General features: G+C 70.2%; 49 protein-coding genes and 2 tRNA genes (2 of these 51 cut by a window edge). 30 read left to right on the top strand and 21 right to left on the bottom strand.

Going from position 1 to position 57,671, the window contains the following annotated elements; all coding sequences use genetic code 11:
- From ACFYNL_RS09805 to ACFYNL_RS09765, 9 genes are all read right to left on the bottom strand, one after another.
- Positions 1-555 carry the 5' portion of a glycerophosphodiester phosphodiesterase family protein gene (locus tag ACFYNL_RS09805; RefSeq protein WP_388799366.1) on the bottom strand. The gene continues 501 nt to the left of window position 1, outside the view, so 555 of the gene's 1,056 nt are visible here — the first part of the coding sequence; the start codon lies at positions 553-555; its stop codon lies beyond the left edge, outside the window.
- A 26-nt stretch (positions 556-581) separates the two neighbouring features.
- Entirely contained in the window at positions 582-2,006 is a 1,425-nt protein-coding gene (locus ACFYNL_RS09800) for an FGGY family carbohydrate kinase (protein WP_388799363.1), read from the bottom strand.
- A 172-nt stretch (positions 2,007-2,178) separates the two neighbouring features.
- Positions 2,179-3,210: a 2-hydroxyacid dehydrogenase gene (locus ACFYNL_RS09795; protein WP_388799360.1), complete on the bottom strand. Its 1,032-nt coding sequence runs from the start codon at positions 3,208-3,210 to the stop codon at positions 2,179-2,181.
- Positions 3,207-4,286, bottom strand: coding sequence for an ABC transporter ATP-binding protein (locus ACFYNL_RS09790; protein WP_388799357.1), 1,080 nt, complete (start codon positions 4,284-4,286; stop codon positions 3,207-3,209). Before ACFYNL_RS09790 ends, ACFYNL_RS09795 begins: the two co-directional genes overlap by 4 nt.
- A complete protein-coding gene (locus ACFYNL_RS09785) occupies positions 4,264-5,139 on the bottom strand; it encodes a DeoR/GlpR family DNA-binding transcription regulator (RefSeq protein WP_388799354.1) in 876 nt (291 codons plus the stop codon). The genes ACFYNL_RS09790 and ACFYNL_RS09785 overlap by 23 nt, the downstream gene beginning before the upstream one ends.
- Before the next feature lie 7 nt (positions 5,140-5,146).
- Positions 5,147-6,229: an ABC transporter ATP-binding protein gene (locus ACFYNL_RS09780; protein ID WP_388799351.1), complete on the bottom strand. Its 1,083-nt coding sequence runs from the start codon at positions 6,227-6,229 to the stop codon at positions 5,147-5,149.
- A complete protein-coding gene (locus ACFYNL_RS09775; RefSeq protein WP_388799348.1) occupies positions 6,226-7,050 on the bottom strand; it encodes a carbohydrate ABC transporter permease in 825 nt (274 codons plus the stop codon). The genes ACFYNL_RS09780 and ACFYNL_RS09775 overlap by 4 nt, the downstream gene beginning before the upstream one ends.
- A 2-nt stretch (positions 7,051-7,052) precedes the next feature.
- Positions 7,053-7,934, bottom strand: coding sequence for a carbohydrate ABC transporter permease (locus ACFYNL_RS09770; RefSeq protein WP_388799345.1), 882 nt, complete (start codon positions 7,932-7,934; stop codon positions 7,053-7,055).
- A 4-nt stretch (positions 7,935-7,938) separates the two neighbouring features.
- On the bottom strand, positions 7,939-9,360 hold the full coding sequence (locus ACFYNL_RS09765) for an ABC transporter substrate-binding protein (protein WP_388799342.1): 1,422 nt from the start codon (positions 9,358-9,360) through the stop codon (positions 7,939-7,941).
- Positions 9,361-9,530: 170 nt separating this feature from the next.
- On the opposite strand from ACFYNL_RS09765, the gene ACFYNL_RS09760 reads away from it, so the two are divergent.
- The 3 genes from ACFYNL_RS09760 to ACFYNL_RS09750 are packed head-to-tail and all read left to right on the top strand — an operon-like array spanning position 9,531 to position 12,424.
- On the top strand, positions 9,531-10,997 hold the full coding sequence (locus ACFYNL_RS09760; RefSeq protein WP_388799338.1) for an FGGY-family carbohydrate kinase: 1,467 nt from the start codon (positions 9,531-9,533) through the stop codon (positions 10,995-10,997).
- Complete coding sequence (locus ACFYNL_RS09755; RefSeq protein WP_388799335.1) at positions 10,997-11,632, top strand: histidine phosphatase family protein; 636 nt, start codon at positions 10,997-10,999, stop codon at positions 11,630-11,632. Before ACFYNL_RS09760 ends, ACFYNL_RS09755 begins: the two co-directional genes overlap by 1 nt.
- 12 nt (positions 11,633-11,644) lie before the next feature.
- Complete coding sequence (locus tag ACFYNL_RS09750) at positions 11,645-12,424, top strand: SAM-dependent methyltransferase (RefSeq protein ID WP_388799332.1); 780 nt, start codon at positions 11,645-11,647, stop codon at positions 12,422-12,424.
- 211 nt (positions 12,425-12,635) lie between these two features.
- Here ACFYNL_RS09750 and ACFYNL_RS09745 read toward each other — a convergent pair whose 3' ends face one another.
- The gene (locus tag ACFYNL_RS09745) at positions 12,636-14,024 is read right to left on the bottom strand and encodes an amino acid permease (protein ID WP_388799329.1); all 1,389 of its coding nucleotides are present in this window, start codon (positions 14,022-14,024) and stop codon (positions 12,636-12,638) included.
- A gap of 403 nt (positions 14,025-14,427) precedes the next feature.
- Here ACFYNL_RS09745 and ACFYNL_RS09740 point away from each other — a divergent pair, with 403 nt between their 5' ends.
- Complete coding sequence (locus tag ACFYNL_RS09740) at positions 14,428-15,009, top strand: biotin transporter BioY (protein ID WP_388799326.1); 582 nt, start codon at positions 14,428-14,430, stop codon at positions 15,007-15,009.
- A 78-nt stretch (positions 15,010-15,087) separates the two neighbouring features.
- On the opposite strand, the gene ACFYNL_RS09735 is transcribed toward ACFYNL_RS09740, so the two are convergent.
- The gene (locus tag ACFYNL_RS09735) at positions 15,088-15,816 is read right to left on the bottom strand and encodes a hypothetical protein (protein WP_388799323.1); all 729 of its coding nucleotides are present in this window, start codon (positions 15,814-15,816) and stop codon (positions 15,088-15,090) included.
- 276 nt (positions 15,817-16,092) lie between these two features.
- Here ACFYNL_RS09735 and ACFYNL_RS09730 point away from each other — a divergent pair, with 276 nt between their 5' ends.
- A complete protein-coding gene (locus tag ACFYNL_RS09730) occupies positions 16,093-18,459 on the top strand; it encodes a protein kinase (protein WP_388799320.1) in 2,367 nt (788 codons plus the stop codon).
- A gap of 69 nt (positions 18,460-18,528) precedes the next feature.
- On the opposite strand, the gene ACFYNL_RS09725 is transcribed toward ACFYNL_RS09730, so the two are convergent.
- Entirely contained in the window at positions 18,529-19,995 is a 1,467-nt protein-coding gene (locus tag ACFYNL_RS09725) for an amino acid permease (RefSeq protein ID WP_388799317.1), read from the bottom strand.
- A 229-nt stretch (positions 19,996-20,224) separates the two neighbouring features.
- Here ACFYNL_RS09725 and ACFYNL_RS09720 point away from each other — a divergent pair, with 229 nt between their 5' ends.
- Together ACFYNL_RS09720 and ACFYNL_RS09715 are read left to right on the top strand one after the other, a co-directional pair.
- Positions 20,225-20,710 carry a ribose-5-phosphate isomerase gene (locus ACFYNL_RS09720; protein ID WP_388799314.1) on the top strand — a complete coding sequence of 162 codons (486 nt, stop codon included), beginning with the start codon at positions 20,225-20,227 and terminating at the stop codon, positions 20,708-20,710.
- A gap of 152 nt (positions 20,711-20,862) precedes the next feature.
- Positions 20,863-21,672: an Fpg/Nei family DNA glycosylase gene (locus ACFYNL_RS09715; RefSeq protein WP_388799312.1), complete on the top strand. Its 810-nt coding sequence runs from the start codon at positions 20,863-20,865 to the stop codon at positions 21,670-21,672.
- Positions 21,673-21,688: 16 nt separating this feature from the next.
- On the opposite strand, the gene ACFYNL_RS09710 is transcribed toward ACFYNL_RS09715, so the two are convergent.
- Entirely contained in the window at positions 21,689-22,945 is a 1,257-nt protein-coding gene (locus ACFYNL_RS09710; protein WP_388799309.1) for a GNAT family N-acetyltransferase, read from the bottom strand.
- 162 nt (positions 22,946-23,107) lie between these two features.
- Between ACFYNL_RS09710 and ACFYNL_RS09705 the strand changes: the two genes are divergently transcribed.
- Both ACFYNL_RS09705 and ACFYNL_RS09700 read left to right on the top strand, forming a co-directional pair.
- The gene (locus ACFYNL_RS09705) at positions 23,108-24,286 is read left to right on the top strand and encodes a PP2C family protein-serine/threonine phosphatase (RefSeq protein ID WP_388799306.1); all 1,179 of its coding nucleotides are present in this window, start codon (positions 23,108-23,110) and stop codon (positions 24,284-24,286) included.
- 17 nt (positions 24,287-24,303) lie between these two features.
- Complete coding sequence (locus tag ACFYNL_RS09700; protein WP_388799303.1) at positions 24,304-24,801, top strand: HD domain-containing protein; 498 nt, start codon at positions 24,304-24,306, stop codon at positions 24,799-24,801.
- Positions 24,802-24,822: 21 nt separating this feature from the next.
- On the opposite strand, the gene ACFYNL_RS09695 is transcribed toward ACFYNL_RS09700, so the two are convergent.
- The gene (locus ACFYNL_RS09695) at positions 24,823-26,028 is read right to left on the bottom strand and encodes an acyltransferase family protein (protein WP_388799300.1); all 1,206 of its coding nucleotides are present in this window, start codon (positions 26,026-26,028) and stop codon (positions 24,823-24,825) included.
- 540 nt (positions 26,029-26,568) lie between these two features.
- Between ACFYNL_RS09695 and ACFYNL_RS09690 the strand changes: the two genes are divergently transcribed.
- Positions 26,569-26,763 carry a hypothetical protein gene (locus ACFYNL_RS09690; RefSeq protein WP_030044846.1) on the top strand — a complete coding sequence of 65 codons (195 nt, stop codon included), beginning with the start codon at positions 26,569-26,571 and terminating at the stop codon, positions 26,761-26,763.
- 78 nt (positions 26,764-26,841) lie between these two features.
- Positions 26,842-28,968 (top strand): PQQ-binding-like beta-propeller repeat protein, encoded by a 2,127-nt coding sequence (locus ACFYNL_RS09685; protein ID WP_388799297.1) that lies wholly within the window; start codon positions 26,842-26,844, stop codon positions 28,966-28,968.
- A 100-nt stretch (positions 28,969-29,068) separates the two neighbouring features.
- On the opposite strand, the gene ACFYNL_RS09680 is transcribed toward ACFYNL_RS09685, so the two are convergent.
- A tRNA-Gly gene (locus ACFYNL_RS09680) sits at positions 29,069-29,139 on the bottom strand.
- A gap of 163 nt (positions 29,140-29,302) precedes the next feature.
- Here ACFYNL_RS09680 and ACFYNL_RS09675 point away from each other — a divergent pair.
- From ACFYNL_RS09675 to clpX, 5 genes are all read left to right on the top strand, one after another.
- A tRNA-Pro gene (locus ACFYNL_RS09675) sits at positions 29,303-29,379 on the top strand.
- A gap of 211 nt (positions 29,380-29,590) precedes the next feature.
- A complete protein-coding gene (gene tig, locus ACFYNL_RS09670; RefSeq protein ID WP_388799293.1) occupies positions 29,591-30,985 on the top strand; it encodes a trigger factor in 1,395 nt (464 codons plus the stop codon).
- A 266-nt stretch (positions 30,986-31,251) separates the two neighbouring features.
- Entirely contained in the window at positions 31,252-31,857 is a 606-nt protein-coding gene (locus ACFYNL_RS09665) for an ATP-dependent Clp protease proteolytic subunit (protein WP_031476850.1), read from the top strand.
- Positions 31,858-31,927: 70 nt separating this feature from the next.
- Complete coding sequence (locus ACFYNL_RS09660; protein ID WP_388799290.1) at positions 31,928-32,608, top strand: ATP-dependent Clp protease proteolytic subunit; 681 nt, start codon at positions 31,928-31,930, stop codon at positions 32,606-32,608.
- Positions 32,609-32,787: 179 nt separating this feature from the next.
- The gene (clpX, locus tag ACFYNL_RS09655) at positions 32,788-34,071 is read left to right on the top strand and encodes an ATP-dependent Clp protease ATP-binding subunit ClpX (RefSeq protein WP_030967070.1); all 1,284 of its coding nucleotides are present in this window, start codon (positions 32,788-32,790) and stop codon (positions 34,069-34,071) included.
- Positions 34,072-34,138: 67 nt separating this feature from the next.
- On the opposite strand, the gene ACFYNL_RS09650 is transcribed toward clpX, so the two are convergent.
- Entirely contained in the window at positions 34,139-35,134 is a 996-nt protein-coding gene (locus ACFYNL_RS09650; protein ID WP_388799287.1) for a hypothetical protein, read from the bottom strand.
- Between the two features lie 136 nt (positions 35,135-35,270).
- On the opposite strand from ACFYNL_RS09650, the gene ACFYNL_RS09645 reads away from it, so the two are divergent.
- The 12 genes from ACFYNL_RS09645 to ACFYNL_RS09590 all read left to right on the top strand — a co-directional run bounded on the left by ACFYNL_RS09645 (position 35,271) and on the right by ACFYNL_RS09590 (position 51,659).
- Positions 35,271-37,895, top strand: coding sequence for a valine--tRNA ligase (locus ACFYNL_RS09645; protein WP_388799284.1), 2,625 nt, complete (start codon positions 35,271-35,273; stop codon positions 37,893-37,895).
- Positions 37,896-38,084: 189 nt separating this feature from the next.
- Positions 38,085-39,587 carry a bifunctional folylpolyglutamate synthase/dihydrofolate synthase gene (locus ACFYNL_RS09640; RefSeq protein WP_388799281.1) on the top strand — a complete coding sequence of 501 codons (1,503 nt, stop codon included), beginning with the start codon at positions 38,085-38,087 and terminating at the stop codon, positions 39,585-39,587.
- 8 nt (positions 39,588-39,595) lie between these two features.
- Positions 39,596-39,952 carry a DUF4233 domain-containing protein gene (locus ACFYNL_RS09635; protein ID WP_388799279.1) on the top strand — a complete coding sequence of 119 codons (357 nt, stop codon included), beginning with the start codon at positions 39,596-39,598 and terminating at the stop codon, positions 39,950-39,952.
- A gap of 66 nt (positions 39,953-40,018) precedes the next feature.
- On the top strand, positions 40,019-40,432 hold the full coding sequence (gene ndk / locus ACFYNL_RS09630; protein WP_019756227.1) for a nucleoside-diphosphate kinase: 414 nt from the start codon (positions 40,019-40,021) through the stop codon (positions 40,430-40,432).
- 267 nt (positions 40,433-40,699) lie between these two features.
- Entirely contained in the window at positions 40,700-41,719 is a 1,020-nt protein-coding gene (locus tag ACFYNL_RS09625; RefSeq protein ID WP_019756228.1) for a rod shape-determining protein MreB, read from the top strand.
- 189 nt (positions 41,720-41,908) lie between these two features.
- Complete coding sequence (gene mreC / locus ACFYNL_RS09620; RefSeq protein WP_388799276.1) at positions 41,909-42,958, top strand: rod shape-determining protein MreC; 1,050 nt, start codon at positions 41,909-41,911, stop codon at positions 42,956-42,958.
- A 13-nt stretch (positions 42,959-42,971) separates the two neighbouring features.
- The gene (gene mreD / locus ACFYNL_RS09615; protein WP_388799273.1) at positions 42,972-43,652 is read left to right on the top strand and encodes a rod shape-determining protein MreD; all 681 of its coding nucleotides are present in this window, start codon (positions 42,972-42,974) and stop codon (positions 43,650-43,652) included.
- Between the two features lie 136 nt (positions 43,653-43,788).
- Entirely contained in the window at positions 43,789-46,050 is a 2,262-nt protein-coding gene (mrdA, locus tag ACFYNL_RS09610; protein ID WP_388799270.1) for a penicillin-binding protein 2, read from the top strand.
- Positions 46,047-47,246, top strand: coding sequence for a rod shape-determining protein RodA (gene rodA / locus ACFYNL_RS09605; protein ID WP_388799267.1), 1,200 nt, complete (start codon positions 46,047-46,049; stop codon positions 47,244-47,246). The genes mrdA and rodA overlap by 4 nt, the downstream gene beginning before the upstream one ends.
- Positions 47,247-47,320: 74 nt before the next feature.
- Positions 47,321-48,829, top strand: a complete 1,509-nt coding sequence (locus ACFYNL_RS09600) for a CHAD domain-containing protein (RefSeq protein WP_388799264.1) — start codon at positions 47,321-47,323, stop codon at positions 48,827-48,829.
- Positions 48,830-48,909: 80 nt separating this feature from the next.
- On the top strand, positions 48,910-50,883 hold the full coding sequence (locus ACFYNL_RS09595; RefSeq protein WP_388799260.1) for a TIGR03960 family B12-binding radical SAM protein: 1,974 nt from the start codon (positions 48,910-48,912) through the stop codon (positions 50,881-50,883).
- A 131-nt stretch (positions 50,884-51,014) separates the two neighbouring features.
- On the top strand, positions 51,015-51,659 hold the full coding sequence (locus tag ACFYNL_RS09590; RefSeq protein WP_388799257.1) for a hypothetical protein: 645 nt from the start codon (positions 51,015-51,017) through the stop codon (positions 51,657-51,659).
- Positions 51,660-51,715: 56 nt separating this feature from the next.
- Here the strand turns inward: ACFYNL_RS09590 and ACFYNL_RS09585 are convergent, their stop codons facing one another.
- Complete coding sequence (locus tag ACFYNL_RS09585) at positions 51,716-52,144, bottom strand: hypothetical protein (protein WP_388799254.1); 429 nt, start codon at positions 52,142-52,144, stop codon at positions 51,716-51,718.
- Between the two features lie 73 nt (positions 52,145-52,217).
- Between ACFYNL_RS09585 and ACFYNL_RS09580 the strand changes: the two genes are divergently transcribed.
- Positions 52,218-52,553, top strand: a complete 336-nt coding sequence (locus tag ACFYNL_RS09580) for an ArsR/SmtB family transcription factor (protein ID WP_388799251.1) — start codon at positions 52,218-52,220, stop codon at positions 52,551-52,553.
- On the top strand, positions 52,553-53,353 hold the full coding sequence (locus tag ACFYNL_RS09575; protein WP_388799248.1) for a cation transporter: 801 nt from the start codon (positions 52,553-52,555) through the stop codon (positions 53,351-53,353). Before ACFYNL_RS09580 ends, ACFYNL_RS09575 begins: the two co-directional genes overlap by 1 nt.
- A gap of 60 nt (positions 53,354-53,413) precedes the next feature.
- On the opposite strand, the gene ACFYNL_RS09570 is transcribed toward ACFYNL_RS09575, so the two are convergent.
- The 4 genes from ACFYNL_RS09570 to ACFYNL_RS09555 all read right to left on the bottom strand — a co-directional run.
- Complete coding sequence (locus ACFYNL_RS09570; RefSeq protein WP_388799245.1) at positions 53,414-55,513, bottom strand: hypothetical protein; 2,100 nt, start codon at positions 55,511-55,513, stop codon at positions 53,414-53,416.
- 1 nt (position 55,514) lies between these two features.
- On the bottom strand, positions 55,515-56,168 hold the full coding sequence (locus tag ACFYNL_RS09565) for a DUF2225 domain-containing protein (RefSeq protein ID WP_388799242.1): 654 nt from the start codon (positions 56,166-56,168) through the stop codon (positions 55,515-55,517).
- Positions 56,165-57,247, bottom strand: a complete 1,083-nt coding sequence (locus ACFYNL_RS09560; protein ID WP_388799239.1) for a trypsin-like peptidase domain-containing protein — start codon at positions 57,245-57,247, stop codon at positions 56,165-56,167. Before ACFYNL_RS09560 ends, ACFYNL_RS09565 begins: the two co-directional genes overlap by 4 nt.
- A 188-nt stretch (positions 57,248-57,435) precedes the next feature.
- Positions 57,436-57,671, bottom strand: partial view of a hypothetical protein gene (locus ACFYNL_RS09555; RefSeq protein WP_388799236.1) — the 3' portion only. It continues 169 nt past the right edge of the window; 236 of the gene's 405 nt are visible here — the last part of the coding sequence; the start codon falls outside the window, past its right edge; it ends in the stop codon at positions 57,436-57,438.

Raw genomic sequence — 57,671 nt, 5'->3', positions numbered from 1 at the left:
CGAGCGGAAGTACGTCGGATGCTTGGTCTCGGGGAAGACGGCGATCGTACGGCCGTACGCCCTCGACAGCCGCCGCGCCAGATCCACCACCTCCTGGAAGGTGAGCACCTCCTCGCGCCCGTCGAACACCGTGTTCCGGTTGCGCACCAGCGGCAGCCGCTCCACCGCCCGCAGCGTCTTCAGCTCCGCCAGCGTGAAGTCCTCCGTGAACCAGCCGGTCACCGACCGCCCGTCCACCGTCTTCGTCGTACGGCGCCCCGCGAACTCCGCACGCGCGGCCACGTCCGTGGTCTGCGAGATCTCGTTCTCGTGCCGGACCACCAGCACATGGTCCTTCGTCGGCACCAGGTCCGGTTCTATCCAGTCGGCGCCGGTCTGCACGGCGTACGTGTACGAGGCCGCCGTGTGCTCCGGACGCCAGCCGGCCGCGCCGCGGTGGCCGATGACGAGCGGACGCCGGGCGGGCGCGGGTTGCTCGGCCGCCTGTGCCGGGAGGGCCGTGGCCGCCGGGGCCGCGGCGGCCGCGAGCAGCAGGGAACGACGTCTGAGGTGCATGTGACTCCCTTGTGTCGTCGGGTCGTTCACGCGCGTGCCGTGTGCCGGGCCCGGGCCAGCCGGGCCAGATGGTCCTGGTAGGACCTCGCGTAGTACGCCGCCCGCTCGGCGTCGGGCTCGACGACCGCCGTCGGCTCGGTCCAGGCCGCCGTGTCCAGAGCGAGACCGAACCGCGAGGCCGCCGCCAGCACCGCCCCCCGGGCCCCCACCTCGCCCTCGACGACCCTGAGCGGCCGGCCCAGCACGTCGGCGAGCAGCCGCATCCAGGCGGGGCTGCGCGTGCCGCCGCCGCACACGGCGAGCGAGCCGGTCAGCCCCGCCGCCTCCAGGCAGTGGCGGGCCGCGAAGCCGATGCCCTCGCAGGTCGCGCGGATCAGGTCGGCCTTCGTGGACTCCAGGCAGACCCCGGTGAGCTCGGCGCGCAGCCGGGGCTCGACGAAGGGCGCGCGCTCGCCCGACGGCGCGAAGTACGGCAGCACACGGACACCGTTCGCACCGGGCGGGGTCTCGGCCAGCAGCCCGTCGACCTCCTCGTGCCGGACGCCCGTCGTCGACAGCACCCAGTCCAGCGCCGCCGTGCCGACCATCGCGGGCATCGCACGCAGCCAGTACCCGGGGCGGTCGGTGCTGATGTACAGGCCGGCCGGCTCGCCGGTCAGGTCCAGGTCGGTCGTCGTGACCAGGCTGGCCAGGCAGGTACCGACGATGAGGAGACCGTCGCCGGGGGAGGTCACCCCCGCCCCCAGTGCGCAGGCCGGCAGATCGTACGGGCCGTTCGAGATCCGGGTGCCGGCCGGCAGACCCTCGCCGCGCGTGCGGGCCGTCGCGATCGGGTCGCTGACGGGGGCGAGGAGGCCACGGCGACGGGTCAGGCCCAGCAACTCGACGACCCGGTTGTCGTACGTCCGCGTACGCGGGTCCAGGAACGGCATCGACGCGTCCGAGACGTCGGTGGTCGGACCTGCTCCCGTCAGGCGCTGGAACACCATGTCCTTGCAGTACAGGGCGGCCTTCGCGGCATCCAGCGCCTTCGGCTCGTGACTGTCCAGCCAGGTAAGGAGCGGGCCCGGACAGCCCGGGAACATCGCGCTGCCGGTGCGCCGGAACACCGTCTCGAAGGTGCCGTCGGCCAGCCAGCGGGCGACGAGTTCATGCGCCCGGCCGTCCATCCACGAGGCGGCCGGGCGCACCGGGCGCCCCTCGGCGTCCACCAGCCAGACGCCGTCGCCCTGGCCGGTGAGGCCGGCGAGCTCGACCGGTTCCGGGACGCGGGCGGTCACCTCGGCGAGTACGGCGACGACCGCGCCGTACACCTCGTCCATGTCCTGCTCGACGACCCCGCCGTGCAGGGAGAGGTCCACCGGGCGGGAGGCCACGGCCAGTTCACGGCCGGCGTGGTCGAAGGCGGCGGCCTTCACCGTGGACGTGCCTACATCGATACCGACGTACATTCCCACCCACCTCTTCGGCTCGGTCGACTGTGCGGTGCTTCCTGCGGCTGGGGTGCCGGATCTCTGGCTCTTTCGCCTACGAGGCGCCATATGCCGCGCCCCTTCGGCTCCTTCGCGGCCGGTGTCGTCGGACCAGTGAGGTCGGTGGGCACGCACTCGGCGCGAACGGCGCTCAGGTCAGGGCGTGTGCCAGTGGCTCCCCGCGTGCCCAGCGGCCCACCTCCTCGGCGGCGATGCGTGCCGCCTTCTCCGCCACCGCGCGGGACGCGCCGCCCAGGTGCGGGGTCAGGACGACCCGGTCGGCGAGGGCGTGCAGGCGTGAGTCGCCGGGAAGCGGCTCCCGGACGTACGTGTCCAGGGCCGCTGCCGACACCTGGCCGCTCTCCAGGGCGTCGCACAGGGCTCCCTCGTCCAGGAGCGGGCCGCGCGCCGCGTTCACCACGATCGCGCCGGGCGGCAGCAGGGCCAGCTCCCGGGCGCCGATCAGGCCGTGGGTCTCGGCGGTGAGCCGGGCGTGCAGGGTGATCACCTGTGAGGACCGCAGGAGGTGGTCCAGAGTGGGGACGCGCAGGCCGTGGATCTCGTGGTGGTGGACGTACGGGTCGTAGACCGACACTCGTGCCCCGAAGGCGCACAACACCCTGGCCACGCGGCTGCCCACCGCCCCGTAACCGACCAGCCCGACGGGCAGGTCCTCCAGCTCCAGGCCGCTGTGCTCGTACGTGTAGTAGGTCGCACCCTCCCAACTGCCCTGCCGGGCGAGCAGGTCGTGGGCCTGGGGGATACGGCGCAGGGCGGCCAGCATGAGGCCGACGGTGAACTCGGCGGTGGCGGCGGCGTTGCGGCCGGGGGCGTAGCACACGCGGACGTCGTGCCTCTTGGCCGCGTCCAGGTTGACGTTCACCGGGCCGCCCCGGCAGACGACGACCAGGCGGAGGTCCGGGCAGGCGTCGAGGACGCGTTCCGTCACCGGGCCCATCTGGGTGACCAGCACCCGCGCCCCGGCGAGTGCGCCGATGAGCTCGTCCTCGGCGTCGCTCGCCTCCTTCACCTCGGCCACCGGGCCGAAGGGGTCGAGCGGCCAGCCGAGGGTCAGTTCCCGTACGTCACAGGGGAGTTCCCGGCCGAGTGCCGCGCTGATGAGTGACGGCAGGATGAAGTGGTCGCCGGCGGCCACCACACGCACGCTGTTCCCGCTGGTCATCGAAGGGATTCTCCCGTCTCGGCGTCGAAGACATGGGTGAGGTGGGGGTCGGCGGTGATGTGCACCCGGTCGTCGTGGGCGAGGCGGACCTCGGGGTCGGTGAGGACGACGAGGGAGGGTTCCACGCCCTCCAGGGCGAGGGTGGCGATGCCCGATTCGAGGAGGGGCTCGTGCGCCAGGACGCGGGCGGGGATGCCTTCCTCGCCGCTCAGGCGCAGGTCCTCGGGCCGGACGCCGACCACCACGTCCCGGCCCGCGGCCACCGGCACCGGAAGTGCCACGCGCACGGTGCCGGAGAGGCGGGCGTGGGCGCCGGCTTCCGCGACGCCCCGCACGAGGTTGATCGCCGGTTCGCCGACGAAGTCCGCGACGAAGACGTTGGCCGGGCTGTCGTAGATCTCGTACGGGGTGCCGAGCTGCTGGATGACGCCGTCCTTCATCACGGCGATCCGGTCGGCGAGGGAGAGGGCCTCCTCCTGGTCGTGGGTGACGAGGATGGTCGTATGGCCCAGGTCGCGCTGGATGCGCTTGAGTTCGCGGCGCGTGGTGTCGCGCTGGGCCGCGTCCAGGTGGGAGAGCGGTTCGTCGAGGAGGAGCACGTCGGGTTCGCGGATGAGCGCGCGGGCCAGACTGACCCGTTGCTTCTCGCCGCTGGACAGGCCCGCGGGGCGGGCGTCGAGGACGGCGGTGAGGTCGACGCGCTCGGCGATCTCCCTGACCTTGCGGTCGACGTCACCCCGGTCGGCCCGCTTGCGTGCCTTCAGCCCGAACGCCAGGTTCTGCGCCACCGTCAGCGGCGGATAGAGGGCGTAGTTCTCGAAGGCGACCCCGATGTTGCGCCGCTGGGCCGGACGCCCGGTCACCGAGGTGCCGCCGACCAGGATGTCCCCGCCGGTCACCGTCTCCAGCCCGGCGATCATCCGCAGGGTCGTCGACTTGCCGCAGCCCGAAGGGCCCAGCAGGCCCAGCAGCTCGCCGGAGCGCAGGGCCAGGTCGATGCCGCGCACGGCGTCCACGGCCGGACGGCCCCGCGCACGGTAGGTCTTGCGCAGATCACGTAGCTCCAGCTCGGTCATCGCGGCCCTTCGTCACGGTCGGTGGCTCAGAACCCGTCCGGCCCGATCCGCCGTGGGTCCTGGCGCAGACTTCGTAGGTGACCTTGTGCTCGTCCAGGTCCCGCAGCGCCTGAGCCGACGCCCCGTCGTCGACGAGGAGCAGATCGAAGCGGGAGAGGGGGACCACCCGGTGCAGGGCGACCCGGGCGAGCTTGGTGTGGTCGATCAGCAGGACGTTGCGGGCCGCCGCGTCGAGCATGGCCCGCTTCACCGACACGATGTGCTGCTCCTGGTGGTAGGCGTACCCCCCGCGCACCGCCGACGTCGACGCGAAGCACACGTCCACCCGCAGCTGCTCGATCGCCTCCACGCAGGACACACCGAGGAAGGAGGAGTGCAGCGGATCGTAGTCGCCGCCGAGGGCCATGAGGTGGATGCCGCGCTGGTCGGAGAGGAGATTGATCGCCTCCAGGAAGTTGGTGACGACCGTGAGCGGGGTGACCTCGCCGTGCCGCAGTCTGCGGGCTATCTCCAGGGTGGAGGTGGAGTCGTCCAGCATGATCGCCATACCGGGCTCGATGAGCTTCAGCGCGCGGTCGGCGACGGCGGCCTTCTCCGCGCGCATGGTCTTCAGCCGGTACTGGACGTTGGACTCGAAGACCCCGGAGGGCTGCGCGGTCACGCCGCCGCGGAACTTGCGTACGATGCCCTGCCGTTCGAGCTCGTCGAGGTCCCGGTGGATGGTCATCAGGCTCACCCCGAAGCGTTCGGCCAGGTCGGCGGCGGTCGCCGAGCCGTCGGCGAGCACCTGCTCGGCCATGGCCGCCTGGCGGGCCGCGGGGCCCTGCTGACCGCTGCTGTTGCTGCTGCTCATCGTGCGCTCATCTCGATCCGTCGTCCTGGGGATTTGGCCGGTCGGCCTCGAACAGCAGCAGGTTCTCAGGCCGTACCGACAGCCGTACCGGGTCGTCGGGACGCAGGCCCGCCACGTCGCCGCGCGGGGCGACCAGCGACAGGTGCTGCTCGCCCAGCCGGACGGTGACCTCGACGGACCGGCCGAGCACCTCGGTGACGTAGACCGTGCCGGTGAGTTGGTGACCGGGGCCCTCGCCGAGGGTGAGGTCGCGGGGCCGGACGCCGATCAGCACCTCGGTACCGGGAGCGGCCCCGGCCCTGATCGGCAGCTCGGCCCCGCCGTCCGCCGAGCGGAAACCGCCGTCGGCCGTGACGGCGCCCGGCAGCAGGTTGATCCGGGGGCGCCCGAAGGCCCGCGCGACCTCCGTGTCGTACGGCTCGTACCAGATCTCCTCCCGCGTCCCCGTCTGCACGAGCCGCCCCGCACGGAGCACCCCGATCCGGTCGCCGAGCGCCAGCGCCTCCACGGAGTCGTGGGTGACGTAGAGGGTGGTCGTACGCCGCACCGCCCCGATCGCCTTGAGCTCGGCCCGCATCTGCTGGCGCAGCTTGGCGTCCAGGTGGGAGAGGGGCTCGTCGAGGAGGAACGCGCGGGCGGGGCGGACCAGGACCCGGCCGAGCGCGACGCGCTGACGCTGCCCGTTGGACAGCTGCCCGACCGGACGGTCCAACAGCGCCGAGATACCGAGGAGTTCGGCGATCTCGCCGATCCGCTCGCGGGCCCGCGCGGCCGGCAGGCGGTGGCGCGGGGAGCGCAGGGGCGAGGCGAGGTTGTCGTAGGCCGACTTGTGCGGATAGAGGGCGTAGCTCTCGAAGCACATCGCCACGCCGCGGTCGTACGGCTCGACGCCGCTCATGTCCTTGCCGTCGAGCCGGACCGTGCCCGCGTCGGGCCGTTCGAGTCCGGCGACGGTCTTGAGCGTCGTCGTCTTGCCCGCGCCGGACGGGCCGAGCAGGCAGAAGAACTCGCCCTCGCGGACCTCCAGGTCGAGGTCGTCCAGGGCCGTCGTCCCGCCGTACGCCTTCCTGATGCCGTCGAGCGCGATCACGACTTCACCGCCCCGAACGACAGACCCCGCACCAGATAGCGCTGGATCGTCAGCGCGAGCAGCAGCGGCGGTACGACGGAGACGAGGGCCGCCGCGGCCGTCAGGTTGTACTTGGGTCGGTCGCCGCCGAGGAAGGACAGCGCACCCACGGTCACCGTCTGGGCCTCGTTGGAGGTGAGGATGAGGGGGAAGACGAAGTTGTTCCAGGCGAAGATGAAGGCGAGCAGCGACACCGCCGCCACGCCCGGCTTCACCAGCGGCAGGGCCACCCGTACGAACGCCTGCTTGCGCGTGTAGCCGTCCAGCAGCGCAGCCTGCTCCAGCTCGGGGGTGAGGTCCGCGAAGTACGACCGCATGATCCACACGATCAGGGGGAGGGTGACGAGCTGGAGCACCCACACCATGCCGACGTACGTGTCGAACAGCCCGAGCTTCTGGTACAGCACGAACAGCGGGATGATCACGGTGAGTTCGGGCGCGAACCGGAACGACAGCAGCGTGAACATCAGGTTCTCGGAGCCCTTGAACCGCCAGCGCGCCGAGGCGTACGCGGCCGGCAGCCCCACGAGGAGCGACAGGGCCACCGCGCCCACCGACACGACCAGGCTGTTGACGAAGAACCGCAGGAACGGGATGCCCTCGCTGTCGCCGAGGACCGTGCGGTAGCCGTCGAGGGTGGGGGAGAAGGAGAAGTAGGTGGAGAAGAGTTCGTTCGTCGGCTTCAGGGAGAGGATCACCATCCAGGCGATCGGGAACAGCGCGAAGAGGAAGTAGAGGATGAGGGCGGCGTCGGCCAGCCACCCCAACAGACGCTTGCGCATGGTCATTTCACCTCCGCGGCCTTGCGCTGGATCTTCCCCAGGTGCTTCACCAGCACCATCGCGGCGAGGTACACCACGGCCCACAGCACGATCGTGTAGCTGATCCCGAAGGAGTACCGCTGGAAGCGGATCGCCTCCAGGTACGCCCGGATCTGCAGGACGACGGTCGAGTCACCCGGCCCGCCCTCCGTCAGGGCGTAGATGATGTCGAACACCTTCAGCGAGTCCATGAACCGGAAGATCACCGCGACCAGGACGTACGGCCACAGCATCGGCAGCGTCAGCCGCCGGAAGGTGTACCACCAGCCCGCCCCGTCGACGGCCGCCGCCTCGAAGGGGGAGGTGGGCAGCGACCGCAGTCCGGCCAGGGCGAGGATCGCCACGAACGGGGTGTAGACCCAGACGTCCACGGCGATCGACGACAGCAGGGCGCCGGTCGGGGTGTCGGTCCACTGCACTCCGCCCAGCCCGAAGGGTCTGAGCAGGTGGTTCACCACCCCCACCGACGGCTGGAGCATCAGCTTCCAGATGATGGCCGCGATCACCGGCGCGATCATCAGGGGCAGGATGAGGATCTTCTCCAGCACCCGCCCGACGAGGGTCGACCGGTGCAGCAGCAGAGCGACGGCGACCCCGAGGACGGTCTCGACGGCGGCGGCCCCGACCGCGTACAGCACCGTCACCCACGCCGAGTTCCAGAAGGCCTCCTGCGTGAAGACGGCCTCGTAGTTCTCGAACCGCACCATGTCCGGCTGCGGCTTGCTCGCCGAGAAGTCGAACAGGGTGTAGTACAGGCCGAGGCCGAAGGGGTAGAGGATCCCGCAGGTCAGCAGCAGGGCGGGGACGATCAGGACGTACGGGCGCAGGGCGGGCCGCCATCCCATCGCGCTAGCCCACCTTGTCGGCGAGGTCGCCCGCCAGCCCGTCCAGCACCGACTTCGCGCCCTGGCCGCCGTAGATCTCCTGGAGGGCGGCGGCCCAGCTGGTGGTCGCGTCGAAGAACTGGGCCTGCGGGGTGAACTGGATCTTCGTCTGGTCGACGACGGCCTCGAAGGTCTCGATGAAGCCGGGGAGGTTCCGCATCTTGTCCTTGTAGGCGGCCGCATCGGCGATCGACTTGCGCACCGGGTCGATGTGGTTGTGCGTGACCGCGCTCCTGAGCAGGTGCTCCTTGCCGGTCGCCCACTGCAGGAACAGCCAGGCCGCGCTCTTCTTCTTGCTCTTGGCGTTCATGCCGAGCGACCAGATCCACATGTTGGTGGCGAGGGACCCGTCCGGCCCCTTCGGGCCGGGGTGGAAGGCGATCTTCCCGGAGGCGGGGCTCGCGCCCTCGACCGCCTGGAAGTAGGCGGCCGTGTCCGCGTCGAACAGCATCCCGGCCTTCTTCGCCCCGAGGTCGCTGGAGCACTGGTACCAGGTGTACGACGTCCAGGACGGCGGCCCGCCCTGCTTGACCATGCCGGCCCAGTCCTCGGTGAAGGCGACGGCCTCCGGGGTGTTCATGGCGGGTGTGAGCTTCCCGCCCCGGACCGTGAAGTCCTTCAGGCCGTTGCGGGCGTACATCGTCATGAAGCCGGGGTGGATCGTCGCCCAGCTCCTCGATCCCCGTACGGCGATCCCGTACATGCCGTCGAACCCGGCGCCCGGCGCCTTCCGCTTGATCGTCGCGGCGAGCTCGCGCAGCTCGTCGAAGGACTCGGCGGGCTTGAGGCCGAGCTTCTTGAACACGTCCGTGTTGTAGGCGACGACGTTGGTCTCCCAGCCCCACGGCAGCGCGTACTGTCCGCCCTGCCCGAGCGGCGCGCCCGCCTTCAGGGACCACTGGTCGGCCTGGAGGAGGTTCGGGAAGAAGTCCGCCTGGTCCCATTCGGCGCCGGTGGCCGAGGAGTTGCGCATCCAGGGCCCGAGGTCCTCCAGCCAGCCGGGCGGACCGTACTGCCAGACCATGTACGCGCCCAGCATGAAGACGTCGTACGAGGCGCGACCGCTGGACAGGTCGACGGTGAGCTTGTCGAAGTAGTTGTCCTCGGGGAAGACGTCGTACTCGACCTCGATGCCGGTCTTCTCGGTGAAGGACTTCAGGTCGGCGATCAGCGCGTCCGTGTACGGGTGCTTGTTGAGCAGCGCCTTGACGGTGGTGCCCTTCTCCCGTTTCCAGTCGAAGGAGCCGGTGACGTCGTCGGCGGCCGAGCCGTCGCTCTTGTCGTCGTCACCGCCGAACCCGGCCCCGCAGGCCGCGAGCAGCGGGGTCGCGGCGGCCGCGGCGGTCAGGGCGAGGAAGCGGCGGCGGTCGTGCACGTGCTTGTCCATCCGTGACCTCCACGTGGGGGCTCGGTCAGCTGCTCGGGTTCACACGGCGAGTCGACTCGCTAACCGAGGGTGGAACGGCGGAAGTTGGCCGTCAATCCCTCGCGCACGGGAAAATCTCAGTGCAGAGTGAGAAGTTCACGGATCGGATCGCGATGTGCGGGAGGTTCCGGATGGCGGATGAGCGTTCCGAGGACGAGGCATGGCTCGGGATCGACCTGGGCACCCAGAGCGTCCGCGTGCTGCTCGCGGCCCGGGACGGCACGGTCCTCGGCAGCGGCTCGGCCCCGCTGGCCGGGCGGCGGGACGGCGTGCGGCACGAGCAGGACCCGGCGGAGTGGTGGGACGGGCTGTGCGCGGCGTCGCGGGCCGCGCTGAGCGGGCGGGCGAAGGTGCCGGTCGGCGGGCTGGCGGTGTGCGGGACCTCCGGGACCGTGCTGCTGACGGACGGGGCGGGGCGGCCGATGAGCCCCGCGCTGATGTACGACGACGGGCGCGCGACGGCTCAGGCGGCGCGGGCGAGGATGGCGGGGCTCGACGTCCAGGACACCTGGGCGCTGCCGAAGGCACTGTGGCTGACCGAGACCTACGGGCCGGGCCGGATCACCCACCAACCCGACCTGGTCGTCTCCCTCCTCACCGGCGAGCTGCCCCCGGCCGACTCCAGCCACGCCCTGAAGACCGGCTACGACGTGGAGCGCGACGCCTGGCCCGCCATGCTGCCCCGGCTGGGCCTGTCCGACACGGCGATCCCGGACGTCGTACGTCCCGGCACCCGCCTCGGCGAGGTCTGCGCGACCGCCGCCGACGTCACCGGCATCCCCGCGGGGACACCCGTCGTCGCCGGGATGACCGACGGCTGCGCGGCCCAGATCGCCTCCGCCGCCCTGCGGCCCGGCTCCTGGAACTCGGTGCTCGGCACCACGCTGGTCCTCAAGGGCGCGTCCCCGGAGCCCGTCCGTGACCCGACCGGCGTGGTCTACAACCACCGCGCCCCGGACGGCGGTTGGCTGCCCGGCGGCGCCTCCAGCGTGGGCGCGGGCGTGCTCACGGCGGCGTTCGCGGGCGCCGACCCGGCGGCCATGGACGAACTGGCCACCGCGTACGAGCCGTCCGGCGCCATCGCCTACCCCCTGGTGTCGCCCGGCGAGCGCTTCCCGTTCCTCGCCCCCGACGCCTGCGCGCTCGTCCTCGGCGAACCGGAGTCCGAAGCCGACCTGTGGGCCGCGCTGCTGCAGGGCGTCGGCTACGCGGAGCGCCTGTGCCTGGACTACCTGCACCACCTGGGCGCCCCGCTCGACGGGACCCTCACCTTCACGGGCGGGGCCGCGCGCAGCCGGTACTGGAACCAACTGCGCGCCGACATCCTGGGCCGTCCGGCACGGGTGCCGCGGCAGACCGAACCGGCCCTGGGGATGGCCGCGTTGGCGGCATACGGCACGGGTGCGGCACCCCGGCTGGAGGAGGCCGCGGAGGCCATGGTCCGCATCCGCGCGACCGTCGAACCCCGCCCCGGGAACACCGCCCGCTTCGCCGAGCCGTACGCCCGCCTGGTCGACGAACTCACCAGCCGGGGCTGGCTCCCACCCCCGGTCGCGGCGCACGCCCATGCCCGCCTGGACGGGGATACTGCTCAGTGATGAGTACGAGCACCGCGACGACGCTGCTGCTGGCCCGGCACGGGCAGACGGTCTGGCACGCCGAGAACCGCTACGCCGGCGTGAGCGACGTGGCCCTCACCGACACCGGCCGCGCCCAGGCCGAGGCGCTCGGCCGCTGGGCCGCCGCCCACCCGGTCGACGCGGTCTGGACCTCCCCCCTGTCCCGGGCCGTGGTCACCGCCGAGCCGGCCTGCCGTGCCCTCGGCCTCACCCCGCACCGCGAACCCGACCTGCGAGAGTGCGACTTCGGGGTGGTGGAGGGCCGTACGCTCGCGCAGTTCGCGGCGGAGGACCCCGAGGCCGCGCAGGCCTTCCGCGCCGACCCCGTGGCGCACCCCTTCCCGGGTGCGGAGAACCCCGCCGCCGCAGCCCTGCGCGGTGCCGCGGCCCTGCGCCGCATCGCCGCCGCGCATCCCGGCCAACGGGTCCTCGTGGTCGCCCACAACACCCTGTTCCGGCTGGTGCTGTGCACCCTGCTGTCGATCCCGACCGGGGAGTACCGCAGAGTGTTCCCCCGGTTGCGCAACGCAGCGATCAGTGAACTCCTCGTGAGATCCGACGGATCCGCCGCACTCGTCTCCCTCAATGTGCCGTGCGAGCCCGGCCTGCCGTAGCACCATGGGCGCATGACGGAGATCGACACCTCGGTACCGCACTCGGCCCGCATCTGGAACTACTGGCTGGGCGGCAAGGACAACTACCCCGTGGACGAGGTGGCCGGTGACGCCTACACCGCCGTCTTCCCCGGCATCGTCACCATCGCCCGCAGCAGCCGCGCCTTCCTGGGCCGCAGCATCCGGTACCTGGTGGCCGAGGCGGGCGTGCGCCAGTTCCTCGACGTCGGCACCGGCCTGCCCACCGTCGACAACACCCACGAGGTCGCCCAGCGCCTCGCCCCCGAGTCGAGGATCGTCTACGTCGACAACGACCCCCTGGTCCTGACCCACGCCCGCGCTCTGCTCACCTCGACGCCCGAGGGTGCGACGGCGTACGAGGACCTGAGCCTGTACGAGCCGGAGAAGATCCTCCGGGCGGCCTCCCGCACCCTCGACCTGTCCCGCCCCACGGCCCTGATCCTCAGCGGCATCCTCGGGCATGTGGCCGACCACGACCGGGCCCGCGACCTCGTCCGCCGCCTGCTGGCCGGTCTGCCCTCCGGCAGCTATCTGTCGGTCAACGACGGCTCCCGGGGCACCGACCCGACCTATGAGCAGGCCCAGGACGCCTACAACGAGACCGGCGCCGTCCCCTACTTCCTGCGCCCGATCGACCAGATCGCCGCGTACTTCGAGGGTTTGGACCTGGTGGAGCCCGGTGTCGTCTCCGTCCCCCTGTGGCGTCCGGAGCCGGGCGGCACCGAGCCGCGGCCGATCGGCCAGCACGGCGGCCTGGGCCGCAAGCCCTGACCACCGAGCGCCCGGCAACGGGCGAGCCCCCGCGAGTCACGTCCTCGCGGGGGCTTCCCTCATTCCGCCTGCCGCCGTGAAGGGTGAGAAGACGATCACGAGGCAGGACGACCCTGCGGCCAGCTTGTTGCAACTGGATCGCAATAACAAGCTAACAGCAAAAAGCCCCCCGTGTGGATCACACGGGGGGCTTCGTCGTCGGTCGCGGCCGTCAGTTCCTGGAGCGCGCCCTCTGCCACGCGAACCCGGCCGCCGCCAGGACCAGCGTCATCGCACCCGTCGAGTACAGCTGGACGCGGGTGTCCGGCTGCCGGGCCATCAGGACGAAGATCGCCACCATGCCCGCCAGGGCCACCCAGGTCAGCACCGGGAACGCCCACATCCGCACGACGAGCTTCTCCGGTGCCTCGCGCTCCAGGCGGCTGCGCAGACGCAGCTGGGAGACGGCGATGAAGATCCAGACGACGAGGATGACCGCGCCGATCATGTTCAGCAGCCAGGGGAAGACGTCGTCGGGACGCCAGTAGCTCAGCACCACGCACACGAATCCGAAGACCGAGGAGGCGAGGACCGCGACGCGCGGGACGCCGCCCGCCACCCGGCCGAGGGCCTTCGGGCCCTGGCCGCGCTCGACCAGCGAGTAGGCGATGCGCGAGGAGCCGTAGATATTGGCGTTCATGGCGCTCAGCAGGGCGACCAGCACCACGACGTTCATCAGCTGGCCGGCGCCGGGGATGCCGAGGTGGTCCAGGGCGGCGACGTACGGGCCCTTCTCCACGACCTCCTTGGAGTCCCAGGGGACGAGGGTGACGACGACCGCCATCGAGCCGATGTAGAACAGGGCGATGCGCCACATGGCCGTGCGGACCGCGCGGGCCACGCCGCTGACCGGGTTCTCCGACTCGGCCGCCGCGATGGTGACCGTCTCCAGGCCGCCGTAGGCGAAGACCGAGGCGAGCAGGCCGATGATCAGGCCCTCACTGCCGTTCGGCAGGAAACCCCCCTCGCCGGTGAGGTTGGCGGTGCCCGGCGCGTCCGTGCCCGGCAGGAGGCCCGCGATCGCGAGGCCGCCCAGCACCAGGAAGAGGCTGATCGCGCCGACCTTCAGGGCCGCGAACCAGAACTCGAACTCGCCGAAGTTCTTCACCGCGGCCAGGTTCGCGCCGCAGAAGACGACCATGAACAGCGCCACCCACGCCCACTCGGGGGTGTGCGGCAGCCAGGTCGTCACGATCTTCGCGGCGCCGATGCCCTCCAGGCCCACGGCCGTGCACAGCAGCACCCAGAACGACCAGCCGGCCGTGAAGCCCGCCCAGGGTCCGAGAGCCCGCTCTGCGTGCGCGGAGAAGGAGCCCGACGAGGGATGTGCGGCCGACATCTCGCCGAGCATCCGCATCACCAGCATCACCAGGAGGCCGGAGAGGATGTACGCGATGACGATCGACGGGCCGGCGGCGGCGATACCGGCGCCGGAGCCGACGAACAGGCCGGCACCGATGACACCGCCCAGGGCGATCATCGACAGATGGCGCTGCTTGAGGCCGTGGGACAGGGAGGCGCCGTCCGCCTGGGCGGGCGTCTCGGTGGTCGTGTGAGGCATGGGCGCGGTTCGTCCAATGCGTAGAGGGCAAAAAACCCCAACAGTCTGGGCAGCCTCTCCGCTCACAAGGAGAACCTGCCCACTATGCGGACACTCGCCGCACTGTGGGTGACACGTCGATCACGTGGCACCGGGAACGAGGCTGCCGTCCCTTGCCGGTGACGGGCCACGCGAGGGCGCACCGATTGGCGAATCCCTACAGTCGGCATCTCGTCCGGCATGTGAGCCGCACGTCCCTGCCTCAGTGATCGACATCACCCCGTACCCGGTGTAACAGCCATCCTTTGTCCGGAGCCCACCAAGTCCGCGAGCGCCCCTTTGTCGACCACTGACGGTGATCACGGGGTGTGCCCCGGTATAGCGTCACAGCGTCCCGTACTGCCCCTCACCTCGCGGAGTCCCCATGAGCACCGCTGCCGCCGCCCCCGCCCGCACCGGTCAGGTCCTCGCCGACCTGCTCCCGGCCTCCCGCGTCCGCGACCTCGCGCTCGTCGTCGGCGGTGCCGTGCTGACCGGTCTCGCGGCCCAGATCGCGGTGCCCGTGCCCGGCTCCCCGGTGCCGGTGACCGGCCAGACGCTCGCCGTGCTGCTCGTCGGCACGACCCTCGGTGCCGGCCGCGGCTTCCTCTCCCTCGCGCTGTACGCCCTCGCGGGCATCGCCGGTGTGCCGTGGTTCGCGGAGGGCACCTCCGGCGCCGCCGCCCCGTCCTTCGGCTACATCCTCGGCATGATCCTCGCGTCCACGGTCGTCGGCGCCCTGGCCCGCCGCGGTGCCGACCGCACCATGCTGCGCACGGCCGGCGCGATGCTGCTGGGCGAGGCGATCATCTACGCCGTCGGCGTCCCCTACCTGGCCCTCGCCACCGGCATGTCCGCGTCCGCCGCGATCGCGGCCGGCCTCACCCCGTTCCTGATCGGCGACGCCCTGAAGGCGGCCCTGGCGATGGGCGCCCTGCCCACCGCGTGGAAGCTCATCAACCGCTGACCTCGCGGCCGTCACGGAAGAGGCTCGCCCGGTCGCACCGCGACCACCCGGCGAGCCTCTTTCGCGTCTCGCTGCCGCTCAGCCCTCCTGTGCCCGCCTCGGCCGCCGCGGTTGCGACCACCACAGTCCGGCCGCGCCCACCGCGATCAGCGCGGCGCCGGCCGCCCCGAGCGGCAGGGCGTCACGGCCGAGCCCGGTCTTGGGCAGTTCGTCGGCGCCCGGCGCGACCGGCTTGTTGTCGGTGCCGAGGAGCAGCGGGGTGGCCGGGGCGTCGGGCGACGGGTTCGTCGTGCCGAACGGCACGGGGCCCTGCTGCCAGTACGTCTTCTTGCCGTCACCGCTCTGGACGGGAAGGCAGATCTTGCCCGCCTTCTTCAGGTCGTACGTCGCGTCGACGGCGTACGACTTCGACTCACCCGCCGGCAGGTTGTCGAGGGCGCAGGCGAAACCGCTGTTCGAGCCCTCCGGCAGATTGCTTTTGTCGATCGCTGAACATCCTTCGACATTCTTCACCGTGAGGCCGTCGAAACCGACGACCAAAAGCTGGATCTTTCCGCTTTCCTTGGTCCCTTCGTTCTTCACCGTGGCCGTGATGTCGGTGGTTCCCGAACTGTTGTCCACCGAAATTTTCTCGGGCAGCAGAGTGGTCAGCTCGACCCCTGCCGGTGCCTCATCGATGACCTTTCCCCCCTTGCTGCTCCCGGTGTCCCGGTCATCCGCGCCGGCTGTGCCGGAAAGGATCACCACTGCCGAGAAAGATGCCGCGACCAGCGATCCCGCGATGGTCTTCATACGACGAGAACTCATGTTCGTCCCCCTTGCCTGCGCCTGAATTCGCAGTACTTGAAGAGCTACCACAAGATTTCTCCGCACTATGCTGGTACGGCCTGAAGTGTGACCGTTGTGTTTCAGTCGGGGTCGGCTGAGGAGCGGTGGAGGGGGTGCAGCGGATTGCCGGGGAACGCGGAGAACACGGGAAACTCGGGAAACACGGGAAGCGCGGGAAATACGAGGAGCGACGGGATTCCCGGTCTCCTGGTGGCGGGTCGCTACCGGCTGGTCGAGAGTATCGGCCAGGGGGGAATGGGACGCGTGTGGCGAGCCCTCGACGAGATCCTCGATCGCCTGGTCGCCGTCAAGGAGATGCGCATCGACGGCCTCGACCCGGAGGACACGCGCACGCGCCGCGAACGCACCCTGCGCGAGGCGAGGGCGACGGCGAGGATCGACCACCCCAATGTCGTACGGGTCTACGACGTGGTCGACGAGGGCGAACGCCTGTGGATCGTCATGGAGTTGGTGGCGGGCCGCTCCCTGGAGCGCATCATGGCCGAGGAGGGCCCCCTCGGCCCCTGCGAAGCGGCCCGGATCGGCCTGGGCCTGGTCGCGGCACTGCACCGGGTCCATGCCCGCGGTGTGCTCCACCGTGACATCAAGCCGGGAAACGTGCTGGTGGAGTCGGAGGTGACGCGCGGACGGGGCCGGGTGGTCCTGACCGACTTCGGTATCGCGGCGATCCAGGACGCCAAGGCCCTCACCATGGTCGGCATGCTCGTCGGCTCACCCGACTACATGGCACCCGAGCGCATCTCCGGCCGGCCCCAGGGCCCACCGTCCGACATCTGGTCCCTGGGCGCCACGCTGAGCGCGGCACTGGCGGGCCGCTCTCCCTTCTCCCGTGACACGACCCTGGCGACCCTGCACGCGGTCCTGTACGAGGAGCCCGAACTCCCGCCGACGGCAGGCCCGTTGCGAGACCTGTTGGCCGCCCTGCTGGAGAAGGAGCCGTCGCACCGGCCGGGCCTGGACGAGCTGGAGACGGCGCTGGAGCCGGTGGCGTTTCCCGAACCCACCCCGACGGTGCCGGTCGTCGCGGCCGGGGTGCCCCGGCACGCGGTGGGGGAGCGGACCGGTGAGGACACCGCGCCGGCGCCGGAGGAGGACGAGGGCGGCAGCCGGGAGCCGCGGACGCAGGCCGGTCCCGGACGTATGGAGGCCGGCGGCCCGGCGGCCGGACGTATGGAGTCGGGCGGGCCGGCGGCCGGACCTTTGGAGCCTGGCGGCCCGACGGCCGGACGTATGGAGCCCGGCGGCCCGGAGGGCGGTCGTCCGCACCGGGGGCCCGCACCGGTGCCTGGCCCCGGGCCCGATGTCGTACGAGGCCCGGAGCCCGAGCCCGTACGCGCGTCCGACCCCGAGCCCGTACACCCGGGACCGCCGGCCGGGTCGCCCGGTGCCGGGGGCCCGCCGGAGCCGGCACGCACGCCCGCGCACCCCGCCGGACCCGCGCCCGCGGCGGCCGTCCCGGCCCACCCCGATCCACGGCGACCGGCCACCGAGGTACGCGACGCGATACCGCCGACGCCCGTGCCGACGGAGGGAGACGCGCGCCCCTCGGCCGAGGCGGCTCCGTCAGCCGCAGCGGCCCTCTCGGGCACCGAAGCGGGCCCCTCGGGCACCGAAGCGGGCCCCTCGGCCATCGAACCGGCCCCCTCTGCCTCCACCGAACTCGCTTCCGGGCCCCTCTCCGAGCCCCGCTCCCAAGCCCCAGCCGAGCCCCGGTCCCAGGCTCCGTCCGACCTTCGGTCCCAGGCGTCGTCCGAGGCCCACTCCCCAGCGCCCCCCGAGGTGCGCTCGACACCCCCGCCCGGCGACTCCGCCGCCTCACCGGTGCGCCGGGGAGGCGTCTCCCTGGCCCGCTCGGATGCGGTGACCGAGCGGCGGCCCGCCCCGGAGCCGGAACTCGTGCCGGGCACGGGCGGTTCGTACGCCCCCATGCCGCCCGGCGAACTCCCCGGCCCTGCGGTCCCGGCCCGGCCCCGGCGCGGACGTCGCCGCACCGGTCTTGTGGCCTCCGTCGGGATCGTCGCCGCGGGCGCGGTCGTGGCGGTCGTCCTGGCGACCGACTTCGGCGCGCCGAAGGACGATGACCGGGCCCGCTCCTCGGTCTCCCCGTCCGCCACCGCGGAGTCCTCCCCGGGCAGCGGCCCCTCCGCCACGGTCGAGGGCACCTCACGGCCGCGGAGCCTGCCGCCCGGCGCCCACCGCGAGGCGGGCGGGTTCGCCTGGGCCACCCCCGAGGGCTGGCGGCGGAACGTCAAGACGGGTTCGGAGGTGCACTACACGTCGCCGGACGGCATGCAGGAGCTGGCCGCCAAGTCGTCCCTGGCCCGCGGCGACCTCATGGACTCCTGGCAGGAGTCGGAGCGCAACGCCCGGCAGGGCAGGGACTACAGCAAGATCCGCCTGGAGCGCACGACCTTCCGGGGGCGCCCGGCGGTCGTCTGGGAGTACACCTTCACCCTCCAGGGCGAGCCCTGGCACGCCCAGCTGCTTGGCTTCACCGTGGGCGGCAAGTCGTACCAGGTCAACACGTGGTACCGCCCGGACATCGAGGCGCAGGCGCTCGCGACCTACGAGAAGGTCAGGGACAGTTTCACGGTGCTGTGACCGAAGAGAAAGGGGTGGTGGGGCCCGCGAGCGCGGGCCCCACCACCCCTCCCCGAGGAGTCAGCGGCTTCAGCCGGTCTTGACCTCGTCGCGCTCCGCGCCGGGGACGGTGGCCTCCACGCTCGCGGGACGCTTGGCGCCGACCTTCTCCTTCACGAAGGCGACGATCAGCACGAGCGCGGCCACGAGCAGGGACAGCAGCACGGTCTTACGGCCGTCGTGCTCGGTGTCGGTGAGCATGTAGCCGAGGACGAAGACGATCAGCGCGGCCGTCGCCCAGGTCAGGTACGGGTACAGCCACATCTTCACGACGAGCTTCTCCGGCGCCTCGGCCTGGATGATCTTCCGCATGCGCAGCTGCGAGAAGCAGATCACCAGCCAGACGAACAGGGCGACCGCACCGGAGGAGTTGACCAGGAAGAGGAAGACCGAGTCCGGGTAGGCGTAGTTGAAGAAGACCGCCACGAACCCGAAGACGACGGAGGCGAGGATCGCCGTGCGCGGCACACCGCGGCCGGTCGTGCGCGCGAAGGACTTCGGCGCGTCACCGCGCTGGCCGAGGGAGAAGGCCATGCGGGAGGCGGTGTAGAGGCCGGAGTTGAGGCAGGACAGCACCGAGGTCAGCACGATGAAGTTCATGATCTGACCGGCGTGCGGGATGCCCAGGGAGTCCAGCGCGGCGACGTACGAGCCGTCCTTGGCGATCGACTTGCTGTCCCAGGGCAGCAGGGCCACCACGACGAAGATCGAGCCGAGGTAGAAGACGGCGACACGCCAGATGATGCTGTTGGTGGCCTTGGTGACCGCACGCTGCGGGTTCTCGGACTCGCCGGCGGCGAGGGTGGCGATCTCGCTGCCCATGAAGGAGAACACGACCAGCAGGACACCGGTGAGGATGGCGCCGGCGCCGTTGGGCAGGAAACCGCCGTGCTCGGTGAGGTTGGCGAGGCCCGCCTGGTCGCTGTCGACACCGGGGAGCAGGCCGAAGACGGCGAGTCCGCCGATGACGATGAACGCGGCGATGGCGACGACCTTGATACCGGCGAACCAGAACTCGAACTCACCGTAGGAGCCGACGGAGACCAGGTTGGTGGCGGTGAGCACCACCATCACGATCAGGGCCCAGCCCCACTGCGGGACGGCCGGGATCCAGCCCTCCAGGATCACCGCACCGGCGGTGGCCTCCACCGCCAGCACGACGACCCAGAAGAACCAGTACAGCCAGCCGATGGAGAAACCGGCCCAGCTTCCGAGCGCCCGGTCGGCGTGCGCGGAGAAGGAGCCCGAGGTCGGGTTGGCGGCGGACATCTCACCCAGCATCCGCATCACCAGCACCACGAGCGTGCCGACGAGGGCGTAGGACAGGAGGATGCCGGGGCCGGCGGTGGCGATACCGGAGCTGGACCCGACGAAGAGCCCGGCGCCGATGACGCCGCCGATGGCGATCATCGACAGGTGGCGGTTCTTGAGCCCGGCCTGTAGGCCATGGCCGCCGACGGCCGGCTCGGCCGCCTTCTGGGTCGGCTGCGAAGTCATGGAACGGATTTCCTTTGCGCCGTTGGGGAGGGGTTTTCCCGTACCAGCGATGTACGAGTCGCACGAGCGGTGTACGAGTCGGACCAGTGAATCGGAGGAGAACTGATTCGGGAACCTTTGATTCGGGATTGTTACTTGAGGTTTCCTTGAGGTTCTATGGTGTGAGTCACAATTCAGGCGGTCGACACCCGACGCTGCTGCCCCGAAACGGCCGTGTCACACTCGTGGCATGCGCGTGTATCTCGGCTCCGACCATGCGGGCTTCGAACTCAAGAACCACCTCGTCGACTGGCTCAGGGCGGCGGGTCACGACCCGGTCGACTGCGGCCCCCACATCTACGACGCCCAGGACGACTACCCGCCCTTCTGCCTCCGCGCCGCGGAGCGGACCGCTGCGGACCCCGACGCCCTCGGCATCGTGATCGGCGGCTCCGGCAACGGCGAGCAGATCGCCGCGAACAAGGTGAAGGGCGTGCGGGCGGCGCTCGCCTGGAGCGAGGAGACGGCGGCGCTGGGACGCCAGCACAACAACGCCAACGTCGTCGCGGTGGGTGCGCGCATGCACACCACGGAGGAGGCGACGAAGTTCGTCGAGACCTTCCTGGGCACCCCGTACTCCGGTGACGAGCGTCACACCCGCCGCATCACCATGCTGGCCGACTACGAGACGACCGGCGACCTCCCCCCGATCCCTGCGCACCACCCCCAGCAGTAGGGCGTTCCGCCCCTCCGGGCGACGGTCACGGGCCTGGCGCCGCGTCCGGGTGGACTCGGCCCGACCGGCGTTCGAGGACACGGGCAGGGGCGGCGGGGGCGAAACCCCCTGCCGCGCCCCCGCCCGCACGCCAGTAGAAGAAGGAGTCCGCCGTGCCCGAGGGCCACACCATTCACCGGCTGGCCCAGGACTACGCCGCCGCCTTCCTCGGCACGGCCCCACGCGTGACCAGCCCCCAGGGCAAGTTCTCCGACGCCGCGGCTCTCCTCGACGGCTCCGAACTCACCCACACCGAGGCCCACGGCAAACACCTCTTCCTGGGCTTCCGGGACGACGACTGGGTCCACATCCACCTCGGCCTCTTCGGCAAGGTCACCTTCGGTGGAGCCCCCACACCCCCGCCCACCGACACCGTCCGGCTCCGCCTCGCGCACAGCACGGCGTACGTCGATCTGCGCGGCCCCACCACCTGCGCCCTGATCACGCCCACCGAGAAGCAGGCGATACACGACCGCCTCGGCCCCGACCCCCTGCGCGACGACGCCGACCCGCACGCCGCGTACCTGAGGATCGGCCGGAGCCGTACGACCATCGCCGCCCTGCTGATGGACCAGAAGGTCATCGCCGGTGTCGGCAACGTCTACCGCGCCGAGGTCCTGTTCCGGCACCGCATCGACCCGTACCGCGCGGGCAAGGACATCACCGCCGCCCAGTGGGACGCCATCTGGACGGACCTCGTCGAGCTGATGCGCGAGGGCGTCCGCAACAACCGCATCGACACCGTCCGCCCGGAACACACGCCGGAGGCGATGGGTCGTCCGCCCCGCGTCGACGACCACGGCGGCGAGGTCTACGTCTACCGCAGGGCCACCCTGCCCTGCCACATCTGTGGCGGCGAGATCCGCACCGCCGACCTCGCCGCCCGCAACCTCTTCTGGTGCCCCGACTGCCAGACCCCGTGAGGCCGTCGGCGCAGGTTCAGAAGCCGTGCGGCAGCCACGGCGCCACCGTGGAGGCGAACCCCACCGACGCCTCCGCCAGTGCCCCCTGCCGCAGCTCCCGCACCCGCCCCGCGGCACCCAGCGCGCCCAGGCCGACGCCACCGAGGTAGGCCGCGCCCAACTCCCGCACCGACAAGGCGAGATCGGCGGCGTCCGCCGTACGCTCGCACGAGGCGCCCTTGGCGTCCCCCGACAGCCGCCAACGCCCCGTGTTCCAGGGGCAGAAGGCATCCTCCACCTCGAACACCACGTCGACCGGCGCCTGGTAGGTCCTCGCCTCCAACGCGGCCCCCACGTCCACCAGCCGGACGTGCAAGGAGTCCCGTACCCGCACCGCACACCGCCGGAGGTCGGACACCTGGTACTGCCACGCCTCGTCCTCGGGCCGCCCGAAGACCTTCACCGTGGACGTCAGGTCGATGCCGAACAGGAACCGCCACAACGCGGCCTGCGCCGGCGGATCCAGGGCCTCGGTGTCCCGCAGCATCACCGAGCCCTTGGGCCCGGAGGAGTCCCACTCCGGCTTGACGTGGAAGCGCGCGTACCCCACGACCTCGCCGTCCCGCTCCGCCAGCACGCACTGCAGCGGCGACGCGCCGTCGCGGTCGTTCTCCGGGTCGAGCACCACCAGCCGCTCCCAGCCGGGCTGCCGGGCCAGCATGCCGGGCCGGCCGGGCACCTTGCGGGCGTACACCGCCTCGCACACGTCGAGGACGTCGGACGGCACGGCGTACCGCAGGCGTACGTCGTCGGTGCCGGGCGGTACGGACAGCCGCACACGGGTCGTGTCGATCTCGGCGTTCACATGGAAGGTGCCGACGCCGTACCCGAACCGGCCGTAGATCTCCGGCTCGGAGGCGGTCAGGACGGCCAACGGCCAGCCCCACTCGAGCACGTCGTCCAGCTGCCGCCGCATCATCGACGTCAGCACTCCGCGCCTGCGGTGCGTGGCGGCGACGCTGACCATCGTCACGCCCGCGGCGGGCACGAGGCCGCCGCCGGGCACGGTCAGCCGGAAACCGAACGCACCCGCCGTCCCCACGCACGCGTCCCCGTCCCAGGCGCCCAGGGAGCGGTCGACCTCGGTGAGCGAGTTCCACAACTCCCGCTCCTCGGCAGCCTCCGGGACTCCGCCGAAGGCGCGGATCAGCGTGTCGTACCAGGTGTTCCACTCGTCCTTCCGCAGCGCGCGCAGTTCCACGCGGCCGGGGTCGCTCGCAGCGTCATTCGCCATGAACCATGCCTACCAGGGCATTGAGGGACGAGCGAGGGAATTTCTCGTTGGCGGCGGCACGACGGCATTTGGTGAAGTTCACTGTGAAGTTGAACCTCGGACGGGGGACAAGTGGGACCTCCCGTGCCAAGCAGCTGGTCCGATGGATAGGGTCCCGAACTAATGGCAGCAGGACGAGACCGCCGCACGGTGGCCGAGACGTTCACGGCCCGGTTGAAGATGCAGTGGCACCGGGCCCGCGTCGGCGTGCGCAGAAGCGCCGTGGACTATTTCCGCGGCGACGGCTCGGACTGGATCGCCCTGGCCGGCCTGCTGCTGATGGTGCCGCTGATCTGCGCCCTGACGATGGCCAACCCGGTGTGGTTCTCCCCGGCCGCGCTGGTGCTGCCCATCGTGGCGGGCGGGCTGCTGCTGCGCCCCGCGAGCCTGCTGGGCCTGTACGCGGCGGCGGCCACCGCCCTGATCGTGGAGTCGGTGCAGCTGGGCCCCTACACGGAGGGCCCGTCGAGAGTCACCCCCGGGGTGGTCCTGGTCGTGGCCGCCTGCGGCTTCTTCGGGTTGCTGATCGCCCAGTTCCGCAGCCGTGTGGGCGTGCCCTGGCGGCGCGGCGGCACGATGCTCTTCGACCTGCGCGAACGCATCCGCGTCCAGAGCAAGCTGCCGGGCCTGCCGCACGGCTGGCATCGCGAGATGGCGTTGCGCCCCGCGGGCGGCCAGTCCTTCTCCGGCGACTTCGTGGTCGCGGCCCGTACGAACGGCGGGCGCACCCTGGAGGTCGTCCTGACGGACGTCTCCGGCAAAGGCATGGACGCGGGCTCGCGCGCCCTCCTGCTGTCCGGGGCCTTCGGCGGCCTGCTGGGCAGCCTGCCCCCGCACGCGTTCCTTCCGGCGGCCAACGGCTACCTCCTGCGCCAGGACTGGGACGAGGGCTTCGCGACCTCCATCCACCTTGTCCTGGAGCTCGACTCCGGGGACTACGAGCTCTACTCGGCGGGCCATCCGCCGGGCCTGCAGCTGAGCGCGGGCACCGGCCGCTGGGAGGAGAAGGCAGCCGAGGGCCCCCTCCTCGGCGTGTACGACGGCGCCCAGTTCGACCCCGTCAAGGGCACGCTGCGGCCCGGCGACGTGCTGATGCTCTTCACGGACGGTCTGGTCGAGACGTCCGACCGCGACATCGTCGAGGGCATCGACCGCCTCACGGGCGAAGCCGACCGCTATGTCGCCGGCGGCTTCCACGGAGCGGCCTGGCACCTGATCGAAGCGGTGGCGAAGGACGTCAACGACGACAGGGCGCTGCTGCTGATCTGCCGCGAGGGGCCGACGGCGACGGCGGCACGCTGAGCCGCGACACTGGACGGGTGACCGAGACACAGCGGCAGGAAACCGGAAGAGACCCGCGGGATCCGCGGAAGAAGCTGTCCCCGGCGGACGTGGAGGCCGTCGCCCGCGCCGCCCACGAGGGGCAGCGGGACAAGGCCGGACGGCCGTACACCGAGCACCTCAGGGCCGTCGCCGAGGGCGTACGCGCGCGTGGCGGCGACGAGGACCAGATCGCGGCGGCCTGGCTGCACGACGCCGTCGAGGACGACGCGCTCTCCGAGCAGTGGCTGGAGCAGGCCGCGCTGAGCCGTCGTACGAAGGACATCGTGCGCGCGGTCACCAAGCGGGCCGGGGAGCCGCCCGAGGCCTACGCGCAGCGCATCCTGGCCACCCCGGGGGCGCTGGTGGTGAAGGAGGCGGACCTGGCGCACAACGCGGACCCGGCGCGCCTCGCGGTCCTGGACGAGAGGACCCGGAAACGACTGACCGAGAAGTACGCGCGGATGCGCGCACTCCTCGGTCTCGGGTCGTCCTGAGTCGTTCTACGGCGCTTCGGGTCAGGCGTCGACCTTCTGACGCACAGCCGCCGCGCCCTCGCGCTTCTCACGCTCGCGGGCCAGCTCCGCCGCGTCCTTCTTGAACGCCCAGTCCATCCTGGGCTCCATCGCGAACCGGAACATCCGCTGCACCGGCTTGGTGCACAGCAGCGTGACGCCGACCGCCGCGAGGACGGTGACGAGGATCTCGCCGAGCGGGCGGTGCAGCCAGGCGGCCTCGAACCAGCCCTGGTAGTCACCGGCCTTCACGACGAAGCCGTGCAGCAGATAGCCGTACAGCGTGCCCGCGCCGAGCGCCGTGAACCACATGTGGCGGCGCGGCACCCAGGCGAAGAAGCAGGCCGTCAGCAGCAGCGAGCAGCCGAACATCGCCAGCACCATGACCGGACCGGTCCACCACGGCGCGCCCAGTTCCTGGGCGGCGTCACGGTGGTAGAACCACGCGGTGTTCATGCGCGGCACCGCCCAGTACCCGACGACCAGCGCTGCCAGGCCCACCGGCACGGACAGGATCCGCACGGTCCGGGTGCGCACCATGTGGAAGTGCTCGGTCTTCATGCACAGGCCCAGCACGAAGTACGGCAGGAACTGCAGGACCCGCTGCAGGTCCAGGTCGTCGCCGATCTCGGGGGCGACGGTCGCCGCCATGGCGAGGCCGAGGGCGATCGGCAGCGGCCAGCGCACCATCTTCCAGATGGGGGTGGTCATCCGCCAGATGAACAGCGCGCACAGGAACCACGTGAGGTACCAGGGGTCCAGGAGACTGATGTCCTGGCTCGGGTCCTCGGCGATCCAGCGCTTGAAGAGCGGGTAGGCCGTCTCGAAGACGATGTACGGCACCGCGACGCCGGTGATCAGCCGCTTGAGCCGGCTGGGGCTCGCGTCGAAGCTGCGTGAGAAGAAGCCGGAGATGATGATGAACGCCGGCATGTGGAAGGTGTACACGATCGTGTACACGGCCTCCAGGGTCCGGCTGTCGCCCTTGATGGGCTCCCACGCGTGTCCTATGGCGACCAGCACGATCGCCAGGTACTTGGCGTTGTCGAAGAACGCGTCGCGCTGCTTGGCACCGTCGGACGCGGATCTGTTGTTCGCCTGAGCCTTCTGGTTCTGCGGTGAGCGCGGACTCGGCACTCCGTCCGCGGACGACTGTGCCGGGGGGAGTGGCGCTCTGTTGTGGCCGTGCGGTCGCAGCGAGTTCGTCACAGACCCTCCCGCCGGAATCCGGGGGAGACGATCCAGGACCTGGCTGCGCATGCGGGGGACGAGGCAGCGTGGAACATCTGAGGCACCCTAGCGTCGCGTGTGGGATTTCGTAAAACCTGCGAGGTCATTACCGGTTATTGCGCTCGATGACATGTGTACGACGAACATGCACCTGCCGGACACCAGTTGAGCACCCGCCTTGTCCGGATTCATCCCGACTAACACGTGCATATGGTCAGGATGCGGCTCCGGTGTAATGATCATTGTGCGGTGAATTCGAAATCGCTGCGAACACGTTGTGTGGCGATGGAAACGATCCTGTCGAATTCCCGCTGCGAGTGTCCTGTCGAAATACTGTGCGGGCACTCCACGAGAGGTCGGTACGCACGAGGGAGCCGCACGGATCCGGCACTGGTGTGGCGAACGAAACGTCACGGGCCGCATAGCCGGGCCTGGTTGGTGGCACGATGGTTCTGGCGGGGGTGCGCTGGGTCGCGTCCCCGGGCCGGGAGAGCGGACCGACCGAGGGTGTGATCTGTTGTGGCCATTTCGCTGTCAGTGGTGTTGCTGTTGGCGATCATCTTGGTGGTGTTGATCCGTGGCGGTTCCCTGAAGGCCGGCCCTGCCGTCGTCGCCGTGCTGTTCGGCTTCTTCCTCGCCTCGACCGGCATGGCGGACGACATCCAGCGCTTCCTCAACTCGATAGCGGAGACCATCAACTCCATCCAGTTCTAGGGCGGTGAGGCGGCCCGGAAACGTACGGATACCCTCGATCGTGATCGTCGAACGGTCCGCAACGGGGGGAACGTACGGATGGCGCTGCGCGAGACGGACCCGGCGGAGGTGGGCGGCTACCGGATCGAGGACCGCCTCGGCTCCGGCGGCATGGGCGTGGTGTACCTGGCCCGCTCCGCCTCCGGCCGTCGCCTCGCCGTCAAGGTCGTGCACGCGCAGTACGCCGACGACGACGAGTTCCGCATCCGCTTCCGCCGCGAGGTGGCCACCGCCCGCCAGGTCAGCGGCGCCTTCACCGCTCCCGTCGTGGACGCCGACGCCGACGCGCCGCGCCCCTGGATGGCCACGCTCTACATCGCGGGCGAGGACCTCGGCACCCACGTCCGCCGCCACGGCCCGCTCCCGCCGCCGAAGGTGCGCGAACTCGCCGCCGGCCTCGCCGAGGCGCTCGGCGACATCCACCGCGCCGGCATGGTGCACCGGGATCTGAAACCGGCCAACGTGATGCTCGCCGAGGACGGCCCTCGCGTCATCGACTTCGGCATCTCCCGCGCCGCCGAGTTCGCCCCCGCCGACGTCCTCACCCAGACCGGCCGCGTGATGGGCACCCCGCCCTTCATGTCCCCCGAGCAGTTCTCCTCCCCCCACGACGTGGGACCGGCCGCCGACATCTTCTCCCTCGGCTCGGTCGTCGCGTACGCCGCGACCGGTCGAGGCCCGTTCGACAGCCCGACCCCCTACGAGACGGCCGTACGCGTCGTCGACGGCGACCCGGAGCTCGACGGAGTACCGGACGAACTGCTTCCCTTCGTCCGCCTCTGCCTGGAGAAGAGCCCCAAGGCCCGCCCCGCCGCCGGTGAGCTGCTCACCCTCCTGCGCGACGGCCGGCTCCCCGCCCCACGCCCCGCCCCCGAGCCGGCCGGCACCTCACCGCCTCCGCGCCGTCGACGCCGCGCCCGCCTGCTCCTCGCCTCCGCGCTGGGCGCCCTGCTGCTGGCCGTCGCGACCACCGTCACGGTGGTGGCGATCAACGCCGAGCCGCGCCCCGCCGAGCGTGACCTGCCTGCCGGATGGCGGGCCTGGGCCGAGAAGGCGAAGGGGCCGGAGGGCGCCGACGGCCCGTTCAAACGCTGCGCCGCCGTCCACTCCTCCCTGGTCTGCGCGGGCGACGGCCTCATGGCCGCCCGGTTCACCCTCGCCGAAGGACGCAACACCTGGTCCCGGCCCCTGGACCCCACGCCCGACGGCGGCACGTTCAGCGGCGACGGTGCCCTCATCACCACCCGCGGTGACGTCGTCTACACCTACGGATCGGACGAGCAGGACACCGGGGGCGAGCACACGACGACCGTCTACACGGTCCAGGCCCTGGACGCCGACACGGGCAAGGTGCTCTGGAAGACCGTGACGGGCGACGGCGACGGCTCCAGCGCCCCCGACGCCAGCACGGGGTGGGCCACCGCCGTCCCCGAGGGCATCCTCACGATCCACGGCGACGAGGGAGACACGTTCGCGCTCCTTGACGCCGACGACGGCAAGGTCCGCTGGAGGTACGAGCTTCCGGCGGGCTCGGACCCGACCAGCTGCTCGGTGCACGGCCCGGCGGGCGTCGCGTACGTCGTCTGCCAGTCCGACTTCGGGGCGCAGAGCACCGCGCGCACGCGTGTCGTCCAGCTCGACCCGGCCACCGGCCGGGCCCGCTGGACCGCCTCGGCCAAGGGCTCGCTGGACATCGTGGGTCAGCGCGACGGACGCCTGGTGCTGGCCGACCGGTACTACGCCCGCCGCACCCTGACCCTGATCCACGTCTCGTCCTACGTGGTGACCACGGTCAAGCTGTCCCGCACCCAGCCGGAGAACGCCGCCCTCCACCTCGCCCGCGGCACCCTGTACTCCGTCCTGCCCAGCGGCACCGTCCGCGCGATCGCCCCGCGGACCGGGAAGCAGCTCTGGGAGACCAACTCCACCCTGGAACTGCCGGGCCCACCGGCCGTCACCGCCCATCGCGTCTACCTGGCGTCGCCCAGCGGCCGCCTCGCCGCCCTCAACACCCGCACCGGGAAGATCGAGGCCACCCGCCCCGGACGGGACGACGGCGGCACCGACGGCCTCCTCACCCCGGCAGCCCCGGTCCTCGTGGGGGACGCGCTCTACGTCCCGTACGGCGTTCGCTCGGTGTACTCCGTGGACGCACGGAGCCTGTGACCCCGTCGGCACGGCAGGCCCTCCGGGGCGCGTCGAACCCCAGGAACGCAAAAGGCCCAGGGAGCGGAAACAACCTCTCACCTGGGCCTTCGGCCTTCAGAGCGGGCGACGGGAATCGAACCCGCGTAGCTAGTTTGGAAGACTAGGGCTCTACCATTGAGCTACGCCCGCACAGGACGCGCCGCAGGTCGGTGACCGCGGCACTGCAGGCATCGTAGCGGGTCGTGCCCCCTCGACGCACACCCGATTGCCGCCCGGGGCCGGCCCGGTCGGTGCTCGGGAAATGCGGCGGCCCGACTGCCGACGGGCATGTACCCTACGTGTCGCACCAGCACGGGGTGTGGCGCAGCTTGGTAGCGCGTCCGCTTTGGGAGCGGAAGGCCGTGGGTTCAAATCCCGCCACCCCGACCACGACCGGTCGACGCCGGCCCACATGCGCGACGACCTCGTGCGATCGCGCCCAGTGATCGCCTTTGGGGGCGTGTCGCCGCTGCCGTTACTATGCAAGCTGCACGCCCGTGTGTCTCTCCGTACGAAGTCACGAAGTCCTCCGGGCGGCGAATTTGCCGGACCAGTCTGGCTCCGGCAGAACCCAAGAAGTCAGCCACAAGGAGACCGAACCGTGAAGAGCGCCGTGGAGACCCTGAACCCGACCCGGGTTCGGCTCACTGTCGAGGTGCCCTTCGAGGAGCTCAAGGACAGCCTCGACGCGGCGTACAAGAAGATCAACCAGCAGGTCACGGTGAAGGGCTTCCGCAAGGGCAAGATCCCGGCCCGCGTCATCGACCAGCGGTTCGGCCGCGGTGCCGTGCTGGAGGAGGCCGTCAACGACGCGCTCCCGAAGTTCTACACCGAAGCGGTCAACGAGGCCGAGCTCAACGTCCTGGGCCAGCCCGAGGTCGACATCACCGAGCTGAAGGACGGCGAGACGCTGAACTTCACCGCCGAGGTCGACGTCCGCCCCGCCATCGAGATCCCGGACTACTCGGGCATCGAGGTCGAGGTCGACGCCGTCGAGGTCACCGACGAGGACGTCGAGAAGTCCGTCGAGCAGCTGCGTGAGCGCTTCGCCTCCACCTCGCCGGTCGAGCGTGCCGCCGAGGACGGCGACGTCGTCACCATCGACCTGCAGGCCAAGGTCGACGGCGAGGTCCTGGAGGACGGCGTCGCCGAGGGCGTCTCCTACACGATCGGCTCCGGCGAGCTGCTGGAGGGCATCGACGACGCCGTGAAGGGTCTGGAGGCGGGCGCCGAGGCCACCTTCACCTCCGAGCTCAAGGGCGGCTCCGCGGCCGGCAAGGAGGCCGAGGTCACCGTCAAGGTCACCCAGGTCGCCGCTCGCGAACTGCCCGAGCTGGACGACGAGTTCGCGCAGCTCGCCTCCGAGTTCGACACCCTTGAGGAGCTGAAGGCCGACAGCCGCAAGCGCCTTGAGAACATGAAGCAGTACGACCAGGCCACGCAGGCCCAGGAGCGCGTCCTGGAGAAGCTGCTGGAGCTCGTCGAGGTGCCCGTCCCCGAGAAGCTGCTCGAGGACGAGATCAACACCCGCAAGCACAACCTGGAGCACCACCAGCTCGGCCAGATGGGCCTCGACCTCGAGAAGTACCTGGAGATCCAGGGCAAGACGGTCGAGGAGTTCGACGCCGAGACCAAGGAAGCCGCGGTCAAGGGCATCAAGACGCAGTTCGTCCTCGACGAGCTCGTCAAGCAGGAGAAGCTGAACGTCAACCAGGAGGAGCTCACCGAGCACCTCATGCGTCGCGCCGCCTCCTCCGGCATGTCCCCCGACCAGTTCGCCCAGGCGGTCGTCGAGGGCGGCCAGGTTCCGCTGCTGGTCGGCGAGGTCGCCCGCGGCAAGGCCCTGGCCGTCGTGGTCGAGAAGGCCACGGTCAAGGACACCAACGGCGAGGTCATCGACATGACCGACGAGGACGAGGTCGAGCAGGCCACCGAGACGGTCGAGGCCGCCGAGGGCACCGCCGACGCCTCCGACGAGGAGAAGTCCGAGGGCTGAGCCCACGGCACCTTGTAGCTCGCAGGAACGGCCCCGGGGACGGCGTGACGCCCCGGGGCCCTTCTGTTGCCGTACGGGCGGACAGCGGCCCGCACAGCGCGTCGCATGCGCTCACAGCGAACACTCCCGGAACCGGGATTGCGGCACAGGGCCACCGCGTTAGGGTCCATGAGTATGAGGGCAGGGGAGTCCCCGTTGCCCAAGCAGGACACGTGAGACGGCCCGGCGCCGTCGTAAGACGAGCAGGTGGATACGTGACGAATCTGATGCCCTCCGCCGCCGGCGAGCCTTCCATCGGCGGTGGCCTCGGCGACCATGTCTACAACCGGCTGCTCAACGAGCGGATCATCTTCCTCGGCCAGCCGGTCGACGACGACATTGCGAACAAGATCACCGCACAGCTGCTGCTCCTTGCCGCCGACCCGGACAAGGACATTTACCTGTACATCAACAGCCCGGGCGGTTCGATCACGGCCGGTATGGCGATCTACGACACCATGCAGTACATCAAGAACGACGTGGTGACCATCGCCATGGGCCTCGCCGCCTCGATGGGCCAGTTCCTGCTCAGCGCGGGCACCCCGGGCAAGCGCTTCGCGCTGCCGAACGCCGAGATCCTGATCCACCAGCCCTCCGCGGGCCTGGCCGGCTCGGCCTCCGACATCAAGATCCACGCTGAGCGGCTGCTGCACACCAAGAAGCGCATGGCCGAGCTGACGTCCCAGCACACCGGCCAGTCGGTCGAGCAGATCACCCGCGACTCGGACCGCGACCGCTGGTTCGACGCCTTCGAGGCCAAGGAGTACGGCCTCATCGACGACGTGATCGCCACGGCCGCCGGCATGCCGGGCGGCGGCGGCACCGGGGCCTGAGCCCCAGCGGATGGCCACAGCGCCCCCGCACAGCCCCCAGCCGACCGCCTCAGCCCCTAGGAGACAGACAGTGAACGACTACCCCGGCAGCGGCCTGTACGACCGCACGCGCGCCGAGTACACCGGGCCCGCCGCCGAGTCCCGCTACGTGATCCCCCGCTTCGTCGAGCGCACTTCGCAGGGCATCCGTGAGTACGACCCGTACGCGAAGCTCTTCGAGGAGCGCGTGATCTTCCTCGGCGTGCAGATCGACGACGCCTCCGCCAATGACGTCATGGCGCAGCTGCTGTGCCTGGAGTCGATGGACCCCGACCGGGACATCTCGGTCTACATCAACAGCCCGGGCGGCTCCTTCACCGCGCTCACGGCCATCTACGACACGATGCAGTTCGTGAAGCCGGACATCCAGACGGTCTGCATGGGCCAGGCGGCCTCCGCCGCCGCCATCCTGCTGGCCGCGGGCACGCCCGGGAAGCGCATGGCGCTGCCGAACGCCCGGGTGCTGATCCACCAGCCGTACAGCGAGACCGGCCGCGGCCAGGTCTCCGACCTGGAGATCGCCGCCAACGAGATCCTCCGGATGCGCTCGCAGCTGGAGGAGATGCTGGCCAAGCACTCCACCACGCCGATCGAGAAGATCCGTGAGGACATCGAGCGCGACAAGATCCTCACGGCCGAGGACGCGCTGTCGTACGGGCTGATCGACCAGATCATCTCCACGCGGAAGATGAACAACGCCGACGTTCGCTGACGCGGACCCGGTATTGTCTGCTGCCCCTTGGCACGGTTTGGGACGGTGCACGTCAAAGTGAACCGCGCCAAGGGGGGCCCGAACGGGGGGCCAGGCAAGGTACCGTCGACATAAGGCAGCACCAGGAGCCGCTGGATCCGAAATGTCCAGTCGTCTCCCAGGCGAAGGGGAAGCACACCGTGGCACGCATCGGTGACGGCGGCGATCTGCTCAAGTGCTCGTTCTGCGGCAAGAGCCAGAAGCAGGTCAAGAAGCTCATCGCAGGCCCTGGTGTGTACATCTGCGACGAGTGCATCGATCTCTGCAACGAGATCATCGAGGAAGAGCTCGCGGAGACCAGTGAGGTCCGCTGGGAGGAACTGCCCAAGCCGCGCGAGATCTACGAGTTCCTCGAGGGCTACGTGGTCGGCCAGGAAGCGGCCAAGAAGGCGCTCTCCGTCGCCGTCTACAACCACTACAAGCGCGTCCAGGCCGGCGAGAACGGCGGCGCCCAAGGCCGTGACGACGCCATCGAGTTGGCGAAGTCCAACATCCTGCTGCTCGGCCCCACCGGCTCCGGCAAGACCCTCCTCGCCCAGACTTTGGCGCGCATGCTGAACGTCCCCTTCGCCATCGCCGACGCCACGGCGCTGACGGAGGCGGGATACGTGGGCGAGGACGTCGAGAACATCCTCCTGAAGCTGATCCAGGCGGCCGACTACGACGTCAAGAAGGCCGAGACCGGGATCATCTACATCGACGAGATCGACAAGGTCGCGCGCAAGAGTGAAAATCCGTCGATCACCCGGGACGTGAGCGGCGAGGGCGTCCAGCAGGCCCTGCTGAAGATCCTGGAGGGCACCACCGCCTCGGTCCCGCCGCAGGGCGGCCGTAAGCACCCGCACCAGGAGTTCATCCAGATCGACACGACGAACGTCCTGTTCATCGTGGGCGGCGCGTTCGCGGGTCTGGAGAAGATCATCGAGTCCCGGGCCGGCGCCAAGGGCATCGGGTTCGGTGCGACGATCCGCTCCAAGCGGGAGCTGGAGGCCAAGGACCAGTTCGAGGACGTCATGCCCGAGGACCTGGTCAAGTTCGGCATGATCCCCGAGTTCATCGGCCGACTGCCCGTCATCACGAGCGTGCACAACCTCGACCGCGAGGCACTCCTCCAGATCCTGGTCGAGCCGCGCAACGCGCTGGTGAAGCAGTACCAGCGCCTCTTCGAACTCGACGGCGTCGAGCTCGACTTCGAGCGAGAGGCCCTGGAGGCCATCGCCGACCAGGCCATCCTCCGCCAGACCGGCGCACGCGGCCTGCGCGCCATCATGGAAGAGGTGCTGCAGGGCGTGATGTACGAGATCCCGTCCCGCAAGGACGTGGCCCGTGTGGTCATCACGGCCGACGTCGTCCACTCGAACGTGAACCCGACGCTGATCCCGCGGGACGCGCGCCGCGGGCCGGGCGAGCAGAAGTCGGCGTAGCCGCACGGTAGACGTAGGCGGGGCCCCGGTCGTCGACCGGGGCCCTTCGCGGTTGACGAGTCGGCCGTCAGACCTTTTCGCGAATCTCCCCGCGAACCTTGGCGGTGATGTCCGCAGCGACGTCCTTGGTGACGCCCTTGGCGGCGTCGCCCGGCGACACCATGGCGATCGTGCTGTAGTCGGCCCACACGCAGAACCAGTCGGTCTTCTCCTGCTTGGTCATCACGTTCTGGCCCTTGGCCGCCTGGCACTTCATGACCGCGCCGTCGAGGTCGGCCGCCTCGGGCTCACCGACCAGTTCGCTCTTGCCCGCGCCGGAGGAACCGGACGACTCCTGGGACGACTTCTTGAAGTCGGAGAAGAACTTGTCGAGGGCCGCCTCCGGGTCGGCGATCTCGCCGTAAGCGCCGAAGTACGAGATGCCCTTGGCCGAGGCGAGTTCGGTCAGGTCGGGAGCGCTGCTCGGGTCCTGTGGGTCGTAGCCGCTCAGGTCCGCCGTCGAGTAGATGCCGAACACGCTGTCACCGTTCTTGACGCCGCTTTTCTCCAGGTCATCGGCGATGTTCGAGGATCCGCCGACGCTCTGCCCGGCTTTGCTGACCCGCGTGTACTCGCCGAGCAGCTTCTCCGGCGTCGCCAGCTTGTGCGCCCCGTCGTCCTCAATGGCGCCGGCTCCGCCACTCGCGCCGAGCACGAAGTACGCCCCCACACCGATCGCGGCCACGACGGCCACCGCGCCGATGATCAGGCCGGCCTTCTTGCCGCCGCCACCCGGCGCCGGCGGCTGGGGCATCCCGTACGGGGCCTGGCCGTACGGCGGCTGGGGGTGCTGGCCGTAGGGCGGCTGGGGCTGCTGGCCGTACGGGTTCGGCTGCTGGGGCGGGACGCCCGGGGGCTGCTGCGGGTAGCCATAACCGGGCTGGGGCTGGGGCGGGGGAGCCTGCTGGGGGTAGCCGTAGCCGGGCTGGGGTGCCTGCGGCGGCTGGCCGTACGGACCCGGCTGGCCGTACGGGCCGGGCTGCTGGGGCTGCCCGCCGTACGGGCCCGGCTGGTTGTAGCTCATTTCTGGGTTCCCCTCCAGATGCTTATGCGTTCACGACATCCTGGCGCAAAGCCCATGGGCGCACGGCATCGGGGGGTGCACCGTTACAGAACAAACGCGTTTCGGGACACGCCCGGGACACCCCTAAACTGAGCCCGTGACCGAGAACGCTCAGCAGCAGCCACCAGCGCCCGACACCGAACTGCCGACCCAGTACGCGCCGGCCGACGTAGAGGGGCCGCTGTACGAGCGCTGGGTGGAGCGGGGTTACTTCGAGGCCGACGCGAAGAGCGAGAAGCCCGCGTACACCATCGTCATCCCGCCGCCGAACGTCACGGGCAGCCTGCACCTCGGGCACGCCTTCCAGCACACGCTCATGGACGCCCTCACCCGCCGCAAGCGCATGCAGGGCTACGAGTCGCTGTGGCTGCCGGGCATGGACCACGCCGGTATCGCCACGCAGAACAAGGTCGAGCAGCAGCTCGCCGAGGAGAACAAGTCCCGGCACGACCTCGGCCGTGAGCCGTTCGTCGAGCGCGTCTGGCAGTGGAAGGAGGAGTACGGCGGGAAGATCCTCGGCCAGATGCGGCGCCTCGGCGACGGCGTCGACTGGAGCCGCGAGCGGTTCACCATGGACGAGGGGCTGTCCAAGGCCGTCCTCACCATCTTCAAGAAGTTGTACGAGGACGAGCTGATCTACCGCGCCGAGCGCATCATCAACTGGTGCCCGCGCTGCCTGACGGCCATCTCGGACATCGAGGTCGAGTACCAGGAGGACGACGGCGAGCTCGTCTCCATCAAGTACGGCGAGGGGGACGAGACCCTCGTCGTCGCCACGACCCGTGCCGAGACGATGCTCGGTGACACCGCCGTCGCCGTCCACCCCGACGACGAGCGCTACCGGCACCTGATCGGCAAGCGCATCAAACTGCCGCTGACCGACCGCCACATCCCGGTCGTCGCGGACAGCCACGTCGACCCCGAGTTCGGCACCGGCGCCGTCAAGGTGACCCCGGCCCACGACCCCAACGACTTCGCGATCGGCCAGCGCCACGGCCTGGAGTCGATCACGGTCATGGACGAGCGGGCGGTCATCACCGCGCACGGACCGTTCCAGGGCCTGGACCGCTTCGAGGCCCGCGCCGCCATCGTCGGCGCACTGCGCTCGCAGGGCCGGATCGTCGCCGAGAAGCGCCCGTACGTCCACTCCGTCGGCCACTGCTCGCGCTGCAAGACCACCATCGAGCCGCGCCTGTCCATGCAGTGGTGGGTCAAGGTCGGCCCGCTCGCCAAGGCCGCCGGTGACGCGGTCCGCGACGGCCGGGTGAAGATCCACCCGGAGGACATGTCGAAGCGCTACTTCGACTGGGTCGACAACATGAACGACTGGTGCATCTCGCGCCAGTTGTGGTGGGGCCACCGCATCCCGATCTGGTACGGCCCGAACGGCGAGATCGTCTGCGTCGGCCCCGACGAGGAGCCGCCGACGGGTGAGGGCTGGACGCAGGACACGGACGTCCTCGACACCTGGTTCTCGTCCGGCCTGTGGCCGTTCTCCACGCTGGGCTGGCCCGAACAGACCGAGGACCTGCGGAAGTTCTACTCCACCGACGTCCTCCTCACCGGCCACGACATCATCTTCTTCTGGGTCGCCCGGATGATGATGTTCGGCCTGTACGCGATGGACGGCGAGGTCCCCTTCAGGACCATCGCGCTGACCGGCCTGGTCCGCGACGAGCGCGGCAAGAAGATGTCGAAGTCCTTCGGCAACGTCGTCGACCCGCTCGACTGGATGGACAAGTACGGCTCCGACGCCGTCCGCTTCACCCTCGCCCGCGGCGCCAACCCCGGCACCGACGTGCCGATCGGCGAGGACTGGGTCCAGGCGTCGCGGAACTTCGCCAACAAGATCTGGAACGCCACGCGCTTCGCGCTGATGAACGGCGCCACCGTCGAGGGCCCGCTGCCCGACCCGGCCGCCATGTCGGCGACGGACCGCTGGATCCTCTCCCGCCTCAACAAGACGGTCGCCGACGTCGACGCGTTCTACGAGGACTTCCAGTTCGCCAAGCTCTCGGACGCCCTTTACCACTTCGCGTGGGATGAAGTCTTCGACTGGTACGTCGAGCTGTCCAAGACGACGTTCGCCGCGGGCGGCGAGGGTGCCGAGGTCTCCAAGCGCGTCCTTGGCGAGGTCCTGGACGTCACGCTGAAGCTGCTGCACCCGGTGGTCCCGTTCGTCACGGAGACCCTGTGGACCACGCTCACCGGCGGTGAGTCGGTGGTCGTCGCCGAGTGGCCGACGGACAGCGGCTTCAGGGACGAGGCGGCGGAGCAGGAGATCGCCGTCCTCCAGCAGGTCATCACCGAGGTCCGCCGCTTCCGCGCCGACCAGGGCCTGCAGCCGGGCCAGCGGGTCCCGGCCCGCCTGACGCTGGACGGCACCGCGCTCGCCCCGCACGAGCCGGCCATCCGCCAGCTGCTGCGCCTGCAGCCGGAGGGCGAGGACTTCTCGGCCACGGCGACGCTGCCGGTCGCGGGTGCGGAGGTCGCGCTGGACCTCTCCGGCGCGATCGATGTCGGGGCCGAGCGCAAGCGCCTGGCCAAGGACCTCGCCGCCGCCGAGAAGGAGAAGGCCCAGGCGACGGCCAAGCTCGGCAACGAGGCGTTCCTGGCGAAGGCCCCGGACAACGTCGTGGAGAAGATCCGCGGCCGCCTGGCGAAGGCCGAGGAGGACATCGCCCGGATCGCCGCCCAGCTGGAGCGCCTGCCGCAGGCGTAGTTGTTCGTACGACTGCGAGGGCCCCCGGTGCTGTCAGGCGCCGGGGGCCCTCACGTACGTCAGGGCCCGGGGAACTGCGCGACGCCCGGGGAACTGCGCGACCAGCCACCACGCACCCGCACTCGCCACACGAGCTCACGCACCCCACTCCCTGGGCGCACTGTCAGTCCCCCTCCGTAGACTGGCCCCGTGAGCGACCAGAACGAGCCCGACCCCCTCGACTCCTTCGAAGAGATCATCGCCTCCGAGACCGACCGCGACCCCGACCTCGCCGTCATCGAGGCCGGCAGCCGCACCCTGCGCACCCAGGGCGGTCCGCCGCAGGCCGACGTGCCCGCGCGCCCGGAGGACCCCGAGGTCGACAAGGCCCTGCGCGAGGTCGAGGCGGAGCTGGCGACACGCTGGGGCGAGACCAAGCTGGAGCCCTCCGTCGCCCGCATCGCCGCGCTCATGGACGTGCTGGGCGAGCCGCAGCGTTCGTACCCCTCGATCCACATCACGGGCACGAACGGCAAGACGTCGACCGCCCGCATGATCGAGGCCCTCCTCGGCGCCTTCGAGCTGCGCACCGGCCGCTACACCTCCCCGCACGTCCAGTCGATCACCGAGCGGATCAGCCTCGACGGCGCCGCGATCTCCGCCGAGCGCTTCGTCGAGACGTACCAGGACATCAAGCCGTACATCGAGATGGTCGACGCCTCCCAGGAGTACCGCCTGTCCTTCTTCGAGGTGCTCACCGGCATGGCGTACGCCGCCTTCGCGGACGCGCCGGTCGATGTCGCGGTCGTCGAGGTGGGGATGGGCGGGTCCTGGGACGCCACCAACGTCATCGATGGTGACGTCGCCGTCGTGACCCCCATAGACCTCGACCACACCGACCGGCTGGGCGAGACCCCGGGCGAGATCGCGGCGGAGAAGGCCGGCATCGTCAAGCAGGACGCCACCGTGATCATGGCCCAGCAGCCGGTGGACGCCGCCCAGGTGCTGCTGAAGAAGGCCGTGGAGGTCGACGCCACCGTGGCCCGTGAGGGGCTGGAGTTCGGTGTCGTGGCGCGGCAGGTGGCCGTCGGCGGCCAGCTGGTCACCCTGCGCGGACTGGGCGGTGAGTACCCCGAGGTCTACCTGCCGCTGCACGGCGCGCACCAGGCGCACAACGCCGCCGTCGCCCTCGCCGCCGTCGAGGCCTTCTTCGGTGTCGGTGCCGCCCGTGCCGAGCCGCTGGACATCGACACGGTCCGCAAGGCGTTCGCGGCCGTCGCCTCGCCGGGGCGTATGGAGGTCGTACGGCGCTCCCCGACCGTCGTGCTCGACGCCGCCCACAACCCGGCCGGCGCGCGGGTCACGGCCGAGGCCGTGGGGGAGGCCTTCGACTTCAGCCGGCTGATCGGTGTCGTCGGCGCGAGCGGCGACAAGAACGTCCGAGGGCTGCTGGAGGCCTTCGAGCCGATCTTCGCCGAGGTCGTCGTCACCCAGAACTCCTCGCACCGGGCCATGGACGCCGACGAGCTCGCCGCCATCGCCGTCGAGGTCTTCGGTGACGAGCGCGTGCAGGTCGAGCCGCGGCTGCCGGACGCCCTGGAGGCCGCGATCACGCTGGCCGAGGAGGAAGGCGAGTTCGCGGGCGGCGGAGTGCTGGTCACAGGGTCCGTCATCACGGTCGGCGAGGCCCGGCTGCTGCTGGGGAAGGGCTGAGTCGGAAGATGCGTACGCTCTGTTCCTCCACCCTGATCGGTGAGTTCTTCGTCATCGGCTTCGCCGGTCTGGTCGCCATGAAGGACCCCGACCTGTCCATGGGGCAGGTGTGGACGGTCTGCGGTGTCGCGATGTTCCTGTGCGTCCTGCTGTGCGGCCTGGTGACCCGCCCCGGCGGCGTCGCCCTGGGCTGGGCCCTGCAGATCGCCCTCATCGCCTCCGGCTTCGTCGTCCCCACGATGTTCTTCCTCGGCGTGGTCTTCGCGGCGCTGTGGTGGGCCTCGGTGCACTACGGCAGGAAGGTCGACGAGGCGAAGGCGAGATTCGCCGCTCAGAGCGACTCCTCCACGGCTGACGCTGCGTAACAAGGGTCCGGACACGCCCTGTAACCTCATCCCACCGCACCACCGGCAGTAAGAAGGAGCCCTCCCGTGACCCAGCGCACCCTCGTCCTCCTCAAGCCCGACGCCGTCCGTCGAGGCCTGACCGGCGAGATCATCAGCCGTATCGAGCGCAAGGCCGGCTGGCAGATCACCGCGCTGGAGCTGCGCACCCTGGACCAGGACACGCTGGAGCAGCACTACGGCGAGCACAAGGGCAAGCCCTTCTACGAGCCGTTGGTGGAGTTCATGGCCTCCGGCCCGGTCGTCGCCCTGATCGTCGAGGGCGAGCGGGTCATCGAGGGGCTGCGCCAGCTCGCCGGCCCGACCGACCCGATCGCCGCGGCACCCGGCTCCATCCGCGGTGACTACGGCGTGATCGTGCGTGAGAACCTCATCCACGCCTCCGACTCCGAGGAGTCCGCCGAGCGCGAGGTGAAGATCTTCTTCCCGGGCCGCGCCTGAACCCCACACCTGGCCCGAACCGGGGCGGTCGCGGAAAGCCGGCCGCCCCGCGGCATATGCGTGGCGATCGAGGGAACGAGTGCCCCCGATGGCCCGTCTCCACAAGCGGGGCGGCTCGCCATCTGATGACAATGGCGAATACCCTCCCGCAGTGTTCGCGAAGGCACGTCTACGATGGAAGCCTTCACGTCACAGCACCCACTTCGCCGACCTGAAAAGCCGTCAAAAGCTCCCAGGAAGGCCAGACGAATCCTGATGGGGAACTCAATGTCGTTCATCGGCCGTGACATGGCTGTCGACCTCGGGACCGCCAACACGCTGGTGTACGTCAGGGGTCGCGGGATCGTACTCAACGAGCCGTCCGTGGTCGCGATCAACACCAACACCGGTGGCATCCTCGCGGTCGGTGCCGAAGCGAAGAAGATGATCGGGCGCACGCCCGGCAACATCGTTGCCGTACGTCCGCTGAAGGACGGTGTGATCGCCGACTTCGAGATCACCGAGCGGATGCTCCGCTACTTCATCCTGAAGATCCACAAGCGGCGGTATCTGGCTCGTCCGCGGGTCGTCGTCTGTGTGCCCTCCGGTATCACCGGTGTCGAGCGCCGCGCCGTCATCGAGGCGTCGTCCCAGGCCGGCGCCCGTCAGGTGCACATCATCGAGGAGCCCATGGCGGCGGCCATCGGCTCCGGCCTGCCGGTTCACGAGGCCACGGGCAACATGGTGGTCGACATCGGCGGCGGCACCACGGAGGTCGCGGTCATCTCCCTCGGCGGCATCGTCACCGCCCAGTCCATCCGCGTCGCGGGCGACGAACTCGACAACGCGATCATCCAGCACATCAAGAAGGAGTACTCCCTTCTGCTGGGTGAGCGCACGGCCGAGCAGATCAAGATCACGATCGGTTCGGCGTACGACCTCGATGCTGACGAACACACCGAGATCCGTGGCCGGGACCTCGTCTCCGGGCTGCCGAAGACCGTCGTCGTCTCCGCGGCCGAAGTACGCAAGGCCATCGAGGAACCGGTCAACGCGATCGTGGACGCGGTGAAGACGACCCTCGACAAGTGCCCGCCCGAGTTGTCCGGCGACATCATGGACCGCGGAATCGTTCTGACCGGCGGCGGAGCGCTGCTGCGTGGTCTCGACGAGCGGCTGCGGCGCGAGACCGGCATGCCGATCCACATCGCCGAGGACCCGCTGGACAGCGTGGCGCTCGGCTCCGGCAAGTGCGTCGAGGAGTTCGAGGCGTTGCAGCAGGTGCTGGACGCCCAGCCGCGCAGATGACGTAACTCTTCGATTCCGCCGTACGGGACGACCCCCTCTCGTACGGCGGATCGTTGATATAGAGGCATAAGCTTCCGAAGAGCCTCGAAACCCGCATACGAACCACACGTACGAACCCCCATACGGACCCTTTGCGGTTATTCCCGGGGGTTTCCCGAATTCCTATGAGGAAGGGCACGGCCGCCGCACGTGAGGGACACACGAGAGAGCCGGCTGCTCCTGGTGCTGCTGATCGCCATCGCTTTCGCGCTGATCACGGTGGACATCCGCGGCGGTGAGGACTCCCCTGTCGACGGCGCCCGATCCGCCGCGGCCGCGGTCTTCGGCCCGATCGAGAGCGGTGTGTCCTCGGCGGTCGACCCGGTCGGCAACGCGGTCGCCGCGATCCGCGACTCGGGCGAGCGCCACGACCGGCTCGCCCGGCTGGAGCAGGAGAACGCCGCCCTCAAGGCCAAGCTCGGCAGCGACGACCGCAACCGCAGCAGGCTCAAGCAGCTCGACAAGATGATCAAGATCGCCGGGGAGGGCCAGTACGGCATCAAGGGCGCCCAGGTCATCGCCATAGGAGCGGCCCAGGGCTTCTCGTGGACGATCACCATCGACGTCGGCGCCAACGACGGCATCCAGCGCGACATGACCGTCCTGAACGGGGACGGCCTGGTCGGGCGCGTGACGACGGTCGGCCCGAACACCGCGACCGTGCTCCTCGCCAACGACCCCGACTTCACCGTCGGCACCCGCATGGAGTCCAGCGACGAACTCGGCTTCGCCTCCGGCCAGGGCGACCGGCCGCTGCGCGTCGAACTCCTCAACGGCAAGGCCGAGGTGAAGAAGGGCGACCGCCTCGTCACCTTCGGCTCCCAGGCCGACAAGCCCTTCGTGCCCGGCGTCCCCGTCGGCATCGTCTCCCGCGTCGACCCGTCCGGCGGCAACCTGACCCGCACCCTCTACGTCACGCCGTACGTCGGCTTCAGCAAGCTCGACATCGTCGGCGTCGTCGTCCGGGCCCCCGCGAAGGACCCGCGCGACACGGTGCTCCCCGACAAGCCGAAGCCGACCCCCAGGCCGACCGTGACGGTCACCGTCACCCCGGGCGCCGAAGCCCCGGGCGAGGGCCAGGACCAGCCGCGGGCGGACGGCAGCACCGACCCTCTGACCGAGGGGCAGAACGAGCCGCAGGCAGACGGGCCGTACGAGCCACCGGTCTACGGCCAGAACCAGTACGAGCAAGAGCAGTAGGAGCTGAAGCCTGATGCGCGTCAACCGAATCCTGCTCTCCTCGTCGCTGGTCGTCGTCGCCCTGGTGATCCAGGTCAGCGTCCTCGCCCGGCTCCACCTCCCGGGCGCCGTACCCGACCTGATGCTCCTGACGGTGCTGGGCCTCGCTCTGGTCTACGGCCATGTCGGCGGCGCCCTCGTCGGCTTCGGGGCCGGACTGCTCGCCGACCTCGCCCCGCCGGCCGACCACGCCGCCGGTCGCTACGCGCTGGTGCTGTGCGTCATCGGTTACCTCGCCGGGCTCGCCAAGCCGGAGAACGGCCGGCTGAAGTCGGCCACCGGACCGATGGTCGTCGTGGTCGCCGCCGCCATCGGCTCGACTCTGCTGTACGCCGGTGTCGGCGCCCTCGTCGGCGACACCGCCGCCCGCCATGTCGGCCTGGGCAGCCTGCTGTTCACGGCCGCGCTGTACGACCTGCTGCTCGCGCCGTTCGTCGTTCCCGGGATCATGGCGCTGGCGCGGCGCGCGGAGAACGACCCGCTCGCCGAGTCCAACTCCCAGGCGAAGAAGCCCAGCATCTCCTCCGGCTGGCTCTCCGGCGGCACGGGCCTGCGTATCGGCGGCCAGCGCGGCGGGCTGGGCGGTCCGAAGGTGAAGGCTGTGCGGGCACGGACGGCGCGCGCCGGACGCATCAAGGGGGTCAAGCGACTGTGACCGCACAGGAGTTCACCGGAACGGGTGAGGATCGGCGGAACCGCGCCGCGAGGGCCGGTCGTTCCTCACTCGTACACCGTCCGTCGTCATTCGTACACGCCCATCCGTCCACACGCTGAGAGGGGGAGCGACAGACGTGACCAACATTCCCGAGACGGGGCGGACGCCACGCGTCCAGATCCGGCTCGTCGTGATCCAGATCCTCGTCCTCTCTCTCCTCGGCACGCTCGGCGGGCGCCTGTGGTACCTGCAGATCCGCGAGGGAGACGCCTACGCCAAGGAGGCGTCGGGCAACCACGTCCAGCAGGTCGTCCAGCCGGCCGTACGCGGTTCGATCCTGGACGCGCGCGGAGTGGCGCTCGCCGACAACGAGACACGACTGGTGGTCTCGGCCTCGCGCACGGACCTACTGAAGATGAAGGACGACGGCAAGGGCGTGCTGACCAAGCTGGCCGGCGTCCTGGGCATGAAGCCCAAGGAGGTCATGGACAAGGTCCGGCTGTGCGACTCCGAGACACCGCAGCCGTGCTGGAACGGCTCGCCGTACCAGCCGATCCCGATCACGGACGAGGCCACCCCCAAGCAGGCCCTGCAGATCCGTGAGCGGGCGGAGGACTTCCCCGGGATCACCGCCGAGCCGCAGGCGCTGCGCCGCTACCCGAGCCCGGCTGCCGCCAACACCGCCCAGGTACTGGGCTATCTCTCGCCCGTCACCGACGAGGAGCTCCAGAAGGCGCAGGACAGCGACTCGCCGTACCTGCGTTCGGACCAGGTGGGACGCTCGGGCCTGGAGCGTCAGTACGACAAGGAACTGCGCGGCAAGGCGGGCGTGACCCGCTACGAGGTCGACAACCTGGGCCGGGTGATCGGTCAGGCCAAGGCCGACCCGGCACAGGCCGGCTCCAACCTGGTCACCAGCATCGACGCCCGGGTGCAGCGGGTCGCCGAGTACGAGCTGAACCAGGCGATGAAGGATGCCCGCAAGGAGTGGGACCGCAACACCAACGAGCGGTACAAGGCCGACTCGGGCGCGGTCGTGGTGATGGAGACCAAGACCGGTCGCATCGTCGCCATGGCGTCCAACCCGAGCTACGACCCCAACGCATGGGTCGGGGGCATCTCCGCCAAGGACTACAAGAAGCTCACCGGCAAGTCCTCCAACTACCCGTTGCTCAACCGCGCCATCCAGGGCCAGTCCGCCCCCGGCTCGGTCTTCAAGGTGATCCCCACGGCCGCCGCGGTCAACGCCGGCTACTCCTTCAACGGCCCGTACGAATGCTCCAGCTCGTACTCGATCGGCGGCCAGGTCTTCAAGAACTTCGAGTCCAAGGGGTACGGCCCGATCAGCCTCGGCCGGGCCCTGGAGGTCTCCTGCGACACCGTCTTCTACCGGCTCTCCCACCAGGAGTGGAAGCGCGACGGCGGCACCAAGCCGAAGAAGAACGCCCAGGACTGGTTCTACAAGACGGCGCACCAGTTCGGCCTCGGCGCGGAGACCGGCATCGACCTGCCCAACGAGGTCACCGGGCGCGTCCCGGACCGCAAGTGGAAGCAGGACTACTGGAAGGCCAACAAGGACGCCTGGTGCCGCTACGGCAAGAAGGGCGGCTCGTACGCCGAGCGCATCGCCTACGAGAACTGCCTCGAAGGCAACCGCCTGCGCGCCGGTGACTCCGTCAACTACTCCATCGGACAGGGCGACACCCTGGTCACCCCGATCCAGATGGCCTCCATCTACGCGGCCATCTCCAACGGCGGCACCCTGTACAACCCGACCGTCGGCAAGGCCATCATCAGCGCCGACGGCAGGACCGTCCAGGAGATCAAGCCCAAGCCCCACGGCAAGCTGCCCATAAGCAGGCAGACGCTGGCCGAGATGGATGACGCCCTCGCCGGCGTCGCCACCCGCGGTACGGCCGCCTGGCGGTTCGCGGACGTCGGCTGGCCCCAGGACAAGATCCCGATGCACGCCAAGACCGGTACCGCGGAGGTCTACGGCAAGCAGACGACCTCGTGGTTCGCCACGTACACCAAGGACTACTCGGTCGTCATGACGATCTCCCAGGGTGGTACGGGCTCCGGGGCCTCGGGCCCGGCCGTCCGCAACATCTACGACGCGCTGTACGGCGTCTCCGACGACGGCACGATCAGCAAGAAGAACGCGCTGCTGCCGACGCCGCAGAAGAGCCTGCCGAAGGTCCGGACTGACGGGACCATCGCCTCGCCGAAGGTCGGCAAGGACCCGGCGAAGGAACAGCGGGCCAGCCAGAAGGGCAGCGACGCGCCGGACGGGCAGCAGCTCGCCGGCACGGTGTCGACGCCGACGCCGGAGAACCGGGACACCCGGCGCCGACGGCGCGGGAACCGCAGGCGGGGAAGCCGGAGGATGCTCACATGACCGGCGCCAACAGCTTCCAGGTCTCCGGGTACGGGCCCGAACGGGCGGGCTGGACCCGCCTGTTCGCCCGCGACTCGCTCGCCCGCCGGCTCGACTGGCCGATACTGCTGGCGGCGCTGGCCCTGTCGATGCTCGGCACGCTCCTGGTGTACTCGGCGACCCGCAACCGCACCGAGCTCAACCAGGGCGACCAGTACTACTTCCTGGTCCGCCATCTGCTGAACACCGGCATCGGCCTGGCCCTGATGGTCGGCACGGTCTGGCTCGGCCACCGCACCCTGCGCACGGCCGTGCCGATCCTGTACGGCGTCTCGGTCTTCCTGATCCTGCTGGTGCTCACCCCACTCGGCTCCACCATCAACGGCGCCCACTCCTGGATCAAGCTCCCCGGCGGCTTCTCCCTGCAGCCCTCCGAGTTCGTGAAGGTCACGATCATCCTGGGCATGGCGATGCTGCTGGCGACGAGAGTGGACGCGGGGGACAAGCAGTACCCCGACCACCGCACGGTGGTGCAGGCGCTGGGCCTGGCCGCGGTGCCGATGCTGATCGTGCTGCTCATGCCCGACCTCGGCTCGGTCATGGTGATGGTGGTGATCGTGCTGGGCGTGCTGCTCGCGTCCGGCGCCTCCAACCGCTGGGTCTTCGGCCTGATCGGCACGGGCACCTTGGGGGCGATCACGGTCTGGCAGCTGGGCGTCCTGGACGACTACCAGATCGCCCGTTTCGCGGCCTTCGCCAACCCGGAGCTCGATCCGGCGGGCGTCGGCTACAACACCAACCAGGCGCGTATCGCGATCGGTTCGGGCGGGCTCACCGGTGCCGGGCTGTTCCACGGCTCGCAGACGACCGGACAGTTCGTCCCCGAACAGCAGACCGACTTCGTCTTCACCGTGGCGGGCGAGGAACTGGGCTTCGTCGGTGGCGGGCTGATCATCCTGCTGCTCGGCGTGATCCTGTGGCGGGCCTGCCGTATCGCGCGTGAGACGACCGAGCTGTACGGGACGATCGTGGCGGCGGGCATCGTGGCGTGGTTCGCCTTCCAGTCGTTCGAGAACATCGGGATGACGCTCGGGATCATGCCGGTGACCGGTCTGCCGTTGCCGTTCGTGTCCTACGGCGGATCGTCGATGTTCGCGGTGTGGGTGGCGGTGGGCTTGCTGCAGTCGATCCGCGTGCAACGGCCGATGTCGGCCTGAGCCCGGCCGGGCTCAGGCCGAGCTCAGGCCGGGAGGCTCTGTCGTCCCGTCGAGACTCCCACTAGATTCAGGTCATGGCGGACACCAAGCGTGAAATCGAGCGGAAGTATGAATCCGATGACAGCGGCCTGCCCGATCTGACCGGCGTCGCCGGGGTCGCGGCCGTCATCGACAAGGGGGTCGCGCAGCTGGACGCCGTCTACTACGACACCGCCGACGAACGCCTCGCCGCCTCGGCGGTCACGCTGCGCCGCAGGACGGGCGGGTCCGACGCGGGCTGGCATCTGAAGTTTCCCGTCGCCCAGGACGTACGGGACGAGATCCAGGCCCCGCTGTCCGACACCCTGCCCCGCGGCCTCGCCGGCCTCGTCCGCTCCCGCGTCCGGGAGGCCGAACTGGTGCCCGTGGTCCGGCTGCGCTCCGACCGCGACGTGCGGCACCTCGTCGACGCCGACGGTCGGCTGCTCGCCGAGGTCAGCGTGGACGCCGTACTGGCCGAACGCCTCAGCGGGGGCAGCCGTACCGCACAGTGGACCGAGATCGAGGTGGAACTGGCGGACGGCGGTGACCCGGCATTCCTCGACAAGATCGACAAGCGGCTGAGGAAGGCAGGGGTGCGGCCGTCCTCGTCGGCCTCGAAGCTGCAGCGCGCCCTGGCGGAGACGACACCGAGGAAGAAGCGGGGCAAGAAGGCGGAGGCGACCGAGGAGCCGGTCACCGCTGGTGATCACGTCCTCGCCTACCTCCGCGCCCAGCGGGACGACGTCGTCGCGCTCGACCCGGCCGTGCGGCGGGACGTGGTCGACTCCGTGCACCGGATGAGGGTCGCCACACGCCGGTTGCGCAGCGCCCTGAAGTCCTACGGCAAGGTCCTCGACCGGGCGGTGACCGACCCGGTGGGCGAGGAGCTGAAGTGGCTGGCCGGGGAACTCGGGGTCGACCGGGACCAGGAAGTGCTGACCGAGCGGCTGACGTCCGCCGTCGACGAACTGCCCCGGGCCCTGATGATCGGACCGGTGCGCACCCGGCTGCGCACCTGGTCGTACGCCAGGCGCGGAGGGTCACGACGACGGCTGGTCAAGGTGCTGGACGGGGAGAGGTACCTGCGGCTGCTGGAAGCCCTTGACGCCCTCCTCACCGACCCGCCCCTGCTGAAGGCGGCCGGCCGTAAACCGAAGAAGGTGATCAGCAAAGCCGTGCGGAAGGACTTCGCCAAGGTGTCCCGGCTGGTCGAGCAGGCGCTCGCACTGGAACCCGGGCAGGACCGGGACCTCGCGCTGCACGAGGCACGCAAGAAGGCCAAGCGCACGCGGTACGCGGCGGAGACCGCGGTCCCGGCGCTGGGCGACCCGGCCGCCGGGCTGGTGCGGTCGATGAAGAAGTTGCAGAACCTGCTCGGCGACCACCAGGACAGCGTCATGGCCCGGCAGGCCCTGCGGGAGCTCTCACGGCAGGCGCACGCGGCGGGGGAGCCCTCGTTCACGTACGGGTTGCTGTACGCGCGGGAGGAGCAGCGCGCGGCGGCGGGCGAGGAGGCGCTGCCGGAGGTCTGGGCACGGGCGAAGGCCGGAGCCGGCATCTGAGCGTGCTGGGGGCCGTCGCGGTCGCGTTAGGCTAGATGGTCACCCCTGTCAGTTCAGTCCAGCTCACGAAGGTTCGCGAGATGTCTGCCGAAGCCGCTGCGGCCGCTGAGTCCGTGTTTCCGCAGCTCGAAGCTCTGCTCCCGCATGTGCAGAAGCCGATCCAGTACGTCGGCGGAGAGCTCAACTCCACGGTCAAGCCGTGGGAGTCCTGTGACGTCCGCTGGGCGCTCATGTACCCGGACGCGTACGAGGTCGGGCTGCCCAACCAGGGCGTCATGATCCTTTACGAGGTCCTGAACGAGCAGGAGGGCGTCCTCGCCGAGCGCACGTACAGCGTGTGGCCGGACCTGGAGGCCTTGATGCGGGAGCACGGCGTCCCGCAGTTCACGGTGGACAGCCACCGGCCGGTGAAGGCCTTCGACGTGTTCGGCCTGTCCTTCTCCACCGAGCTGGGCTACACGAACATGCTCACGGCCCTGGACCTGGCCGGCATCCCGCTGGAGTCCAAGGACCGCACGATCGACGACCCGATCGTCCTGGCGGGCGGCCACGCCGCCTTCAACCCCGAGCCGATCGCCGACTTCATCGACGCCGCCGTCATCGGCGACGGCGAGCAGGCCGTGCTCGACATGACGAAGATCATCCGCGAGTGGAAGGCGGAGGGCCGGCCCGGCGGCCGCGAGGAGGTCCTCTTCCGCCTGGCGAAGACCGGCGGGGTGTACATCCCCGCGTTCTACGACGTGGAGTACCTCCCCGACGGCCGCATCGCCCGTGTCGTACCCAACAAGTCCGGTGTCCCGTGGCGTGTGTCCAAGCACACGGTCATGGACCTCGACGAGTGGCCCTACCCCAAGCAGCCCCTCGTCCCCCTGGCCGAGACGGTCCACGAGCGCATGTCGGTCGAGATCTTCCGCGGCTGCACGCGGGGCTGCCGCTTCTGCCAGGCCGGCATGATCACGCGCCCGGTCCGCGAGCGCTCGATCACGGGCATCGGCGACATGGTCGACAAGGGCCTGAAGGCGACGGGCTTCGAGGAGGTCGGCCTGCTGTCCCTGTCGTCGGCCGACCACAGCGAGATCGGCGACATCGCCAAGGGCCTGGCCGACCGCTACGAGGAAGACAAGATCGGCCTCTCCCTGCCGTCCACCCGCGTCGACGCCTTCAACATCGACCTGGCGAACGAACTGACCCGCAACGGCCGTCGCTCCGGCCTCACCTTCGCCCCCGAGGGCGGCTCCGAGCGCATCCGCAAGGTCATCAACAAGATGGTCTCCGAGGACGACCTGATCCGCACGGTCGCCACCGCCTACGGCAACGGCTGGCGCCAGGTGAAGCTGTACTTCATGTGCGGCCTGCCGACCGAGACCGACGACGACGTCCTGCAGATCGCCGACATGGCGACCAAGGTCATCGCCAAGGGGCGCGAGGTCTCCCGTTCGAACGACATCCGCTGCACGGTCTCGATCGGCGGCTTCGTGCCCAAGCCCCACACCCCCTTCCAGTGGGCCCCGCAGCTCTCCGCCGAGGAGACCGACGCCCGCCTGGAGAAGCTCCGCGACAAGATCCGCGGCGACAAGAAGTACGGCCGCTCCATCGGCTTCCGCTACCACGACGGCAAGCCCGGCATCGTCGAGGGCCTGCTCTCCCGCGGCGACCGCCGCATCGGCGCCGTCATCCGCGCGGTGTACGACGACGGCGGCCGCTTCGACGGCTGGCGCGAGCACTTCTCGTACGACCGCTGGATGAGCTGCGCCGACAAGGCGCTGGCCCCCTTCGGCGTCGACGTCGACTGGTACACCACCCGCGAGCGCGGCTACGAGGAGGTCCTGCCCTGGGACCACCTCGACTCGGGCCTCGACAAGGACTGGCTCTGGGAGGACTGGCAGGACGCCCTCGACGAGACCGAGGTGGAGGACTGCCGCTGGACGCCGTGCTTCGACTGCGGGGTGTGCCCGCAGATGGACACGCACATCCAGATCGGCCCCACCGGCAAGAAGCTGCTGCCTCTGACGGTCAAGAACGCTGCGTCGGCGCCTGGTGGTCACTCCCACTGAGGGGGGTGGTCGACGGGTGGTTGCGGCACCGGCGGGAGTGGGTGAGGGCGAGGGGGCAACCTTTCGGCCGCTCAGGACGCTCCTTGCCTCGGGCGTGGTGAGTCGGGCATGGCGGCGGCTACCGTGGGCGAATGTCTGTTCAACGCACCAGTGAGGTCGATCGGGTCGCGGCTGCCTGGCGGAAGGTGACCGGCTGGCTCGTCGAGCATGCGCCCGTCTCCTACGCTTCTCTCCTTGCGCCTGCGACGGAGGAGGAGATCGCCGCGGCCGACTCCCGCCTGAGGCATGCCGTCGGGTTCGGGCTGCCCGTGGAACTGGCGGCGCTGTGGCGGCTGTGCGGCGGTGTGGAGCACCAGTACATCGAGGCCAACGAGGAAGCGGGCGAGGTCGGTTCGGGGGCGTTCCTGCCGGGCGGGGTTCTGCTCGGTCCGGAGGATGCGCTGCGGCCGCGGCTGCCGGAGGTCGGGCGCGGCGACATGTGGGGCTCCGCGGTGGTGCCTTGGCTGACCGGCGACGAGGCGGGACCCGAGTCGGGGCTCTACGTGGGCGAGGACGGCGTCGGCTCCTGGTCGCTGCCGGACGATCTCGCGTGTGACAAGCCCGGGTATCCGTCGATCGCCGCCTATCTGGAGGCCGTTCACCGCACGCTCACCGAGGGGCCGGCGGACGCCATGGGCCCCGATGTGCCCGGCCTGGTGTGGGGCTGTCTGATCTGGGACGACCCAGAGGCTCCACTGCTGGACGATGCGTTGGAGCACTGGCACCCCGTGCACTGAGCGTGCCACTGCCCGGGACCCTTCTGGCTGACGGGCCCCGGGCCGGTGTGCGGGGGCTACGGCTTCTTCATCTCGCAGACGAGCGTCGCCGCACCGGTGCTGCAGCCCCTGAACCACGAAACGCCCGGGTCGATGGCGAACGCGTCGCCGTCGATGACCCGCATCTGCGCCAGGAACTCATTGCCGTACTTGTTCATCGCACCCTGGTTGACGTACCCCGACATCGAGGAACGGCCGCACTTCTCGCTGAACGTCGGTGCGTCGTAGCGCGTGTCGTCCAGGAGGTGCTCACTGCCGTCGTCGGCCTTCGCCGCCACGGTCTGGATGCATTCGCCGCCGCCGGCCGTGCCGGCCGGGTTCAACCCGCCGGCGGAAGCGGGCAGGCCGACGGTCTCGTACGTCGAGGCGAACGGAACCTCGTCGCAGTTCACCTTGTCCGGGTTGGGCAGGGGGACCTGTGGGCGCGCGCGGGTGTACTGACACACGGGTGTACTGACGGCTCGGAGGTCGGGCGAGTCCATGATTTCCTGAATTCAGGATTCTCTGTACCGTGGACGGGTGCTGACTCTCGCCCCCGATATCGAGGTCCTGGTCCGTTTCGGTCGCGCGCTCGCCGACCCCATCCGCTGCCGCATCCTGCTCGCGCTCCGCGAGGCCCCCGCCTACCCCGCGGACCTCGCCGACGTGCTCGGCGTCTCCCGTACCAGGCTGTCGAACCACCTGGCCTGTCTTCGGGACTGCGGCCTCGTCGTCACCGTGCCCGACGGACGGCGCACCCGGTACGAGCTCGCCGACGAACGCCTCGGCCACGCCCTGGACGACCTGCGCACGGCCGTGGTCGCGGTCGAGGCGGACAGGACGTGTGCCGACGCCGCGGAAAAGGGCTGCTGCTGATGGCCTCCGAGACACCCGGAATATCGACGCCCCTCGGCCCGTCCCCGGCCGCGTCCCCGGCCGCGTCCCCGTCCCCGTCTCCGTCCGCGGCCCCGGCCCGACGCGCCCCACTCGCCCGCCGCGACGCACTCGCCCGACGGATACGCCTGCTGGTCGCCGCGACCCTCACCTACAACATCGTCGAGGCGATCGTCGCGATCACGGCCGGGACGATCGCCTCCTCCACCGCGCTGATCGGCTTCGGCCTGGACTCCGTCATCGAGGTCTCCTCCGCCGCCGCGGTCGCCTGGCAGTTCTCCGCCCGCGACCACGCCGTACGCGAGGCACGCGAGAAGACGACCCTGCGGATCATCGCCTTCTCGTTCCTCACCCTGGCCGCCTACGTCACCGTCGACGCCGCCCGCGCCCTCACCGGCACCGCAGAGGCCGAACGCTCCGTTCCCGGCATCGTCCTCGCCGCCCTGTCGCTCGCCGTGATGCCCTTCCTGTCCGCCGCCCAGCGGCGCGCCGGACGCGAACTCGGCTCCGCCTCTGCGGTCGCCGACTCCAAACAGACCCTGCTGTGCACCTACCTCTCCGCCGTCCTCCTGGCCGGCCTGGTCCTCAACGCCACCCTCGGCTGGACATGGGCCGACCCCGTCGCCGCCCTCGTCATCGCCGCGATCGCCGTCAAGGAAGGCCGCGACGCCTGGCGCGGCGAAGGCTGCTGTGCCCCGGCTGCCCCTTCGGCAACGCCGTCGGCCGACACCGGGACGGACGCGTGCGGTTGCCGTCCCGGCTGCGACTGCTGCGCCCAGTAGCCTGGCGCCGGAGGCGAGGGCGGCGGCTTCGGGGCACCCGGCCGTGTAGTAGGGCCTGCGCTAGGCGGGCCCCGGCCCGCTCGGGGCCCGGGAGGTGGGGTTGCCGGGGTCCGGTGGGTGGGGCAGGAGGAGGGGGAGCAGGTCCGCGGGTATCTCGGCGGAGGTGGTGCGGGCGGCGTTGAGCAGGGCGTCGATCCGGTGGGCGATCTCGGGCGAGGTCGTCGCCAGACCGGTGTCGCGCAGCAGTCTGATCGCCTGCCAGTCGGGGGCAGCGGGGCGTCGGGCGAGTACGTGCACGAGTTCCACGCCGGCGGCCCTGGCGATCTGTCGGGTCGGGTCGGTCAGCAGCCGGCGGACCGCCGGGTCGTTCGCGGGGTCCTTGAACAGGTGGGCCAGGTTGCGGGCGACGCGGAACCGGACCCAGTCGTCCCAGGTGTCCAGCAGCCGTCCGAGGATGCGCTCCCGCCAGGATTCGGCGACGGGGGCGATCAGCACCAGCCGCAGCAGATAGCGCTCGTTCCACGTCGCCTCGATGTACGAGAGCAGCGGTACGCGCGCCGGTGCGGGCACCTTTCCGAAGTCGGAGATCAGCCGGTTCCGTGCGGCCTGGCGGATCGCGACGTCGGAAGCGTCCAGGAACTCCCGGAAGATGCGCTGGCCCCAGGGGGCGGTCCACATGATGTCGGCATGCCGGAGGAAGCCGTGCAGGGCGGAGCTGCGCACCCCGACGCCGGCGCTGTCGGCCATCCGCCGCACCAGTCGCCGGACGACCTCGGTGAGCTGCGGGTCGGCGCGGACGCAGCGGTCGAGCCCCTCCTCGATGCTGGGATGCCGCAGGGCGAGGTATCCGCCGGTCGGGGTGCCGTGCCACAGGACGTAGTCGCTCACCGCGTCGAGGGCCATGTCGAAGGAGGTGATCCCCACGTGGCCGAGGTCGCCGTCCCGGACCGCGGCATCGAAGAGTCGGCGGACCGTCTCCCGATCGACGTGCTCCGAGGACAAGGTGGCGACGAGATACAGGAATGCCTGTTCCACCAGGGGCAGAAGCCGGACCTGCCGGCCGAATTCCGAGGAGACGTCCCGATAGCCGGGCAGCCGTGTCAGTGCTTCTTCGGCGTCCGGGACGTCCCCGGTGTTACGGATGAACAGTTCGACGTTGTGCGGTACGGGCAGGGCGTCGGTGATGCGGGTGATGACGGACGCCGACACGGGAGTCCAGCGCGGGCGGTAGCAGGCGACGTACCGCTCGGCGATCATCTTCAACTGGTCGGTGGTGTACGCGGTCTCCACGGCGAGTCGCTGGCTCAGGGTGATCGTGTAGTCGGCGAAGGAGTCGATGATCACCTTGTCGAAGACGGCGGAGCGCGACGTGATGACGACCCGGCACCTTCTGGCGGCCACCAGGTCCAGGAACCGCCGCAGGTTGGTGACGAACTCCGGCATGTCGATGGGGACCGTCGCCCCGAAAGGGTCCTCCAGATATATGGCGTGGTCGTTCGGGAACAGTTTGGCGAGCCGGTCCTCGAACCTGCCCGGTGATGTGCTCAGCGCCAGACTGAGCTGCTGGGAGTTCACCCAGCTGGGAGAGAACCCGGACCGCGAGTAGAGCCTCCACAACAGTTCGACGGCGGTGAAGGTCTTGCCGACGTGCGGATCGCCCACGATGAACACGACGTGGTGACGTTCGAGGATGGCGACGATGTCGTCGTACTGCTGGGGAGGCACGAACACCGAGGTGAGCTGGGCGTACGGACTGGCCTCCGCGTGGCGGTCGAGGCCGAGTTCGTCGAGGAAGTCGTCCAGCGTGCGGTCCTCGGACACCTCCGAGGCGGCGATTGCCGTGATCTCCCGTGCCAGTGTGAGGAGTTCGCTGTCGAGCGGGGACCCGACCAACTCCGTGGCGGCGCGCAGAATCGACACCAGCGGGGGCTCGGTGCCGGGTGCGTGGTGGTGGCGGGCGCAACGGTCCACGACCACGGCACAGAACTCGATGGTCGAGCCGTCCACGGGAATGCTGTCGAGAAGGTCCGTGTCGAACGCGGCGTCCTGGAGCAGGGCTTGGCGCAGGCCGGGTCTGTCGATGCCCGGGACACGGCGCAGCAGACGCTGTGCCTGCTGACGTATTCGGCCCGGTACGGCTCGGTGGGGCGGGTCGGTCATCTCAGCGCAGGAATTCCTCGGGACGGGTCTTCTGCTGCAGGGCGAGGTCGGCGAGCCTGCGCTGCTCCGGGTCGTGTCCGGCTTCCGCGACCACGCGGTCGTACCAGAGCGCCGCCGTCTCGGGTTCACCGACCCTGCGGTACTGCTCGCCGATCAGGTACTTGATGGTCTGGGCGTGCTCACCGGTGACGGAGTTGTCCTCGACCGCCCTCTCGAAGTGCTCGATCGCCTGTCGGCGCAGGTAGTCCTGGCCCTCGGCGTTCTCCACCTCCGGTTCGTCGCCCCATGCCCAAGCGGCCCGTAGGTACAGGCTTCCGATGACCTCCGAGTCCAGGCCCCGCCATTTGGCGATCCACGCGGCGTACTCGAAGCGGCGTGAGGCCGAGGAGCGCTCGTCGCGTACCAGGGGGGTGATGCGCTCGGCGATGAGCCGGGACACCTTCTCGTCCACGCTGCCCTCGAAAGCGTCGCTGCCGCCGGTGAACCCGCAGTTGTCGCAGGTGTGGATGAAGCCCCTGTCCGGCTGGGAACCGCCCGCGATCTCCCGGAAGTCGGTGGTGACGCCGCCCAGGTTGTTGGTGCTGCCGGTGACGTAGGACTCGAACCGAGTTCCGCAATTGGGGCAGTCGAAGTCACGCGGGAAGAGAGTGGTCATCCAAGGCCCCCTGAGACGAAGGCGGGAACGCCGGTCTGCCTGCGCAGCTCGCCGGGAAGGTGGTCGAGCACACTCGAGAGCAGGATGCCCTCGTTGCGGTAGAAGAACCGGCCGGTCGTCGGCTCGGGAATCCTGCCCCCACTGTGGTGGATCGCCACCACCTGCCAGTGGTCGTCCAGTACCGGGGAGCCCGAGGAGCCGGGGAGCGTGGACGTCAGGTACTGCACGACGTCCCCTCCCTGATAGGCGATCCGGTTGTGCTGCAGGGCGACCTGTTTGGGCTGCCCGGCCGGATGCTGCACGATGTTGACCCGGTCTCCGGTCCGTGGTGCGGTCCTCGACGCGCTCAGCCACCCCCACTCGCGCCCGGGCTGCCCGTCGATCGCGATGAGGGAGTAGTCCAGTTCGTCGCCCGGGCTCGTGTGCAGCAGGCCGCCCTCGGCTGCCCGGTACTCGCTGACCGGTCGGGGGCGGCCTTCGGCGTCGTCCTCGAAACCGAAGCGGAAAACGGATCCGCGTAACTGCTCTTCGTCACCGATGACGTGGTGGTTCGTCAGCAGGAGGCCGGGCGCGACGAGGAAGCCCGTGCCCGACCAACTGCGGGGTCCCACCCTGGTCTCGACGTATGCGACGGCGGCCGCGGCGCGCAGGCCCTCGGCCAGGAAGGACACGGGCCGCAGCGTGTTCTCGCCGATGATCTTCTCCTGGAACCGGGCGACGTCCCGGTCGCTCAGGGTTCCTCTCGGCTCGGGTCGGGCCGCCACCGGAACCATGAGGCCGTAGCGGTCGAGGATTCCGGTGAGGAGGGTGCGCTGCTCGACGCCCACGAGCAGGGTCAGCTCGTTGACGATCCGCCCGAGTGCCTCGTGTTCCGGGGAGATTCGCCCGTACGCGAGAGCGTGGGTCACCAGCCTGCTCGCCGCCACGTACGGCGAACCACTGAGGTCGACATGGGTGGCGAGCGGCGCCAGCCCCGCGTTCCGCACGAACTCGCCCCGATCGGCCTCCCGGGCGAACTCCGGTAACTCCTTCAGTACGGCGATCAGCGCCGTCCTGTCCTCCGGAGCCCGTTCGACCATCCGGCAGTCCCCCTTCGGGCCGTTCGCACGCCCCAGCGACCAGCGTCACAGCGGGCTCAGCGCCCACGGTATCCGTGACCGGTCGCCGGTGCCCGGCAACTGCCGGGACACGGTGTGCCCTTGGCGCTCTTGGGCGCGCTCTCGGGGCCGTGCCCTTCGCTCGCCGACAGCAGTTGCCGAGGTCCGCGTCAGGGTTCGCGGCGTACGACGCACAGTGCCCAGATGACGAAGGCGTACATCGCGATGAGGGTGAGGGACCAGACGGGGTAGTAGGGGATCGACAGGAAGTTGGCGATGATCAGCAGTGCCGCGATGCCCACACCGGCGACCCGGGCCCACGTGGCGCGGGTGAAGAGACCCGCGCTCACGGCCATGGCGATCACTCCGAGGGCCAGCTGGATCCAGCCCCAGCTGGTCAGGTCGA

Source organism: Streptomyces sp. NPDC007808, from assembly GCF_042868655.1.
In the GTDB taxonomy this organism is placed as follows: domain Bacteria; phylum Actinomycetota; class Actinomycetes; order Streptomycetales; family Streptomycetaceae; genus Streptomyces.
This window is presented reverse-complemented; position numbering and strand designations above follow the sequence as displayed.

Coding starts and splice junctions, on each gene's coding strand:
- ACFYNL_RS09740 (WP_388799326.1), top strand. CDS start 14,428: ATGAGCACCGCTGCCGCCGCCCCCGCCCGCACCGGTCAGGTCCTCGCC.
- ACFYNL_RS09790 (WP_388799357.1), bottom strand. CDS start 4,286: ATGACCGAGCTGGAGCTACGTGATCTGCGCAAGACCTACCGTGCGCGG.
- ACFYNL_RS09775 (WP_388799348.1), bottom strand. CDS start 7,050: ATGCGCAAGCGTCTGTTGGGGTGGCTGGCCGACGCCGCCCTCATCCTC.
- mreD (WP_388799273.1), top strand. CDS start 42,972: ATGCGCGTCAACCGAATCCTGCTCTCCTCGTCGCTGGTCGTCGTCGCC.
- ACFYNL_RS09735 (WP_388799323.1), bottom strand. CDS start 15,816: ATGAGTTCTCGTCGTATGAAGACCATCGCGGGATCGCTGGTCGCGGCA.
- ACFYNL_RS09625 (WP_019756228.1), top strand. CDS start 40,700: ATGTCGTTCATCGGCCGTGACATGGCTGTCGACCTCGGGACCGCCAAC.
- ACFYNL_RS09795 (WP_388799360.1), bottom strand. CDS start 3,210: ATGACCAGCGGGAACAGCGTGCGTGTGGTGGCCGCCGGCGACCACTTC.
- ACFYNL_RS09565 (WP_388799242.1), bottom strand. CDS start 56,168: ATGACCACTCTCTTCCCGCGTGACTTCGACTGCCCCAATTGCGGAACT.
- ACFYNL_RS09765 (WP_388799342.1), bottom strand. CDS start 9,360: ATGGACAAGCACGTGCACGACCGCCGCCGCTTCCTCGCCCTGACCGCC.
- ACFYNL_RS09710 (WP_388799309.1), bottom strand. CDS start 22,945: ATGGCGAATGACGCTGCGAGCGACCCCGGCCGCGTGGAACTGCGCGCG.
- ACFYNL_RS09785 (WP_388799354.1), bottom strand. CDS start 5,139: ATGAGCAGCAGCAACAGCAGCGGTCAGCAGGGCCCCGCGGCCCGCCAG.
- ACFYNL_RS09595 (WP_388799260.1), top strand. CDS start 48,910: ATGTCTGCCGAAGCCGCTGCGGCCGCTGAGTCCGTGTTTCCGCAGCTC.
- ACFYNL_RS09800 (WP_388799363.1), bottom strand. CDS start 2,006: ATGTACGTCGGTATCGATGTAGGCACGTCCACGGTGAAGGCCGCCGCC.
- ACFYNL_RS09635 (WP_388799279.1), top strand. CDS start 39,596: ATGCGTACGCTCTGTTCCTCCACCCTGATCGGTGAGTTCTTCGTCATC.
- ACFYNL_RS09560 (WP_388799239.1), bottom strand. CDS start 57,247: ATGGTCGAACGGGCTCCGGAGGACAGGACGGCGCTGATCGCCGTACTG.
- ACFYNL_RS09750 (WP_388799332.1), top strand. CDS start 11,645: ATGACGGAGATCGACACCTCGGTACCGCACTCGGCCCGCATCTGGAAC.
- ACFYNL_RS09600 (WP_388799264.1), top strand. CDS start 47,321: ATGGCGGACACCAAGCGTGAAATCGAGCGGAAGTATGAATCCGATGAC.
- ACFYNL_RS09760 (WP_388799338.1), top strand. CDS start 9,531: ATGGCGGATGAGCGTTCCGAGGACGAGGCATGGCTCGGGATCGACCTG.
- ACFYNL_RS09770 (WP_388799345.1), bottom strand. CDS start 7,934: ATGGGATGGCGGCCCGCCCTGCGCCCGTACGTCCTGATCGTCCCCGCC.
- ACFYNL_RS09590 (WP_388799257.1), top strand. CDS start 51,015: ATGTCTGTTCAACGCACCAGTGAGGTCGATCGGGTCGCGGCTGCCTGG.
- ACFYNL_RS09685 (WP_388799297.1), top strand. CDS start 26,842: ATGGCGCTGCGCGAGACGGACCCGGCGGAGGTGGGCGGCTACCGGATC.
- ACFYNL_RS09705 (WP_388799306.1), top strand. CDS start 23,108: ATGGCAGCAGGACGAGACCGCCGCACGGTGGCCGAGACGTTCACGGCC.
- ACFYNL_RS09725 (WP_388799317.1), bottom strand. CDS start 19,995: ATGACTTCGCAGCCGACCCAGAAGGCGGCCGAGCCGGCCGTCGGCGGC.
- ACFYNL_RS09755 (WP_388799335.1), top strand. CDS start 10,997: ATGAGTACGAGCACCGCGACGACGCTGCTGCTGGCCCGGCACGGGCAG.
- rodA (WP_388799267.1), top strand. CDS start 46,047: ATGACCGGCGCCAACAGCTTCCAGGTCTCCGGGTACGGGCCCGAACGG.
- ACFYNL_RS09665 (WP_031476850.1), top strand. CDS start 31,252: ATGCCCTCCGCCGCCGGCGAGCCTTCCATCGGCGGTGGCCTCGGCGAC.
- ACFYNL_RS09730 (WP_388799320.1), top strand. CDS start 16,093: ATGGGACGCGTGTGGCGAGCCCTCGACGAGATCCTCGATCGCCTGGTC.
- ACFYNL_RS09745 (WP_388799329.1), bottom strand. CDS start 14,024: ATGCCTCACACGACCACCGAGACGCCCGCCCAGGCGGACGGCGCCTCC.
- ACFYNL_RS09575 (WP_388799248.1), top strand. CDS start 52,553: ATGGCCTCCGAGACACCCGGAATATCGACGCCCCTCGGCCCGTCCCCG.
- ACFYNL_RS09570 (WP_388799245.1), bottom strand. CDS start 55,513: ATGACCGACCCGCCCCACCGAGCCGTACCGGGCCGAATACGTCAGCAG.
- ACFYNL_RS09650 (WP_388799287.1), bottom strand. CDS start 35,134: ATGAGCTACAACCAGCCGGGCCCGTACGGCGGGCAGCCCCAGCAGCCC.
- ACFYNL_RS09720 (WP_388799314.1), top strand. CDS start 20,225: ATGCGCGTGTATCTCGGCTCCGACCATGCGGGCTTCGAACTCAAGAAC.